The following is a 44,277-nucleotide window of genomic DNA, read 5'->3' as shown; positions in this document are numbered from 1 at the left end:
GGCCGAACTGGGTAACTGTGCTGCCGACAGCGGCCAATTGCCGATCGTTCTGGCGGCGGTAGCGCGCGACGCCGGGGCCGCCCCCAAGCAAGTCCTTGCCGATGCGGGCTACCGCTCGGAGGCGACGTTCGAACAATTGCGCGAGCACCCCGCCGAGTTGATCGTGGCGCCCGGACGCGAGGGCAAGAAAGAGGTGAAGGTCGATGCCCGGAAGCGCCCGCTATGCGCTGCGATGGCCGACAAGTTTACTTGTGCGCAAACTCAGGCGGCCTATCGAAAGCGCAAATGGCTGTCCGAACCGCCGAATGCCTGGGTAAAGAGCGTTCTCGGATTTCGACAATTCAGCATGCGCGGACTGGCCAAGGCCCAGGCCGAATGGAAACTCGTCTGCGCGGCGCTGAACCTACGCAGAATGTCGAAAATGACGCCTGCGTAAGTCCCGAAGGGGACAACATTGCCCTGATTTCGCCGCCGGGAAAGCCATTTTTGCGCGCAATGGCGGACCAAACCGCAATCGGCGTTGACGCCGCACGATGTGGCGTCAGTACCGGCAGCTCAAATTCTGTCTGCCGCGCGGATTCCTAGGCGCCTTGTCGCCGAAGCAGTCGAAATCGGCGAAACGGTGCGGCAGGAACGGACGCATTGCGTCACAATGACCGTTCTCGCCGCGCCGTTTTCGTCATTCATACAGTGCAATCAGAACAGGAGCAACGCATGGCCGGACCTTCCGTGACCGCAAGCATCGGCAACATCGACTATCAGGTTCGTCTCGCGGACGGCACGCATTCGTGGATCGCCGACGAGCCCGCCAGCATCGGCGGCGGTGACACGGGACCGGAACCCGCCTCGCTGCTGCTCGCGAGCCTCGGCGCCTGCACGTCCATCACGCTGAAGATGTATGCGAAGCGCAAGGAATGGCCGCTCGAAGCGGTGCACGTCGAGTTGTCGATGAAGAGCACCGCGGAAGGCACGAACATCGACCGGCGCATCGCGCTCACGGGCGCCCTCTCCGATGAACAGCGGGAACGGCTCTTGCAAATCGCCAATGCGTGCCCGATGCACAAGGTCCTGTCCGGCGCGATTCACATCGAGTCCGGACTCGCACCGCAGTGATGCATCGCGGGCACACGAACGTCCAAGGAAACCGTCGTCTTGAATTTCGAACACCTCATCCAGATCAACGATCCGCTCAATCCGCTCGTGGAGTCGCTCTCGCGCGAGCAGCTCTGGGAAGGGCTCGTGCTGCGCGCCGAGCAGCCGCAGTTGTTCGTGCTGGGCCTGGATAGCTGCGACATCATCTCGCGCGATGGCGACACGATGGAGCGCGAACTCCATTACGGTCAGGCCACCGTGCGCGATCGTGTGACGCTCACGCCCGGTTCGAGTGTGCGCTACGACATCCTGCCGACCGCCGACTACGTCGGCGGCTCGCTCACGATGGCGATCGAGCAGCCCGACGCGCTCCAGCTCTTCCTGCGCTTCAGCTACAGCACCACGCTGCCGGAGAACGAGGATGCAACGCCCGACGAGCGTCAGACGCAGGAAATCGTGAAGTCGGCGTATCGCGAATCGGACATCGACACCGTGCGGTTGATTCGCCAGTTCGCGCACGGCCGACAGGATCAAAGCCCGCTGCATTGAGCGGTTGCCGCGAAAGTGCCTCGATGCGGCGGCGCAGAGTTGTGGCCGCATCGAGACTGGCTATCAGAAGTTGTGCTTCAATCGGAAAGTCTAGTTGCAAATAGGAATAGTTATCATTTACTATAGACCCATCGAATCAACGGACGCACACACTTCGCCATGACCGACACGCCGCGATCCTCCACGCTCAGGCTGCGCCGCCCGGCTGTCCGCGACGCCGCGATCACCCGCCCGAAAACGACCACCGTCACGACGGTTCATGTCGCGCACGCAGCGGAAAGCAACGGCGAGCGCTCGCTCAAGAGCGACGCGCTGCTGCAAGGGCGCAGCCACGTGAGCATCGTGCATAACGGGGAGACCTATCAGTTGCGCGCGACGCGTCTCGGCAAACTGATCCTGACGAAGTAAGCGGCAAGAACAGCAGTACGTACCGGGTATTGTGGGGACCACCTCGCCAAGAGGTGTTTGGCCTTAGCCAGCGAGGACGACTTGCACGCGAGAATTCAGACCCCTTCGTGCAAACACCAGCCAGTCGTCGATAGCAAGCGAAGCCGCTTTTTTTGGTTCCCGCGCTTTCGCGATGCGCTCGATGCGCAAGCCACGCGATGATGATCGAACGAACGGCACGCTTTCATGTGAAGGCGTGCCGTTTTTGTTTGCCGCGACGAATCGCAGCGGAAGAATCAGACGTTCTCGATGCCCAATGCCGCGATGCCCGCCTTGGCGATCTGCGCATCCTGTTCCGACTTCACGCCCGACACGCCCACCGCTCCGACGATATCCGTGCCCACGAAGATCGGCACGCCGCCTTCGAGCATGGCGGTCATCGGCGCGCTGAGGAAGGCCGTGCGGCCCTGCTTGATCGTGTCTTCGTAGACCTTGGTCTCGCGGCGGCCGAGCACGGCGGTGCGCGCCTTGCCCGTGGCCATTTCGGCGGTGCTCGCGCCCGCCCCTTCCAGACGATGCAGGTGCAGCAGGTGCCCGCCATCGTCGACGATCGCGATCGTCACGTTCCAGTTGTGTTCCTTCGCATGCGCCTCGGCGGCGGCGGCCATCGACTTGACGTCTTCGTCGGTCAGTACAGGTTTGGTTCTCACTTCTCGCTCTCGCTCTCGCTCTCGTTGCCGTGCGACACGGCGTGGACGGTTTATCGGGTGAAGCCCCAGAACATCAGGTACCACGCGCTGTCCGCGACGGCCAGCGCAGCGACAAACCATACCATCGTGAGTGCGCGCGGAACAAGCGTCGACGCATAGCGGCTCGTCACGCGCCACGCGAGCCACGCGCTCCATGCGTTCGCGATGAAGAGCAGACCGAGGCGCAGATCCGTGACCCACCAGAGCGGCACGTGCTCGGCGCGCAGCAGCGACACGGTCGTCGCCGACAGGCCGAGGAACACGCCGCAGCCTGCGAGCGGAATCAGCGCGAGCGTCAGGTGATGCAGACGCGTCGCGTCGAACCTGCCGAGCATGCGCGTGCCCGCGGCGAGCAGCGCGAGCAGCGCGGTGCCGTACACGAGCCCCGTCACGACGATATAAGCGATGACCATCGTGCCGTCGAGCCACGAGAAGACGTCGTTCTGCTCCGGATAGTGCGTGAAGAGGAACCACGGCGCGGTGGTGTCGAGCGGCCAGAGGATGTCGTGATCGATGAGCCACGCCGCGAGATATTGCTTCAGGTCGACGAACCACGTGCTCACGGTCCAGTGGAACGCGCCGATCGCGATGCCGAGCAGGCCATACAGAATCAGCGCGGTGTCCCACGGGTTCGCGGCCTTGTCGCCGAGCCCGACCACTTCTTCCGACGGCGAGCGCCACGTGAGCGCGATCGCGTCGCGATGGCCGCTGCATCGGCCGCACATGTGGCAGTCGGCGGCGCCCTTCATGTTGCGCAGCGGGACGAGCGGCGCGCAGTTGATCGGAATCACGCGATGGCCGTGCTCGCCTTTCGTGTACGAGCGTCGCCAGGCGTCTTCGTTGACCTTGTAGTGAAACGGCGCGAGACGCGCGAGCAGCGAGAACACGCCGTTCACCGGGCACAGGTACTTGCACCACACGCGCTTCTCGCGGCCATACAGCACGCCGATGATCATCGCGCCCACGGTCGAGCCGCCGAGCACGAGCAGCACCGCTTTCGGATACTGATAGACGCTGACCATCTGGCCGTAGATCGTCGTCAGGCCGAATGCGACGAACGGCCAGCCGCCCCAGCGCATCCAGCGCGGAATCGCCCAGCCGCGGCCGAACTTGCTCGCGAACTCGGACAACGCGCCTTCAGGGCACAGCACGCCGCACCAGACGCGGCCGAGCATGACCATCGACAGCAGCACGAACGGCCACCAGATGCCCCAGAACACGAACTGCGCGGCGAGCGTGAGATTGCTCCACAGATGCGCGGAGCCGTCGGGCAGCGGCATCACGGCGGGAACGATGATCAGAAACGCGTACACGGCAACGACGACCCACTGAATCATGCGGATCGCGCTGCCGTGACGTTGCATCCAGTGGCCGGCTTGCTGAAGCCGGCCGGGGTTTTCCAGGCCTCTGGGCATTACGGAACTCATGCTGGACGGCTTGCCGCCTTTTGTTTCTGCGCCATCCGATGATTCGAACGGCGCAGCAGAAGATAGATGACGATCCAGTACACCGCATACGCAACGAGGTTCATCCCCGCCGGATGCGCGCGATAGCCGGTGAGCGCGGCGACGAGCGAGCCAAAGGTGCTCGAATCGTCGAGCAGCCACGACGTGTTCCACACCTGATTCACGATGACCGGCAGCACTTCCATGTCGATCAGCTTGTCGACGCCCGTCTCGAACAGACCCGCCGCGAGGAACAGCAGCATGATTTCGGTGACGCGGAAGAACGAGCGCCACGAGAAGATCTTGCCACCGAGCTGCAGCAGATAAAAGGTCAGCAGCGCGAGCCCGAAGCCGAGGACGATCGCGACATACTGCGACGCGTCGACGTGACCCGACTGCCCGAAGCCGACGCCATACAGAAACACGGCGGTCTCGCTGCCTTCACGCGCGATCGCGAGCGCGACCAGCACCGCGATGCCCCACCAGTGCCCGTCCTGCGTGCTCTTTTGCAGCGACGTCTCCATGTCGCGCTTGAGCGTGCGGCCGTGGCGCTTCATCCACAAGACCATCTGCACGATCAGCACGCACGCGATCAGCACCATCGCGGTCTGGAAGTAATCCTGCGCATCGCCCGACAGCACTTCCGTGAAACCGACGAGCGCGGCGGCCAGCGCCACGGCTGCGAGCAGACCGATGACGACACCGGTCCACAGATAAGGCAGGCCGCGGCGCGCCTGATGGTCGCCGTTCTTCAGCCACGCGTAGAGAATGCCGACGACGAGCAACGCCTCGACGCTCTCCCGCCATACGATGAAAAGTACCTGCCCCATTTCCAACCTCCGCAATTCCACTTCATTCGGCCGCGCGGCATGTGGCGCTCGCGCGGCGCGTTCGTTACTTCGCGACGATCACGCCCTGCGCGGACTGATGAAAGTCGTCGAAGAACTTGTACTCGCCCGGCTCGAGCGGCGCGATCACGACGAACGAATCGGCGCCCGGCGCGAGCACCTTCTCCTTGCGCAACTGCACGCTTTCGAACTCGGCCGCGCCCTTGCCGATGTTGTGCACTTCGATCTTGATGCGCTGTCCCGCCGGCACTTCGATGCGCGCCGGGTTGAGCTTGCCGTCGTTCATTTCGAGCTTGAACGTCGGCAGATCCGCGGCGGATGCGATCCCGGAAGCGAACACGGATACCGCGAGCGCGACGATCTGGCTTTTCAGTTTCATGCGTACTTCCTGAGAAAGAACGCGCCCGGTCCGGGACGCCGGGCGCTACGGACGATCAGTAACCGCCCTTCTTGCCGATGCCCGCGAACGGGAAATCGTATTCGATCGTGAACGGCTTGAACCACGGGCCAACGCCCGTTTCCTTGTCGGTGTGACGGCCGAAGGCCATGTGGCCCGTTTCCGTCGGCGGCGAGACATGCAGCTTCAGGTGATATTTGCCCGGACCGAAGAGCTTCACGTTGTCGCCATAGTGCGGGCCGTCGCTCGCGACCATTGCCATCAGGTCGCCCTTCACGGTCTGCGTCGTGCCGACCTTCGTGAGTTCATACGTCACGTTCAGATACGGCATCCAGTCGCCTTCGGCGAAACCGGTCGGGTTGTTCTTGACCGCGTGAATATCCGCCTCGAGGTGGATATCCGAATCCGACGCCTTGCGCATCATGCCTTCCGGCGCCATCGTGATCGGCTGGAGGTAGACGGCACCCGTTTCCATGCCGCCCTCGATGTGCTGCTTGCCGATCGGATATTCGGCGGCCGAGGCTGCCATCATCGCCGTGAGACCTGCGGCGGCGACGAGGCCGCGCATCAACGTTGAACCCATCAGAAACTCCTTCTTGTTATCGATTGGCGCGCGTGCCACGCGAGCCTTGCCACTGGAACACCGGACCGGCACGCCAGATGCCCGGAAAAAAGAAAGCGCCGGCCGGGCAAAAACCTCCCGTTTGGAATGATCGGACCGCCGTTTGCCGGAGCCGCGCTAGCACAACTCCGTGAACGTTAATACGAACCATTCTCAATGTTCGTCAGTTTAGCATCGTTCAAACCGCGCAACAATTTGAGCGAGCTTACACACCTAGATGCAGTAAGGGTTTTCGCGAGATCGGAACGTCCCGCGCGACCACAAAAAAAAGCGCGGCGAACCGTCCGGTTCGCCGCGCTTCGTGCATCAAGCCCTTGAAAATCACTTACATATTGTTTACTTACCGCCCGTGCCGCTCACGTGATCGCCCACGTTCGCGCCGAACACGCGCTGTCGCAGCAGCGCCAATTGGTCGCGGGTCTGCGCCGCCTTTTCGAATTCCAGATTCTTGGCGTGATCCATCATCTGCTTTTCGAGCCGCTTGATTTCCTTCGCGAGCTGCTTCTCGGACATGTCCTCGAACTTCGCGCGCGCCTGCGCTTCCTTCAGCTCGGCGCGGGCTTCGTCCGCGTTGTAGACGCCATCGATGATGTCCTTGATGCGCTTCTCCACGCCGCGCGGCGTGATGCCCATCTTCTCGTTGTGCGCGATCTGCTTGGCGCGGCGCCGCTCGGTTTCGCCGATGGCGCGCTTCATCGAGTCGGTCATGTTGTCGGCGTAGAGGATCGCCTTGCCGTTCACGTTCCGCGCCGCCCGTCCGATGGTCTGGATCAGCGAGCGCTCGGCGCGCAGGAAGCCTTCCTTGTCGGCATCGAGAATCGCGACGAGCGACACCTCGGGAATATCGAGACCCTCGCGCAACAGGTTGATGCCGACGAGCACGTCGAATGTGCCGAGCCGCAGGTCGCGGATGATTTCCACGCGCTCGACGGTATCGATATCGCTGTGCAGATAGCGCACCTTCACGCCGTGATCGGCCAGAAACTCGGTGAGCTGCTCGGCCATGCGTTTCGTGAGCACGGTGACGAGCACGCGCTCGCGCGCCGCGACGCGCGCGTTGATTTCTGAAAGCACGTCGTCGACCTGCGAGCGCGCCGGACGCACTTCGATTTCCGGATCGACGAGACCGGTCGGACGCACGAGCTGCTCGGCCACCTGCCCCGTCTTCGCCTTCTCGTAATCGGCGGGCGTCGCGGAAACGAAGATCGCCTGGCGCATCTTGCGCTCGAACTCGTTGAACTTGAGCGGACGGTTATCGAGCGCGGACGGCATGCGAAAGCCGTAATCGACGAGATTTTCCTTGCGCGCGCGGTCGCCGTTGTACATGCCGTTCAACTGGCCGATCAGCACGTGCGATTCGTCGAGCAGCATCACCGCGTCGGGCGGCAGATAGTCGACGAGCGTCGGCGGCGGCTCGCCGGGCGCCGCACCCGAGAAATGCCGCGAGTAGTTCTCGATGCCCTTGCAGAAGCCGAGCTCCTGGAGCATTTCGAGGTCGAAGCGCGTGCGCTGCTCCAGCCGCTGCGCCTCGACGAGCTTGCCGTCGCCGTGGAAGAACTCGAGCCGCTCGCGCAGTTCGAGCTTGATGGTTTCGATCGCGCGCATGACCGTGTCGCGCGGCGTCACATAATGCGACGACGGATACACGGTAAAGCGCGGAATCTTGTTGCGCACGCGGCCGGTGAGCGGATCGAAGAGCATCATCGATTCGACTTCGTCGTCGAAAAGTTCGACGCGCACCGCCATTTCCGCGTGCTCCGCCGGGAAAATATCGATGGTGTCACCGCGCACGCGAAACGACCCGCGCTGGAAATCGGCTTCGTTGCGCGTGTATTGCATCGCGATCAGGCGCGCGATGACATCGCGCTGGCCGAGCTTGTCGCCGGTGCGCAGCGTGAGAATCATCCGGTGGTACTCGGACGGATTGCCGATACCGTAAATCGCCGACACCGTCGCGACGATCACCACGTCGCGGCGCTCGAGCAGGCTCTTCGTGGCCGAGAGCCGCATCTGCTCGATGTGCTCGTTGATCGACGAATCCTTCTCGATGAAGAGATCGCGCTGCGGCACGTACGCTTCCGGCTGATAGTAGTCGTAGTACGAGACGAAGTACTCGACGGCATTGCGCGGAAAGAACTCGCGGAACTCCGCGTAGAGCTGCGCCGCGAGCGTCTTGTTCGGCGCGAAGACGATCGCCGGGCGGCCGAGGCGCGCGATCACGTTGGCCATCGTGAAGGTCTTGCCCGAGCCGGTCACGCCGAGCAGCGTCTGGAAGGACAGGCCGTCCTCGACGCCCTCGACGAGCGTGTTGATTGCCTCGGGCTGGTCGCCCGCGGGCGGATACGGCTGATAAAGCTGAAACGGCGAGCCTTCGAACGTGACGAACTTCGACTCGTCCAGTTCGTCCGGCGTTTCGATGAGAGTATCGGACATGAGAAATCGGGAAAGTCAACGCCTGAGGCAATCGATCATTCTAGCGTCGTACGCGAAACACGCGCTTGCCGTGACGTGACAGGGAATTCGGGAGCTTCGTCTTTCGTGATGTTGGGCGCGAATCGTCAAACTCAAGCATGCGCACTTGCGCCCTTTTTTATCGCTGGCAAAAAGCGCTTTCCGGCAAAAAAGGGCCAAAGACCGCACGCGTTCGCATCACATTCGCCCGAAAAGCCCTGCGGGATTCGCTACAATGTGCGACTGGGCCGAACGGTTTCCAGCCGTTCTTCGCCACGCGCGCCGCGCCTTCCTGCGCAATGTTTTTCGGCTGCGCCCGCATCATTCCTTTGTATCCCGCCGCACGTCTTTCCCTCACTGCCGATAGATCATGTCTCTTTTCTCTGCCGTCGAACTCGCTCCCCGCGACCCGATCCTGGGCCTCAACGAAGCCTTCAACGCCGATACGCGCACGACCAAAGTCAATCTGGGCGTCGGTGTGTACACCAACGAGGAAGGCAAGATTCCGCTCTTGCGCGCCGTTCGTGAAGCCGAGAAGGCACGCGTCGACGCAGCGCTGCCGCGCGGCTATCTGCCGATCGACGGCATCGCCGCTTACGACGCCGCCGTGCAAAAGCTGCTGCTCGGCAATGACTCGCCGCTCATCGCCGCGGGCCGCGTCGTGACGGCGCAGGCACTCGGCGGCACGGGCGCGCTCAAGATCGGCGCGGACTTCCTGAAGCGCGTGAATCCGGACGCGAAGGTCGCAATCAGCGATCCGAGCTGGGAAAACCACCGCGCGCTCTTCGAAAGCGCCGGCTTCGAAGTGGCCAACTACCCGTACTACGACGCCGCCACGCACGGCGTGAACTTCGACGGCATGCTCGCCGCGCTCAACGGCTATGCGGCAGGCACGATTGTCGTGCTGCACGCGTGTTGCCACAACCCGACGGGCGTCGATCTGTCGGACGACCAGTGGAAGCAGATCGTCGACGTCGTGAAGGCGAAGGATCTCGTACCGTTCCTCGATATGGCGTATCAGGGCTTCGCGGAAAACATCGACGCGGACTCGGCCGCCGTGCGCCTCTTCGCGGCCTCGGAGCTGAACGTGTTCGTGTCGTCGTCGTTCTCGAAGTCGTTCTCGCTGTATGGCGAGCGCGTCGGCGCGCTGTCGATCATCACGACGGGCAAGGAAGAATCGGCCCGCGTGCTGTCGCAACTGAAGCGCGTGATCCGCACGAACTACTCGAACCCGCCGACGCACGGCGGCTCGATCGTCGCGGCCGTGCTGGCGTCGCCGGAACTGCGCGCGACCTGGGAGCAGGAGCTGGGCGAAATGCGCGACCGCATCCGCGCGATGCGCAACGGCCTCGTCGAGCGTCTGAAGGCGAGCGGCGTCGATCGCGACTTCTCGTTCGTCAACAAGCAGCGCGGCATGTTCTCGTACTCGGGCCTGACGGCCGCGCAAGTCGATCGCCTGCGTGAAGAGTTCGGCATCTATGCGGTCAGCACCGGCCGCATCTGCGTGGCCGCGCTGAACACGCGCAACCTCGATGTCGTCGCGAACGCCGTCGCCGCTGTGCTGAAGTAAATCCGCGCGCTGCTGCCGGAACAAAAATGGCGCCCTTTCGGGGCGCCATTTTTTGTGCGCGTCGAAAGCCGGCGATTCAGAGCGTCTTTTCCGTCGCGACGACCGGCGGCGTCGCGTCGTCGTCCTCGACGAAGCCGAGCGAGATCGCGCGGGCCAGTTCGGCGCTGACGCCGGCCACGCTGGTTGCCTCGCGGCGCATGGCCGCGCTGCCGCTTTCGCCCGCGTGCATGCAGAACGCCAGCGCGATCGGAAGCAGGATGGCGACGGGCCAATAGGTCGATATTGTCTTTTTCATGGGACTGCCTTTTAGTCGATTTGTCGCGGCGGGTTACAGATGTCGAGAACCCACTAACGGACGCTTCGAATGATACGGAATCGTCCCGATCTTAAAAAGCCATTGAAAAGCAAAGGATTGTTGCGCCCGCGGCAACAAGCCGTCTTGAACGAAAGACGCTCCGAATCCCGCCTTTATGACGTCTCGCCGTCATAAAGGCTTACAAAGTTCTTGGAGACATCGGCGCGACGCTGCTGTCTGATGCAGTAATGGTTCGACAGATTTTTTCAAAATCATGAAACTCGCAGTCGCTGGTCTTTTCCTTGGGTCGTCCGTCGCGCTTCTCGGCGGCTGCGCGGCCTATCCCGACGCCTATGGCGGCTACCCGGGCGTCTACGACGATCCCGGCTACGGGTACTACGGCGGCCCGCCGGTCGTTCAGCCCGGCGTGGTCGTCGGCGGTGGTTACTACAGCGGTCCGGCGTACTACGGTGGCCCGGCATACTACGGTCCGGGACCGAGACGTTACTGGGATGACGGTCCGGGCTGGCGTCGTCCGCCGCCGGGCGGATGGCAGGGTGGCCGGCCGCCGCACGATCACGGATCCGGCGGACCGCCGCCGCAAGCGGGCGGTGGCGGCGGCCACCCGAACGGCCCACCGCCGCAAGCAGGCGGCGGAGGCGCGCCATTGCCGAAAGCGGTCGGCGGACGGCCGCCGGGGCCGAATCGCGCCCCACCGCCGTCGGCCAACGGCGGCAATCGGGACAACGGTGGCAACGGCGGCAACTCCCGCGGCTTTATCGGCCGATACGGCGGTTGAAACGGGCCGCGCCAGATCGCAGGAACTGGCGCGGCGGTTCTATCCGAGATGCGAGTGCTGCGCCTTGTAGAGTTCGCGGAAGGTGCGCCCGACGGGCGCGGGCATATCGCGGGTCGCGGTCCATCCCGCGCCGAACGGCAGGCGCGAAATCGCTTTCCTGTCGCCGCCGATGCGTTCGAGCACGCGCACCGCAAGCTTCGTGAAGAGCGCGTACGCGGCCGGACGCTTCGCCAGATAACCCCACAGCGCGAGCGCCAGGCGTTCGTTGCGGGGACGCAGCCGCCGCTCCATCTGCTTCTCGCGCAGCTTGCGCAACAGGTCCGATAGCGGAATGCCCACCGGACAAACGCTGTTGCACTCGCCGCAAAGCGTCGCGGCCTGAGGCAGATCGAGCGCGCGATCGATGCCGACATACGCCGGCGTGAGTACCGAGCCCATCGGACCGGGATACACCCAGCCGTACGCATGCCCGCCGATCTTCTGATAGACCGGGCAATGGTTCATGCACGCGCCGCAGCGGATACACCGCAGCATCTCCTGAAACTCGCCACCGATGAGTCCGGTGCGCCCGCCATCGACGAGCACGAAGTACATATGCTCGGGACCGTCCGTTTCGCCGGGCGCACGCGGACCGGTCAGCAGCGAAAAGTAGTTCGAGATCGTCTGCCCCGTCGCCGAACGAGGCAGGAGGCGCATCGCGGTCGCGAGATCCTCGAGCGTCGGCAGCACCTTCTCGATGCCCGTCACCGCGACATGCACGCGCGGCATCACCGTGCACATGCCTTCGTTGCCCTCGTTCGTGACGACGGCCACCGATCCCGTCTCCGCGATCAGGAAGTTGCCGCCCGTCACGCCCATGTCCGCCGACATGAAATGCGGGCGCAGCACTTCGCGCGCTTCGCGCGTCATCTCGGGGATGTCGGTCAGGCGCGGCTTGTTGTGCGTCTTCGCGAAGAGATCGGCGATCTGCTCCTTATCCTTGTGCACGACCGGCGCGATGATGTGGCTCGGCGGCTCGTTGTCGTTGATCTGCAGGATGTATTCGCCGAGATCGGTCTCGATGGACTGCACGCCCATCTCGCCGAGCACGCGATTCAGCTGCATCTCTTCCGAGACCATCGACTTGGTCTTGATGACCTTCTTCACGTCGTGCTTGCGGGCGATGTCCGCGACGAGCCGCGCCGCGTCCTGCGTCGATTCGGCGTACAGCACCGTGGCGCCGCGACGCGTCGCCTCGCGCTCGAAGGTTTCGAGCCACACGTCGAGATTGTCGAGCGCGCGGTTGCGGCGCTCCTTCAACGCGGCGCGGGTCGCCTCGAAATCGATGTCGCGCACGGCGCTCGCCCGCGCGCTGACGAACTTGGTCGACAGCTTCGTGAGGTTCTGCTGCAGGCGCTCGTCGGCGAGCTTGCTGGCGGCGCGCGCCTTGAAATGCATCGTCTGGACTTGCATCGGGTCTCCTTCAGGCGCGGTTGTTCACGTCGCCCGCGAGCACCTGTGCGATATGCAGCACGCGCGTCGACGTGTCGCCGGTGCGGCGCAGGCGCCCTTCGATGTTCAGCATGCAGCCGAGGTCGCCGAGCACGACGGCCTCCGCCCCGCTCGCCCTGATGTTCGCGCATTTCTCGTCGACGATCGCCGTCGAGATGTCGCCGTACTTCACCGCGAAGGTGCCGCCGAAACCGCAGCAATGCTCGCAGCCGCTCATCTCGGTGACCGGCACGCCGGCCTGGGCGAGCAGCTCGCGCGGCTGCGATTTCACGCCCAGTTCGCGCAGGCCCGAGCAGGAATCGTGATAGGTCACCATGCCGTCGAAGGCGCCCGGCTCCATGCGCGCCTTCGCGACGTTCACGAGGAAATCGGTAAGCTCGAACACGCGCGGCTGCACGCGCGCGAAGCGGTTCATCAGTTGCGGATCGTCGCGAAAGAGATCGCCGTAATGCGCGCGGATCATGCCGCCGCACGAACCCGACGGAACCACCACGTAATCGAATTGCTCGAACTCGCTCAGCGTTTTCTCGGCGAGATCGCGGGCGAGCGGCCGGTCGCCCGAGTTGTAGGCGGGCTGGCCGCAGCAGGTCTGCGACGGCGGCACGATGACTTCGAAGCCCGCGCGCTCGATCAGCTTGATGACCGAGAAGCCGATTTCAGGGCGCATCATGTCGATGAGACACGTGACGAATAGTCCGACTCGCATGGGGGCGTTTCCTGTTTTGTAGAAGTGTTGAACGCACGCCGATTATCCGCGAAAAGTCGCGCCCGACGGCGCTCGGGCGCTTCCGGGCGCCATCGGCAAGTCCATTGTCGCCTGGCAGCGTTCGCTTTTTTCACATTATGAGATACAATCGCTGTTCCGCTGTTTGACGCATCAACCGATTTTTCACGATGAGCGATACGAACCCGGACTCCAAGACCTCCATCCAGGTGATCGAACGCATGATGCGTCTTCTCGACGCCCTCGCCGATCACACCGACCCTGTCAGCCTGAAAGAGCTCGCCCAGAGCACCGAACTGCACCCGTCCACCGCGCATCGGATCCTGAACGACATGGTGCTGTGCCGCCTCGTCGACCGCTCCGATCCCGGCACGTACCGGCTCGGCATGCGCCTGCTCGAACTCGGCAATCTGGTGAAGGCGCGTCTTTCGGTGCGCGAAGCCGCGATGCCGCCGATGCGCGAACTGCATCGGCAGACGGGGCAAACCGTCAACTTGTCGGTGCGTCAGGGCGACGAAATCGTCTATATCGAGCGCGCTTATTCCGAGCGCTCGGGCATGCAGGTCGTGCGCGCGATCGGCGGGCGGGCGCCCCTTCATCTGACCTCGGTCGGCAAGCTCTTCCTCGCCGCCGACGAAGCCTCGCGTGTGCGCGCCTACGCGATGCGCACCGGTCTCTCGGGCCACACACAGAACAGCATCACGGACCTCGGCAAGCTCGAGCGCGAACTGTCGCACGTACGTCAGCAGGCGTGCGCGCGGGACAACGAAGAGCTGGAACTGGGTGTGCGCTGCATCGCGGCGGGCATCTATGACGACACGGGGCGGCTCGTCGCCGGGCTGTCGCTGTCGGCGCCGGCCGATCGTCTGCAGGACGCGTGGCTCAAGCAGTTGAGCCATACCGCGCTCGAAATTTCGCGCTCGCTGGGCTATCGCCCTGAAGAAGCGGTGATCGAATCGCAACAGGCTCAGCACGCGCAACGCTGATGCACGCGGCATGAAAAACGGGCTTCGTCTTGCGACGAAGCCCGTTTGCTTTTCAGCGACAGTCGGCCGAGGCTTACGGATTCGCGCCGGTGCCCATGTCGGCGCTCATGATGTGCGGCTCGCCGAGCGTATCGAGATACGAGCGCAGGCGGCCGGCATCGGCGAAGCGCGAGTACTTGCCGTACGAATCGAGCAGCACGATCACGACCGGACGGCCGTTCACGTTCGCCTGCATCACGAGGCACTCGCCTGCTTCGTTGATGAAGCCCGTCTTCTGCAGGCCGATATCCCACGATGCATTGCGGATCAGCGCATTCGTGCTGTTGTAGGCGAGATTGCGCTTGCCGGTGAAGACATCGTAGCTGCGGTCGGTCGAGAACTTGCGGATCAGCGGGTACTGATACGCCGCGTTGACCATCTTCACGAGGTCGCGCGCGCTCGACACGTTCTGACTCGTGAGCCCGGTCGAGTTCTCGAAGTGCGTGTCGGTCATGCCGAGCGACTTCGCCTTCGCGTTCATCGCGGCGATGAACGCCGGACGGCCGCCGGCGTAGTAGCGCGACAGCGCAGCCGCCGCGCGATTCTCCGAGGCCATCAGCGCGATATGCAGCATGTCCTCGCGATTGAGCACCGAGCCGACCGCGAGGCGCGAGCCGGTGAACTTCTCGTAATCGCGGTCTTCGTCGGTGACGGCGAGGTCTTCGGTGAGCGGCGTGTGCGAATCGAGCACGACCATCGCCGTCATCAGCTTGGTGATCGACGCGATGGGCACGACGGCGCGCGAGTTCTTGTCGAAGAGCGTCTCCGACGTGTTCTGATCGACCACATACGCGACGCTCGAGCGCAGCGCGAGGCTGTCGGGCGTGTCGTGCAGGCCGAACGCCTGGCCGACGGACGGCGAGCGCGGCTGGAACGCGACCGCATGCACGGCGGCGCGGCGCGCGTGCGGCTCCATGCGGTACGATGCGCGGCGCTTGCGCGAGACGCGCGGCGCGTCATCGTCGTCATCGGCGGCGGCGACCTTCGCGGCTTTCACCGGCTTCGGCGCCTTGAGCGTGGTCTTTGCCACGCGCGCGGTTTTTTCAGCCTTGGCGGGTTTCTTTGCGGTCTTGGTTGCGGTGGCGGTCTTTGCGAGGGCTTCAGCCGGAGCCGCTGCGAAGGACGTCGCTACTGCGATGGAGACGGCAAGGGACAATGCGGAGCGCATCGCCACGCCGTGCACCACCTTCAACGACGAAAACATTTCGGTTTTCATTAGTGTTCTGTTGGGCGGCTGGAGAGTACCGCCAAGTGTAGTGAAGCTACGAAATTTAAGCAATATTAAGCACTTATCGGCACACGTTAAACCGAGTTGTAAGCCGCCATTGCTTATTACTGATCAACAGCGCGCCTCGATCGGCAAAAACGATCGTTCGGGCGAAACAGTGTTGCCGGAAGCGCGCTTTTCTTGATGGCGACGAACGCACTATCGGCAAAACTTTCCACGACTTTAGTCAATATCGTGCTTTAGGTCGGACAAAAGGCAGACTTTTGAAACCCGGTAGGTAAGGTCGGATGCGGCGGACAAATGCACGGAAAAATCGGACAGACGAAATGTTAACGTTTCTTCAACAATTTGGTGTACGGCCACATCCTAAAAATAGGACAGACTCAAGAAAGTTCTCGTTTTGCGGCGCGCCATGCCGCCGCGGCCCGGGCGGGTACAAACATCAAATGGTCATCCGATCGTGCTTTCATTAGTTACGGACAACGCGCGATCTTGCCTGGAAGCCTTTCTCCGCCTCGGTCGCTAGGGTTTCCACCGACTTCCCTTCCGCGTCGTTCAGTCGCAAGTAAGCTCTTGTTTAACAAGCGATTTCTGTCTTTTGTGCGGCGCACAAAAAGCGCTTGACATCCATCGGAATATCTCTAAAATGGGCTTCATGTTGCGACGCACCAATCGCAGTTGCACCTAGCCGGCCTGATTCACCGTGCCGGATCTACCCAAACCACGACCCGCGTTTGATGGGTCGGCCATCAGGAGCCTGAGATGACGCTGTTGACCCCCGAGCAAATCGCCGCTGCACAGAAAGCCAACTTCGACACGCTGTTCGGTCTGACGAACAAGGCGTTCGAAGGCGTCGAGAAGCTGGTCGAACTGAACCTTCAAGTCGTGAAGTCCACGCTGGCCGAAAGCCAGGAAAACGCACAGCGCGCGCTGTCGGTGAAGGACGCGCAAGAACTCCTCGCGCTGCAAGCCAGCCTGACCCAGCCGGTCGCGGAAAAGGTTCTGTCGTACGGCCGTCACCTGTATGAAATCGCATCGGCCACGCAAGCTGAATTCGCCCGCGTCGCGGAAGCGCAGTACGAAGAGCAGAACCGCAAGGTGCAAACGCTCGTCGACAACGTCGCGAAGAACGCACCGGCCGGTTCGGAAACCGCTGTCGCCGTGATGAAGTCGGCCATCACCGCCGCCAACACGACGTACGAAACGGTTCACAAGGCAACGAAGCAAGCTGTCGAAATCGCTGAAAGCAACTTCAACGCTGCCGCCACGGCTGCGACGAAGGCCGCTACGCAAGCGACCGAGCAAGCTGCCCGCGCTACCAAGAAGTCGGTTGCGTAAGTTTGCCGCCGGGCCCTGCCCGGTTTAGTGCAGCACGCATCACGAAGAACCCGGCCCTCGCGCCGGGTTTTTTGTCGTCTGGCGTTCGCGCTTCGCAAATAAAAAGGGCGCGCTCCTCGAAAGGAGCGCGCCTTCACACTTCCAGGAAGTGCGCGAGCTTACTTCTTACGCTGCGGCGGCAAGTCCGTGCACACGCCTTCGTACAACTCGGCGGCCATGCCGACCGATTCGCCGAGCGTCGGGTGCGGGTGGATCGTCTTGCCGATGTCGGTGGCATCCGCGCCCATCTCGATCGCGAGACACACTTCGCTGATCAGATCGCCCGCATTCAGACCGACGATGCCGCCGCCGATCACCCGATGCGTCTCTTCATCGAAGATGAGCTTGGTGAAGCCTTCGTCGCGGCCATTGGCGATCGCGCGGCCCGATGCCGCCCACGGGAACACGGCCTTGCCGAACTTGATGCCTTCGGCCTTGCACTGGTCTTCCGTCTTGCCGGCCCACGCCACTTCCGGATCGGTGTATGCCACCGACGGAATCTGCATCGCGTCGAAATACGCCTTCTCGCCGTGCGCCGCTTCCGCCGCCACGTGGCCTTCGTGCACGGCCTTGTGCGCGAGCATCGGCTGGCCGACGAGATCGCCGATCGCGAAGATATGCGGCACGTTGGTGCGCATCTGGTTGTCGACGTTGATGAAGCCGCGATCCGTCACCGCCACGCCCGCCTTGTCCGCGCCGACCTTGCCGCCGTTCGGGCTGCGGCCGACCGCGAGCAGCACGAGGTCGTAGCGCTGCGGCTCGGCCGGCGCCTTCTCGCCTTCGAACGTGACGTAGATGCCGTCTTCCTTCGCTTCGGCCTTGGTCGTCTTGGTCTTGAGCATCACGTTCGTGAAGCGCTTGGAATTGAACTTCTCCCAGACCTTCACGAGATCGCGGTCCGCGCCCAGCATCAGGCCGTCGAGCATTTCGACGACATCGATGTCCGCGCCGAGCGTCGAGTACACCGTCGCCATTTCCAGCCCGATGATGCCGCCGCCCACCACGAGCATGCGCTTGGGCAGCTGACGCAGTTCGAGCGCGCCGGTCGAATCGACGACGCGCGGATCGTCCGGGAAGAACGGCAGCTTCACCGCCTGCGAGCCCGCCGCGATGATCGCCTGCTTGAACTTGACGACCTTCTTGCCGTCCGCGCCGTTCACTTCCATGTGATACGGATCGACGAACGTGCCGACGCCCGTCACGACCTGGACCTTGCGCGCCTTCGCCATGCCCGCGAGACCGCCGGTCAGCTTCTTGACGACGCCTTCCTTGAAGCCGCGCAGCTTGTCGAGATCGACCTTCGGCTCGCCGAAGCTGATGCCGTGCGCCGCGAGCTCGGCCGCTTCATCGATGACGAGCGCGGTGTGCAGCAGCGCCTTCGACGGAATGCAGCCGACGTTCAGACACACGCCGCCGAGCGTCGAATAACGTTCGACGAGCACGGTCTTCATGCCGAGGTCGGCTGCGCGGAACGCCGCCGAATAACCGCCGGGGCCCGCGCCGATCACGAGCATGTCGCATTCGACATCGGCCGCGCCGGAATAGCTGCCCGCTTGCGGCGCGGGCGTCGGGGCTGCCGCGGCCGGGGCCGGAGCCGCCTTCTGAGGCGCTGCCGCCGGAGCGGCGCCGCCTTCGAGCGTCAGGATCAGCGTGCCTTCCGACACGTTGTCACCGACCTTGACCTTCAGCTCCTTCACCGTGCCGGCGGCGGGCGAAGGCACGTCCATCGTGGCCTTGTCGGATTCGAGCGTGACGAGCGACTGCTCCTTCTCGACCGTATCGCCCGGCTTCACGTGCACTTCGATGACCGGAATGTCCTTGAAGTCGCCGATATCCGGCACCTTCACGTCCTGCGTTGCGCCGCCGGAAGCCGGCGCCGGCGCGGGTGCAGCAGCCGGTGCGGGTGCGGCAGCCGGAGCAGGCGCCGCAGCGGCGCCTTGAGTTTCCACCATCGCGATGACGGAACCCTGGCTGACCTTGTCGCCCTGCTTGACCTTCACTTCCTTGATGACGCCTGCCACATCGGCGGGCACTTCCATCGTGGCCTTGTCGGTTTCGAGCGTGATGACGCCCTGTTCCTTTTCGATGGCGTCACCGGGTTTGATATTGACTTCGATGACATCGACATCGGAGAAGTCGCCGATGTCGGGTACTTTCAGTTCGACGAGACTCATGTTGTCCCCTAAAGAAGAGCGGATGGAACCGTGCCTCAGGCGCGGTTCCGCCGTCGAGCGGGATCACGCGCTTCGCTCACGAAGAGCGAAGCGCGCGCCACGATCAAAGAATGACGCGACGGAAATCCGCCAGAATCGCCGACAGGAAAGCGTTGAAGCGCGCAGCCTCCGCACCGTCGATGACGCGATGGTCATACGACAGCGACAGCGGCAGCGTGAGGCGCGGCACGAACTGCTTGCCGTCCCACACGGGCTTCATCTGGCCGCGCGACAGGCCGAGAATCGCCACTTCGGGCGCGTTGATGATCGGCGTGAAGTTCGTCCCGCCGATGCCGCCCAGCGACGAAATCGAGAAGCAGCCGCCCTGCATCTGATCGGGCTTGAGCTTGCCTTCGCGCGCGAGCTTCGACAGGTCGCTCATTTCCTTGGCGATATCGACGAGGCCCTTCTTGTCGGCGTCGCGGATCACCGGAACGACGAGGCCGTTCGGCGTATCGGCCGCGAAACCGACGTGGTAGTACTGCTTGAACACGAGGTTGTCGCCGTCGAGGCTCGCGTTGAAGGTCGGGAACTTCTTCAGCGCCGCGACCACGGCCTTGATGACGAACGCGAGCATCGTGAACTTCACGCCCGACTTCTCGTTCTCCTTGTTGAGCTTCACGCGCAGCGCTTCGAGCTCGGTGATGTCGGCTTCGTCATTGTTCGTGACGTGCGGGATCATCACCCAGTTGCGATGCAGGTTCGCGCCCGAGATCTTCTTGATGCGCGACAGCGGCTTCGGATCGACCGGACCGAACTTCGTGAAATCGACCTTCGGCCACGGCAGCAGACCGAGCTCGCCGCCGCCGGCGCCAGCCGGAGCAGCCGCAGCGGGCGCTGCGCCCTGGCCCGTCATCACGCCCTTCACGAACGCGGTGATGTCCTGCTGCGTGATGCGGTTCTTGGGACCCGTGCCGCGCACGCGCGACACATCGACGCCCAGGTCGCGCGCGAACTTGCGCACCGACGGCGACGCGTGGCTCGACGTGCGGGTGCCGTCGCCGGCGGGCATCACGGGCGCCTGCGCGAGCGCGGACGGCGCTTCCTTCTGAGGAGCCGGCTTCACGGGCGCATCCGACGGCACTTCCTTCTGCGCGGCCGGCGCAGGCGCGGGAGCCGGTGCGGCCGCACCGTCCGCGCCGCCTTCGAGCACGAGGATCAGCGTGCCTTCGGACACCGTATCGCCGATCTTGACCTTCAGCTCCTTCACCGTGCCCGCTGCGGGCGAAGGCACGTCCATCGTCGCCTTGTCGGATTCGAGCGTGACGAGCGACTGCTCCTTCTCCACCTTGTCGCCCACCTTCACGGCGATCTCGATGACCGGAATGTCCTTGAAGTCGCCGATGTCCGGCACCTTCACTTCGACGGAACCGCCACCCGATGCCGCCGCGGGTGCGGCCGCGGGCGCGGGCGCAGCGGCAGGCGCGGCCGCCGGAGCCGGCGCGGCGGCGCCATTGCCGCCTTCCAGCACGACGATGAGCGAGCCCTCGGAAACGGCATCGCCCACCTTGACCTTGATTTCCTTCACGGTGCCCGCTGCCGAACTCGGCACGTCCATCGTGGCTTTATCCGATTCGAGCGTGACGAGCGACTGCTCGGGCTCCACGGTGTCGCCCACCTTGACCAGCACTTCGATCACGGGGACGTCCTTGTAATCGCCGATGTCCGGCACTTTGACTTCGATCGCTTGACTCATTATTAGTGTCTCCTGGGTTGCACGCGGGCCTCCTTCCGTTTCGGAAAGAGGCCGCGTCACAACACACGGGGGCGATGCCTTTAGACGGTCATCGGGTTGGGTTTGGACGGGTCGAGGTTGTACTTCTTGATCGCCTCAGCGACGACCTTGCGCTCGATCGTGCCTTCGTCGGCCAGCGCGTTCAGCGCGGCCAGCGTCACCCAGTAGCGGTCGACTTCGAAGAAGTGGCGCAGTGCTTCGCGCGTATCCGAGCGGCCGTAGCCGTCAGTGCCGAGCACCACGAACTTCTGCGGCACATAGCCACGGATCTGGTCGACGAGCGCGCGGATGTAGTCCGTCGATGCGATCACCGGACCCTTCGCGTCCTTGAGCAGCGCCGTGACGTGCGGCAGGCGCTTCTCTTCCGTCGGATGCAGCAGGTTGTAGCGCTCGCACGCCTGACCGTCGCGGGCCAGTTCGGTGAAGCTCGGCACGCTCCAGAGATCGGCGCTGACGCCCCAGTCGTTCTTCAGCAGTTCGGCGGCGGCGATCACTTCGTTGAAGATCGTGCCCGCGCCCATCAGCTGGACGTGCGCCTTGCCTGCCGCGTCGGCTTTCCTGAACGCGTACATGCCCTTGATGATGTCCGAAGCCACGGCATCGCCCTGCGGGATCGCCGGGTGCTCGTAGTTCTCGTTCATCACCGTGATGTAGTAGTACACGTCCTCCTGCTCCGCGACCATGCGGCGCAGGCCGTCCTGCATGATGACCGCGAGTTCGTAGCCGAAGGTCGGGTCGTAGCTCACGCAGTTCGGGATCGACGCCGCCCACAGCAGCGAGTGGCCGTCTTCGTGCTGCAGGCCTTCGCCGTTGAGCGTCGTGCGGCCCGCGGTGCCGCCCAGCAGGAAGCCGCGCGAGCGCATGTCGCCCGCGGCCCACGCCAGATCGCCGATGCGCTGGAAGCCGAACATCGAATAGAAGATGTAGAACGGGATCATGATCTCGCCGTGCGTCGAGTACGACGTCGCGGCCGCGATCCAGTCACACATGCCACCGGCTTCGTTGATGCCTTCCTGCAGAATCTGACCGGTTTCCGATTCCTTGTAGAACATCAGCTGGTCGGAATCTTCCGGCACATACTTCTGGCCTTCCTGATTCCAGATGCCGATCTGGCGGAACAGACCTTCCATGCCGAAGGTGCGCGACTCGTCCGGGACGATCGGCACGACGCGCTTGCCGAGCGCCTTGTCCTTCAGGAGGATGTTGAGGATCCGCACGAACGCCATCGTCGTGGAGATCTCGCGGCCTTCGCCCGTGCCCTTCAACAGCGGCTCGAACGCGGAGAGCGCCGGCACCGGCAGCGATTCGGCCTTTTCGCGGCGCGTCGGCAGGTAGCCGCCGAGGTCCATGCGCTTCTGGCGCATGTACTCGAGCTCCTTCGAGCCTTCCTCGAACGTGAGATACGGCACGTCGGCGATCTGCTCGTCGGTCAGCGGCAGACGGAACTGATCGCGGAATTTCTTCAGCGTGTCGATCGGCAGCTTCTTCTGCTGGTGCGTGATGTTCATCGCCTGACCATGCTCGCCCATGCCATAGCCCTTGATGGTCTTGGCGAGGATGACGGTCGGCGCGCCCTTCGTCTTGGTCGCTGCGTCGAAAGCCGCGTAGATCTTGTGCGGATCGTGGCCGCCGCGGTTCAGGTTCCAGATGTCGTCATCGGACCAGTCGGCGACCAGCGCCTTCAGTTCCGGCGTGTTGAAGAAGTGCTCGCGCACGAACGCGCCCGACTCCGACTTGTACGTCTGGTACTCGCCGTCGACGACTTCCATCATGCGGCGCATCAGCGCGCCGGTCTTGTCGCGCGCGAAGAGCGCATCCCAGCGGCTGCCCCAGATCACCTTGATGACGTTCCAGCCCGCGCCGCGGAACTCGCTTTCCAGTTCCTGGATGATCTTGCCGTTGCCGCGCACCGGGCCGTCGAGACGCTGCAGGTTGCAGTTGATGACGAACACGAGGTTGTCGAGACGCTCGCGGCCGGCCATGCCGATCGCGCCGAGCGATTCCGGCTCGTCCGTTTCGCCGTCGCCGAGGAACGCCCAGACCTTGCGGCCTTCGGTCTTCGCCATGCCGCGCGCCGCCATGTACTTCATGAAGCGCGCCTGATAGATGGCCATGATCGGGCCGAGGCCCATCGACACGGTCGGGAACTGCCAGAAGTCCGGCATCAGCCACGGGTGCGGATACGACGAGATGCCCTCGCCGCCCACTTCCTGGCGGAAGTTGTTCAGTTGCTTCTCGGTCAGGCGGCCGAGCAGGAACGCGCGCGAGTATACGCCCGGCGACGAGTGGCCCTGCACGAACACGAGATCGCCGCCGTGATCCTTCGACGGCGCATGCCAGAAGTGATTGAAGCCGACGTCGTAGAGCGTCGCGGCGGAAGCGAACGACGCGATGTGGCCGCCGACGTTCGTGTCCTTGCCCGCGCGCAGCACCATGGCGATGGCGTTCCAGCGCGTGTACGAGCGGATGCGGTGTTCGATGTCCTGATCGCCCGGAATCTTCGACTGCGAGGCGACGGGGATCGTGTTGATGTACGGCGTGTTCGCCGAGAACGGCAGGTGCTCGCCGTGTACGCGAGCGAATTCGATCTGTTTCTCGATCAGGTAGTGCGCGCGATTGGGACCGACCGCGGAAATCACGCCATCGAGCGCGTCCAGCCACTCGGCGGTTTCCTGAGGATCGTCGTCCTTGGCGTTGGCGACATATTTGAGAACTTCGTCGGGTACAGCGGACATGCTCGTCTCCTGATGTGAGGAACACTCTGAGAACCGCCGGCGCACGCCCGATCGAAGGCGGGCACTGGCCGCGTGCCGGCAATTCTAAAGACGGTCCAGACCATGACGCAAGGAATTTTTCAAATCATGAGAGTTCATCTCACCATACGAAAAATTGCTGCAACGCACCGTCCGATAAGACTTTTTTGTTCAGATGTTTCTCCTCCTTTTCCTGCAATCGAGCCTTCTTTACCGTCTTTTTACGCTAATTAACAATCAGGCGCTGCGTTACAATCGCTTCCATGTTGACCGAACGGCTGATCAAACGCTCGGCGAGGTCCGCGCGCAAGCCGACCGACGCCTCCCCTTCCCGCTGGCACCACGGACCGTGGTGGTCGAACTCCTATTTACTCACGCCGCTCATTTCGATCCTGGTATTTCTGGTCGTGATGAGTCTCATCCTCTGGAGTCTCAACCGGCGCGAGCAACAGCAGCAGGAAGACACGCTTTACCGGAATGTCGCGTGGGCGCAGCAGCAGATTCGTCTGTCGATGACCGGCGCGCAGGAGCAGATTCAGGCGCTCTCGCGCGATCTCGCGACCGGCCACGGCGATCCGCAAAACTTCCAGACCTCGTCCACCGACATCATGCAGGGGCATCCCGAGATCCTCTACATGAACTGGTACACGAGCGAGCATAAGCCGCGCTGGCCCAATACGCCGCTGCCCGTGCTCGGATCGCGTCTCGCGAAGCCTAACGAAACGCAGATGGACGAAGCCCTGCAGGCCGCCTTCGACGAAGCGCGCACCACCCGACGCCAAGTCTACTCGCCGCTGCTCTACGACGACCTCGGCAACGGCTATATCACGCTGCAGACGCCGGTCTTCCGCGACCGCGAGTTTCTCGGCTCGATCGCCGCGGTGTTCTCGATCGAAGGCATCCTGAAGCACGACATTCCCAGCGAGTTGTCGGCGAAATACAAGATCTCCATCACCGATCTGAACAACCGCGAGCTCGCGACCACGTCGAGCCGCCCGCGCCTGCCGCGCGACATGTTCTACGACCTGCCGCTCGATCCGCCGGGCCAGGGTTTGTCGGTGCGCGTGTATTCCTATCCGCAGCTCACGAACTTCACCAATAACACCCTCGTATGGCTCGTCGCCGGTTTGTCCTGCTTCGTGCTGTGGAGCCTGTGGAGTTTGTGGAAGCACACGCGCCAGCGCTTCGAGGCGCAGCAGGCGCTCTATGCCGAAGCGTTCTTCCGCCGCGCGATGGAAAACTCGGTGCTGATCGGCATGCGCGTGCTCGACATGCACGGACGCATCACGCACGTGAATCCCGCGTTCTGCCGCATGACGGGCTGGGACGAAAGCGATCTCGTCGGCAAGAACGCGCCGTTCCCCTACTGGCCGCGCGACGCGTATCCCGAGATGCAGCGTCAGCTCGACATGACCTTGCGCGGCAAGGCGCCCTCTTCGGGCTTCGAATTGCGCGTGCGCCGTAAAGACGGCTCGTTCTTCCACGCGCGCTTGTACGTCTCGCCGCTGATCGACAGTTCGGGCCGCCAGACCGGCTGGATGTCGTCGATGACGGACATCACCGAGCCGAAGCGCGCGCGCGAGGAACTCGCCGCCGCGCACGAACGCTTCACCACGGTGCTCGAAAGCCTCGACGCCGCCGTCTCCGTGCTCGCCGCCGACGAAGCCGAACTGCTCTTCGCGAACCGCTATTACCGGCATCTCTTCGGCATCCGTCCGGACGGCCATCTGGAGCTCGCGGGCGCCGCGTTCGACGGCAGCGCGCAAAGCTCGTCCGACACCATCGACATGGTGGACACCTACGCGGGTCTGCCCGCGACCGCGCTGACCGAGAGCTCGGCGGATGCGCAGGAAGTCTATGTCGATGGCATCCAGAAGTGGTTCGAGGTGCGCCGCCAGTACATCCAGTGGGTCGACGGCCATCTCGCGCAGATGCAGATCGCGACCGACATCACGCAGCGCAAGCAGGCGCAGGAACTCGCGCATCAGCAGGAAGAGAAGCTGCAGTTCACGAGCCGCCTGATGACCATGGGCGAAATGGCCTCGTCGCTCGCGCACGAGCTGAACCAGCCGCTCGCCGCGATCAACAACTACTGCTCGGGCTGCGTCGCGATGGTGAAGTCCGGCCGCATGACGCAGGAAACGCTGCTCCCCGTGCTCGAAAAGACCGCGCAGCAGGCCGTGCGCGCGGGCATGATCATCAAGCGCATCCGCGAGTTCGTGAAGCGCAGCGAGCCCAAGCGCCAGGCCGCGCGCGTCGCGGATATCGTCGCGGACGCGGTCGGTCTCGCCGAGATCGAGGCGCGCAAACGCAAGATCCGCATCCTCACCGAAATCCGCTCGCGCATGCCGGTGATCTACGTCGATCCGGTTCTGATCGAACAAGTGTTGGTCAACCTGTTGAAAAACGCGGCCGAGGCGATGCATGATGCGAAACCAAACGCCGTCGATCCGGTGATACGCGTAGTCGTGCAGCGCCATGACGGCGGCTTCGTGTGCATCAGCGTGGTCGATCAGGGTCCGGGCGTGGACGAAGCCACCGCCGAGCGCCTCTTCGAGCCGTTCTACAGCACCAAGTCAGACGGCATGGGCATGGGGCTGAACATCTGCCGCTCGATCATCGAGTCGCATCGCGGACGCCTCTGGGTGGTCAACAACGTCGAAGCGGACGGCCACGTGACCGGCGCGACCTTCCACTGCAGCCTGCCGATCGGCGCCGTGGACGGCTCGTCGGGCACGGGCGGCATGGATGCGCAGGACGAACATACGAGACAACAAACAGTTACGGGAGAACTATGAGCACAGTCACCACCCAGGAAACCGTCTTCGTCGTCGACGATGACGAAGCCGTGCGTGATTCCTTGCGCTGGCTGCTCGAAGCAAACGGCTATCGCGTTCAGTGTTTCTCCAGCGCGGAATCGTTCCTCGACGTCTATTTGCCGATTTCCCATTCCGGCGCGATCTCCTGCCTGATCCTCGACGTGCGCATGGCCGGCATGACGGGGCTCGAATTGCAGGAGAAGCTCATCGCCGAAAATTCGCTGCTGCCGATCATCTTCGTGACCGGTCACGGCGACGTGCCGATGGCCGTCTCGACCATGAAGAAAGGCGCGATGGACTTCATCGAAAAGCCCTTCGACGAAGCCGAGCTGCGCAAGCTCGTGGAGCGCATGCTGGAAAAGGCGCGCAGCGAAAGCACCAGCGTCCAGCAGCAGCGCGCCGCGGCCGAACGGCTCGGCAAGCTGACGGCGCGCGAGCATCAGGTGCTCGAGCGCATCATCGCGGGGCGCCTCAACAAGCAGATCGCCGACGATCTCGGCATCAGCATCAAGACGGTCGAAGCGCATCGCGCGAACATCATGGAGAAGCTCTCCGTGAACACCGTCGCCGATCTGCTGCGTCTCGCGCTGTCGAACAAGCCGCAACAGTAACGGCTTCAACCTCTCCCTTCGCGGCCGGCATCGTCATGCCGGCCGCGTCTTTACCGGCGTGCTCCCGAGCGAATGCGCCCGCGTCTTCCTCCTTCCGAAGTCCCGTTGTCTGCCGAAGTGAAAAGTGATATTGGCTGAATCACGCCGGCTCTTGTACGGGGGATTCGATGTCGAAACGAATTCGTGTCATTGGTTCGCGTATCGGCACACTGAGAGCGATCGCGCTCGCCATCACGCTCGCGACGATGCCGCTTCTCGCGGCGCATTCGGGTGACGCGCTGGCACAGGCCAATGCGCCGGCCGGCCAGAAGCTCACGAACGAGCAGCTCGATGCGCTGACCGCGCCCGTCGCGCTCTATCCCGATGCGTTGCTCGCGCAGGTATTGATGGCGTCGACGTATCCATCGCAGATCACCGAAGCGGCCGCGTGGTCGAAGGCGAATCAGAACGTCAAGGGCGACGACGCCGTGAAAGCCGTGCAGTCCGAACCGTGGGATCCGAGCGTGCAGTCGCTCGTCGCGTTCCCGCAGGCGCTCGAGACGATGGCCTCCAAGATCGACTGGGTGACACAGCTCGGCAACGCCTTCATCGCGCAGCCCAGCGACGTGATGGATTCGGTGCAGCGTCTGCGGCGCGCGGCGCAGAGCGCGGGCAATCTCAAGACGACCGAGCAGCAGAAAGTCGTCGTGCAGCAGGCGCCGAGCAGCAGCACCACGACGATCCAGATCGAGCCGGCCAATCCGCAAGTGGTCTACGTACCGACGTATAACCCGACGGTCGTCTACGGCACGTGGCCTTATCCGGCGTATCCGCCGGTCTATGTGCCGCCGCCGCCCGGCTATGCGATCGCATCGGGGTTCATGACAGGACTCGCGTTCGGCGCGGGCATCGCGGTCGCGAATTCGCTGTGGGGCAATTGCGACTGGAATCGCGGCGATGTGAACGTCAACGTGAACCGCTACAACAACATCAACGTGAACAATCGCATCAGCTCGAACAGCAACAACGTGCGCTGGAACCGCAACGATCCGCAGTTCAACCGGACCAATGTCGCGAACCGGCAGAACACGTTGAACAACGCGAACCTCGGCGCGAACGCCAACCAGTATCGCGGCCGCGAGGATGCGCGCGCGCAGGCAGCCCAGACGCTGCAGCAGCGCACGGGGCAGAACCTCAACGAGCCGGCGAGCCAGCGCGTGCAGAGCATCCGTCAGGAGGGCGGGCCGAACGCCCGCGACACCAGCGATCTGAAGCAGCGCTCGCAGAACGTGAATCGGGACAACGCGCTGCGCGGCGCGGGCGACGGCAACGGCGCAAGGCAGGACATCCAGCGCGGACAGGCGAGCCGGCAGTCGTACGCGAATCAGGCGCAGAACCGGCCCGGCGCGGGCGGCGGCGGCGTGCAGCATCAGGGCGGCGCGGGCGGAGGGTTTGGCGCGGGAGGCGGCGGCGTTCAGCGCGAAGGCGGCGGGCGCGCCGCGGGCGGCGGCGGGTTTCAGCACGGCGGCGGCGGGTTCCAGCGAGGCGGCGGCGGTGGCGGAGGGTTCCGCCGTTGATGAGCGCGCCCATCGTCAAACGCCGCGCGAGCGGCGCACGCCAGAACCAGGAGCCCGACATGCAAGCATTCGCCTCATCGAAGAAGCCAGTCCTGTGCGCGGTCATCGCCGCTTCGCTCGCGCTCGGCGCATCGCTCGCACGCGCGCAGGCCGTGTATCCCACCGCCGAAGCCGCGGCGCAGGCGCTCACCGACGCCATCGCGAGCAACGACGAAACCGCGCTCGCCAAGGTGCTCGGCAAGGACCACGGCCGTTACGTGCCGGAGGACAGCATCGGCGAGCAGGACATCTATGCGTATCTCGGCGCGTGGTCGCAGCAGCACCGCATCGTCGAGGATGCGCAGCCGGTCGACGGCCATCCGGCCGCGCATATCGAAGCGGGCACGAGCGGCTGGACGCTGCCGATTCCGCTCATCAAGGTCGCGAACGGCTGGCGCTTCGACATGCGCGCCGCGCGCGACGAAGTGCTCACGCGGCGCATCGGCCGCAACGAGCGCTCGGCGATGCAGGTCGCGCTCGCGTACATCGCCGCGCAAAGCGACTATCACCAGGCGACGAACCACTACGCCGACCGCCTCGTCTCCACGCCCGGCAAGCACGACGGCCTCTACTGGAAGACGGCGGCCGGCGAGCCGGACAGCCCGCTCGGGCCGCTTGCGGCGATGATGCCGAACAAGCCGAGCGCGGCGGACGGCTACTACGGCTATCACTACCGCATCCTGACGTCGCAGGGTCCGCATGCGAAAGGCGGCGCGAAGCACTACGCGGAAGGCGGCAAGCTGACCGGCGGCTTCGGCCTGATTGCCACGCCCGCGCGCTACGGCCAGACCGGCGTCATGACCTTCATCGTCAATCAGGACGGCCAGGTCTACGAGAAGGACCTCGGCCCGGCATCGACGAAACGGGCGGCGGCCATCCAGTCGTTCGACCCGGATTCGTCGTGGCAACAGGTGTCGCCGTAGACATCGGCGACACCTCGGGAACGGGGCATCGGAACGTGAGAAGGCGCCCGGCGGTATAATTTCGCCCTTCTCACGGGCGCGGTTTTCGAAGATCGTCGAAATCGAGCGCCCGGCAACATGCGCGAGCGCCGCGCACCGCAGCCGCACAGAGCGGCGGGCACGGCGACGGCTTCACGCCCTCGCGCGCCCTCGCCCATCCTCGATCCGATTCGCCATGACTGCCCAACTCATCGACGGCAACGCCCTTTCCAAGACCCTTCGCGCCGATGTCGCCGCGCGCGCCGCCGCCCTCACCGGACGTGGACACAAGCCGGGACTCGCCGTCGTGCTCGTCGGCGACAATCCCGCCAGCGAAGTCTACGTGCGCAACAAGGTGAAAGCGTGCCACGACAACGGCCTGCATTCGGTGATGGACCGCTTCCCCGCGACGCTCTCCGAAGCCGAACTGCTCGCGCACATCGCGAAGCTCAACGCCGATCCGTCGATCCACGGCATTCTCGTGCAACTGCCGCTGCCCGCGCATATCGACAGCCACAAGGTCATCGAGGCGATCGCGCCCGCGAAGGACGTCGACGGCTTTCACGTCGCCAATGCGGGCGCGCTCCTGACCGGCAAGCCGCTCTTTCGCCCGTGCACGCCCTACGGCGTGATGAAGATGTTCGAGGCGCACGAGATCGACCTGAAAGGCGCGAACGCGGTGGTGATCGGCCGCTCGAACATCGTCGGCAAGCCGATGGCGCTGCTGCTGCTCGAAGCCGGCGCGACCGTCACCATCTGCCACAGCAAGACGCGCGACCTCGCGAAGCACACGCGCGACGCCGATGTGATCGTCGCTGCGGTCGGCCGCCGCAATATCGTGACCGCCGACATGGTGAAACCCGGCGCGACCGTGATCGACGTCGGCATGAACCGCAACGACGAAGGCAAGCTGTGCGGCGACGTCGATTTCGCGGGCGTGAAGGAAGTGGCCGGCCATATCACGCCGGTGCCGGGCGGCGTCGGCCCGATGACCATCACGATGCTGCTCGTCAACACGATCGAGGCGGCCGAGCGCGCGGCACGGGCGTAATAAATCGTCTCGCGCCCTGCGCGAAGGGGCCTGCCAATCGGCCCCTTAAAAACAATCCATTGGAATTTGCCCCGCCCGCCCCAATAATCTCGAGAAGAGCCGGCGCGGGGCGCCCGGATGCCGGATGCCGGATGCCGGATGCAATCCTCCCCCGCCTGCGCTTCACCCAACACCAGAACGGGAGAGCCATGAGCGATAACACGTCCACCACGGCAGCGGCCAATCCGCTGCTCGATTTTTCCGATCTCCCGCGCTTCGGCGAGATTCAGCCCGCTCACGTCACGCCGGCACTCGATGTGCTGCTCGCCAATGCGAAAGCCGCCGTCGACCGCGCAAGCGCCCCCGATACACCCGCGACCTGGAAGGACGTCGTCGAGGGCCTGGAGCAGGAATCGGAAAAGCTTTCCCGCGCGTGGGGCGTCATCGGCCATCTGAACGCCGTTGCCGACACCCCCGAACTGCGCGCCGCGCATGCGGAAAACCTGCCGCGCGTCACTGAATTTTCCGCGAGTGTCGGTCAAAACCTCGCGCTCTACGAGAAGTACAAGGCGATCGCCGCCGGACCGGAATTCGCCGGATTGTCCGCCGAGCGCAAGAAGATCCTCGAGAACTCGCTGCGCGATTTCCGTCTGTCGGGCGCCGAACTGCCCGAAGACCGCAAGCCGCGCTTCGCGCAATTGCAGGAAGAGCAGGCGGCGCTCTCGAAGGCGTTCTCCGACCACGTGCTCGATTCCACCAACGCCTACGCGTATATCGTCACGCAGCAACGCGATCTCGCCGGCCTGCCCGACGACGTCATCGAAGCGGCCCGCGAAGCCGCGCAGCGCGACGGCAAGGAAGGCTGGAAGTTCACGCTACATTTCCCGTCGTATTTCCCGGTGCTGCAGTATGCCGAACATCGCCCAATGCGCGAAGCGATGTATCGCGCGTATGTCACGCGTGCGTCCGAGCTCGGCGAAACCTATGGCGACGGCCGTGCCGACTGGGACAACACCGCGAATGTCGTCGAGCATCTGAAGCTGCGCGAGGAAGAAGCGAAGACGCTCGGTTACCAGAACTTCGCGGAAGTGTCGCTCGCGCCGAAGATGGCCGAATCGCCCGCGCAAGTGATCGCGTTCCTCGAGGATCTCGCGAAGCGCGCCCGTCCCTACGCCGATAACGACTGGATGGAGCTGCGCGCGTTCGCCGCGACCGAGCTCGGCATGCCCGAGCTGCAGCCGTGGGACATCGCGTATGCGGCCGAGAAGCTGCGTCAGAAGCGCTACTCGTTCTCCGAGAACGAAGTGAAGCAGTACTTCCCGCAGGAAGCCGTGCTGAAGGGCCTCTTCAAGGTCACGGAGACGCTCTTCAACGTGTCGATCCGCCGCGACGAAGCGGCCGTGTGGAATCCTGATGTTCGCTTCTTCCGCGTCGAGAACAAGGACGGCACGCTCGTCGCGCAGTTCTATCTCGATCTCTACGCGCGCGAAGGCAAGCGCGGCGGCGCCTGGATGGACGACGCCCGCTCGCGTCACAAGCGCATGCAAGGCGGCGTGCAGACGCCGGTCGCATATCTCACCTGCAACTTCTCCGCGCCGGTGGGCGGCAAGCCCGCGTGCTTCACGCACGATGAAGTCATCACGCTGTTCCACGAGTTCGGGCATGGCCTGCATCACATGCTGACGCGCGTCGACGAGCTTGGCGTGTCGGGCATCAACGGCGTGGAATGGGATGCGGTCGAGCTGCCGTCGCAGTTCATGGAGAACTTCTGCTGGGAGTGGGACGTGCTGACCGATATGTCCGCGCACGTCGACACCGGCGCGCCGCTGCCGCGCGAGCTCTTCGACAAGATGCTCGCCGCGAAGAACTTCCAGAGCGGTCTCGGCACGCTGCGCCAGATCGTCTTCTCGATGTTCGACATGGTGCTGCACACGTCCTACGATCCCGCCAACGCGACGCAGAACGTCAACGACCTCGCGCGCGCGATCAACGAGAAGTTCCATGTGATCCCGCAGGCGCCCTTCTCGCGCTGGCCGAACACGTTCAGCCATATCTTCGCGGGCGGGTATGCGGCGGGCTACTACAGCTACAAGTGGGCCGAAGTCCTGTCCGCCGATGCCTACGCCGCATTCGAGGAAGCCGCGAAGGCCGGCAACGGCTCGGTGCTGGATGTGTTGACGGGCACGCGCTATCGCCGCGAGATTCTCGAAGTGGGCGGCAGCCGCCCCGCGATGGACTCATTCAAGGCGTTCCGCGGGCGGGAGCCGGATATCGACGCGCTGTTGCGTCATAACGGGATGTCGGGACAGGCGGCGCACTGATAGCGCCTGGCCTGGCGAGCAACCCCGGCCCATCGGGCCGGGGTTTTTTTTTGCGTCCCGCTTCAGTGTTCGTTCTCGTCGCACCATTGACGCGCCCATCGCTGCGCGGCCTCGACCGCATCGGCGTCGCTTCGATAGTCGCCGATGTCGCCTGACCATTTCACTTCGCGGGCATCGTCGGCCACCGACGTGCGCTGGAAAATTTTCGCGCGGGCATAGTATCGGCCGCCCTCCTCGAGACACGAAGCGTCGATACTGAAGTGCTTGTAGTCGAATTTCATGTTCGTCTCCACATCGATGAAAGCGCTCGGCGTCGACCGAGGCAATCCGGCCATCGGCCGCGCGGGGCATTCCCGCACGAAACGGCAGCCGTGTCGACGTCGGGCACATTGCCGGTAACAACGGGCTTACATAGCTCGCGCATGTTCGCTACGCCGCGTCTATTGCTTGATTCAAGGCAACGAAATTCCTAGTCTTCAAGCATAGGCTTCATGACACGCCGGGCATTTGCGCTGAGTACGGCATCGTCGCAATGGCGACGGGATGACGGGCCAGCCGGCAATCAGCACATCCTTGCGCGTCGCTCGCACATCGACCGACGCCGCGAAGCACGCAGTGTTTCCGACCGGAGCGGACATGGATAAAGCAGTGAATTCAAAGCCTTCCCGTACGCGCTCCAGCTCGGAGACCACCTATCAGTCCGCCGACGACCGCGCCGCTCAGGGCCGGGCGCTGCGGGACTCGGTGCCGCGCCCGTCACAGGCCGGATGGAAGCCGGCTGAGAAGCGTGTCGACCCGGTGCAGATCCTGATCGAATCGAACGAAGGCCGCCTTCCAGGCCTGATTCCTGTCCGTTTCGGGCGAATGTCGGCATCGCCGTTTGCGTTTTATCGCGGCGCGGCCGCGCTGATGGCCGCCGACCTCGCCACCACGCCGACCAGCGGCATCCGGGTGCAGGCATGCGGAGACGCGCACCTGATGAACTTCGGCGGCTTCGCGACGCCGGAGCGCAACGTGATCTTCGACATCAACGATCTCGACGAGACGCTGCCCGCGCCGTTCGAGTGGGACCTCAAAAGGCTGGCGGCGAGCGTGGAGATCGCCGCGGAACACCTGGCGTTTCCTCCCAGCGAGGGCGCACGAATGGTCTCGGGGCTGGTGCGCGAGTATCGCGAGCGGATGCGCGACTACGCGTCGATGAGGGCGCTCGATGTCTGGTACGACCGCATCGATCTGCAGAAGTACGAAGACCGCTCGGGCGATCCCGCCGTCATGGCCGAGGCACGCAAGCGAATCGCGCAGCGCATCGATGACGCGCGCCGCAAGACCGTCCCCGAACATCTTTATCCGAAACTCGTCTCCGACGCAGGCACGCTGCCGAGAATCAAGGACGATCCGCCGCTCATCTTCCATCCGACGGAGGACATGGCGCCCGGCCTTGCCTCCGGCTATGCGGAGGCGATCGATGCGTATCGCGAGAGCCTGCCCGAGCATATCCGCACCCTGTTCGACCGCTACAGCTTCATCGATATGGCCATCAAGGTGGTCGGCGTGGGGAGCGTGGGAACGATGTGCGGAGTGGGCCTCTTCATGGCCGGGAACAACGATCCGCTGTTCCTGCAGGTGAAGGAGGCGCGGACCTCGGTGCTCGAACCTTATGCGGGCAAGAGCCGGCATCCCAATCACGGGCAGCGCGTGATCGCGGGCCAGCGCATCATGCAGGCCGCCAGCGACGTGTTTCTCGGATGGACACGAGGCGGCAACGGCCGCGATTTCTACATCCGCCAGCTTCGGGACATGAAGATGTCCGTGATCATCGACGATCTCGATGCGGGCCTGCTGCGGCAGTACGCGCGCATGTGCGCGCACGCGCTGGCCCGGGCCCACGCACGCTCGGGCGATGCCGCGATGATCGCGGGCTACCTGGGCTCAGGGCAGACCTTCGACGATGCGATCACCGAATTCGCCACCGATTACAGCGCCCAGAACCGACGGGACTACCGCGCGTTCGTGCGCGCCATCCGCGAAGGGCGAATCGAGGCGACGATCGAGGTATAGGACGGCTGCCCCTTAGCGAATCCGACCGGCGGGCCGGAGGAGGTGTTGCCATGAGCGACAAGATGAGTCCGGCCGGCGAGATCGCGAAATCGACCGACCCGGCCGATGCGCGCGCCAGGTTCCCGTTGGCGCAATGGCTGCACGGCTACCAGCCGCGCTGGCTCACGCACGATGCCGTCGCCGGCGTGACGCTCGCGGCGTATGGCATACCGGTATCGCTGGCGTACGCGACGCTCGCGGGGCTGCCGCCGCAATACGGTATCTACTGCTATCTGGCGGGCGGCCTTGCATACGCCTTATTCGGTTCTTCGCGTCAGCTCGCAATCGGGCCGACATCGGCGATCTCGATGCTCGTCGGCGTGACGGTGGCCGGCATGGCCGGCGGCGACCCGGCGCGCTTCGCGTCGATCGCGGCATTGACCGCGATGCTCGTCGCGGCCATGTGCCTGGCCGCCTGGATCCTGCGACTGAGCTCGCTCGTCAACTTCATCAGCGAGACGATCCTTCTCGGCTTCAAGGCGGGCGCTGCCCTCACGATCGCACTGACGCAACTGCCCAAGCTGTTCGGCGTACCGGGCGGCGGGGAGCAATTCTACGAGCGCGTCATCGTGCTCGCCGGGCAGTTGCCCCAGACCCATTACGCCGTGCTTGCCTTCGGCATCGTCGCAATCGTCCTGCTGCTGCTCGGCGAAAAGTTTCTTCCGGGCCGGCCGGTGGCGCTCCTGGTCGTCGTGTTGTCCATCGTATTGCTTTCGGTCACGCCGCTTGGCGACATGGGCTTCAAGGTCGTGGGCCAGCTGCCGCGCGGCCTGCCGGAGTTCCATCTGCCGGGTCTGCGCGTGCGCGACGTGGACGGCATCGTGCCGCTCGCATTCGCGTGCCTTCTGCTCTCCTACGTCGAAAGCGTGTCGGCTGCGCGTGCCATCGCACGGGCGAACGGCTACGAAATCGATGCGCGCCAGGAACTGCTCGGGCTGGGCGCCGCCAATCTGTCCGCGGGCCTGTTCCAGGGGTATCCGGTGGCCGGCGGCCTTTCGCAATCCTCGGTCAATGACAAGGCCGGCGCGAGGACGCCTCTCGCCCTGGTGTTCGCCTCGGTGACGATCGGTCTGAGCCTGCTGTTCCTGACCGATCTGCTGCGCAATCTTCCGAGCGTCGTGCTTGCGGCGATCGTGCTCGTCGCCGTGAAGGGGCTGGTCGACGTGCGCGAGTTGCGCCATGTCTGGCGAGTCAACCGCTACGAGTTCTGCATTGCAGGCGTGGCCTTCGCCGCCGTGTTGTTGCTCGGCATCCTGCAGGGCGTGATCGTGGCGATGGTCTTCTCGATGCTCCTGCTCATCAGGCGCGCGGCGCACCCGCGCGTCGCCGTTCTCGGACGCATTCCCGGCACGCGCCGCTTTTCCGATCTCGAACGCCATCCTGACAACGAGACCATTCCCGACGTGCTGATGTTCCGCGTGGAAACGTCGCTCTTCTACTTCAATGTGGAACATGTCCGCGCGATGGTATGGCAAAGCATCCGCGCGAACCCGGTGAAGCCTCGACTGGTGATCTGCGATCTGTCGACGTCGCCTGCCGTCGATCTTGCCGGGGCGCGCATGCTCGCGACCTTGCACGCGGAACTGCGGGCGGCGGACATCGGATTTCGGCTCGTCGAAGCCCACGCGGCGGTGCGGGACATCCTGCGCAGAGAGGGCGTGGAAGAGCAGGTCGGCGCGCTCGACCGACATTTCGCAGTGGCCGATGTCATCGACGAATTTCAGGGCGGTTCTGCAACGGGAAGCGGCACGCCGCCGGAGGACCGTGCCGTGACGTGATAAACGAGCCACAACGGTGCATATGATGCGCTGCCATCGCACATAGCCGGGGACGAGCCTGATCGTCATTGCGCTGCTTGTGCGGAGCCCGCCTTGCGCGCCAGCACCGCAGGCATCGCCGGCGTCGGCGCCCGCGGCGTCCGCGCCACCTGCCGCGAGTCCTTCGCGCCGGATGAATCTCACCAACAAGCCCTGGCGCGGCGATTTCGACGCGATGCTCGAGCGCCGCTTGATCCCAGAAACATCTAAAAGTACTACGCTTCCTATCGTCTTCTCAAGGACGCGAATGCGGAGAAGGCTCGCGCTGTGAAGCAGTTGAATCGCTGACGTCGCGCCACGAGAAGGCCGCTGTCTCGCTATCGCCTGTCGATCCTGAAGTCGACCTCCGATGGCCGTCCTTCCAGCGTGAGCGTCGCGCGCGCGGCGGGACTTCGGCTCACCACCTTTCCCCTTCGCACCACCGCCGTGCGCGCCGCCCTCAGCCGGATCGCCTCGATCGGATCGCGCGCATCGAGCACGACGCAATCCGCATTGCATCCCACGTCGATCCCGTAGCCCTCCAGCCCGAGAATGCGCGCCGGGTTCTTCGTCACCGCATCGAAGCACGCGCGCATCGCGTCCACGCCCGTCATCTGCGCGACATGCAGGCCCATGTGCGCGACTTCGAGCATGTCGCCGGAGCCGAGGCTGTACCACGGGTCCATCACGCAGTCGTGGCCGAACGCGACGTCGATGCCCGCGGCCATCAGTTCCGGCACGCGCGTCATGCCCCTGCGCTTGGGATACGTGTCCGAGCGCCCTTGCAGCGTGATGTTGATGAGCGGATTGGCGACAGCCGATACACCCGCCTCGCGCATCAGCGGAATGAGCTTGCTGACGTAGTAGTTGTCCATCGAATGCATCGAGGTGAGATGCGAGCCGGTCACGCGTCCGTGCAGGCCAAGGCGATGCGTTTCAGCCGCGAGCGTTTCGATGTGACGCGACATCGGATCGTCGGATTCGTCGCAGTGCATGTCGACGCGCAAGCCCTGCTCCGCCGCATATTCGCACAAGAGCTTCACGGATGCCGCGCCGTCGGCCATCGTGCGCTCGAAGTGCGGAATGCCGCCGACGACATCGACGCCCAGCGCAATCGCGCGCTTCAGGTTGTCGAACGCGCCCGCGCTGCGCAACACGCCGTCCTGCGGAAACGCGACGAGCTGCAGATCGAGATACGGCTTCACGCGCCGCTTCACTTCGACGAGCGCTTCGACCGCGAGCAGGCGCGGATCGCAGACATCGACATGAGAGCGGATCGCGAGCAGCCCGCGCGCGACGGCCCAGTCGCAATACTGCAACGCGCGCTCGACGAGCGCTTCCTGCGTGAGATCGGGCTTCAGCTCGCCCCACAGCGCGATGCCCTCGAGCAGCGTGCCCGACGCATTCACGCGCGGCAGGCCGTAGGAGAGCGTGGCGTCCATGTGGAAATGCGCGTCGACGAAAGGCGCGGTGACGAGCGAGCCGTTCGCATCGATTTCCTCGCGCGCGGCGGCCGCGAGATGCGGCTCGATCGCGGCGATGCGCCCCGCTTCCATGCCGATATCGACGAGCCCGCGCGAATCCGCGAGCGCCGCGCGGCGAATGATCAAATCCATGTGCGAAACCTCCGTCCCTGGCTGTTCGTCCGATTCGTTCCGATTCGTTCCGATTGTATCGGGACAGAAATGCCGTGCGGAGGCTCGATTCAACGCATCGCGCGATGACGTCCGATCACCGCGAAACTGAGCGGCAGCGAACCGCGCGGCCTCGCGCGTTCCGGTTCCGGCGTGAGCGGATACGCATTGCCTCGACGCGCGAGCGGCGCGTAGAGATCGGGCCGGCGCGCGGCCAATGCCTGACGGCCGATGCTCGCCTCGGCCAGCGACGGATTCACGTCCGCGACGATGAGGCCATCTTGCGCCGACGCGCGGCACGCGAGCACGCGGCCATCGGGACCGACGATCATCGATTCCTCGCGGGCCGTGTGACTGTACGCGATGTACATGCCGTTGTCGGCCGCGCGCGCGGCGAGCGTCGCGCGATGCGACCGGTCACCGCGCATCGGCGCGATGAGCAGCGTCGCGCCCATGAGCGCCGTCATCCGCACGTTCTCGACGACATCGTTGTCCTCGCCGATCAATATGCCGATGCGTATGCCAAACGGCGCATCGAGCACCGTGAAGCGGTCGCCGCCGTGCAGACGACGTTGCGCCGCATGCAGCTTGCGATGGCGCACGCGCATGCCGCCCGGAAAGCAGATCGCGTAACTGTCGAAGAGACGCCCGTCCTCCGTGCGCTCGATCCAGCCGACGCCCGCCGCGACCCCGGTCTCATCGACGGCGGCGGCGATCGCGTCGATCGAAGGTCCGTCGAACGGCTCGGCGCGCGCTTCGTCGTCCGGCGCGCTGATGCTGGACTGCGGAAACACCGCGAGCTGCACGTCTTCACGCGCGGCTCGAGCGAGTTGCGCGGCAATACGAGAGCAGTTGCGCGCCGCATCTTCATGCGATGAATTCAACGCAAGCACAGCGACACGAAACGAAGCGGCATCCATGCGAAACCCCGGCGAAATCGAGTAGATGGCCTCATTGAACCGCTCGCGCATCGATAAGTAAAATGAATGTTTCGATCGATTCGATCGCCAATTGGAATCGAACCTGAAATGGAACTCCGACTCCTGCGCGCCTTTCTCACGATTGCCGAGCTGCGCCATTTCGGCCGCGCCGCCGACGCCTTGCATCTGAGCCAGCCCGCGCTCAGCAAGCAGATCGCCGCACTCGAAGAAAGCCTCGGCGCGCGCCTGTTCGAACGCGGCCGTCACGGCGCGGACCTGACGACCTTCGGCGCGAGCTTCATCGCCGATGCGCAAGCGCTCGTGCGCGACGCCGATGCCGTGCTCGCCCGCGCGCGCGAAGCGGCGAGCGGCACGCGTGGGTTCTTGCGCGTCGGCCTGTGTCTGTCGACGCTCACGCATGTTCCCAGGCTGATCGCGGAATTCGGCGCGCTCAATCCGGGCGTGAGCATCACGCTGCACGATCTGTCGTCGCACGAGCAGACGCGCCGCATCCTCGCCAACAAGCTCGATGTCGGCTTCATGCGCATGCCCACGGATAGCGGGCTGTCGGGTTTCACGATGCTCGACGAAACGCTCGCGCTCGCCGTGCCCGAGCACGCGCGCCACAAGCGCCTGCCCGCGAATCTGGATGAGTTGAACGAGCCGGGGTTCATCGCGCTGTCGCGCACGCGCGGGCCGGGACTTGCCGCGCAAATCGACCGCTGGTGCGCGGAGCACGACTTCGTGCCGCGCGTGATTCAGGAAGCGGACGACATCCAGTCCGTGCTGGCGTCGGTGGCGGGCGGCGTGGGCGCGGCATTCCTGCCATCGCGCGCGCAATGTTTGCTGCGCGATGCGCGCGTGCTGACCTTGCGTGATCGGGCCGCACGATGGCGCGTCGGTCTCGCATGGCAAGCCGCACGCGATGACACGGTGACACGCGGTTTCGTCGCGTTCATGAAAGCGCGCGTGAAGACATTGAAGGCGCGCGCTACGCCCGACGACTGAGCTTGGCGAGCAGCATCGCTTTGACGCCGGGCCATTCGTCGTCGATGATCGAAAAGCGCACCGAGTTGCGCTTGCGGCCATCGGGCATGATGCGCTCGTGCCGCACGACGCCCTCTTCTTTCGCGCCGATGCCGAGGATCGCCGCGCGCGACTTCTCGTTGAGCTCGTCGGTGGTGAACTGCACGCGCACGCAGTGCATCGTTTCGAACGCATGCGCGAGCAGCAGATACTTCGCTTCGGTATTGATGCCCGTGCGCTGCGTCGACGCCGCGAGCCACGTATGGCCGATCTCGAGCTTGCGGTTCACGCGATCGATCTTCCAGTAACGCGTGCTGCCGACGATGCGCCCATCATCGGCCTGCACGATGACGAAGGGCATCACCGTGCCCGCTTCACGGCCCGCGAGCGCGGTGTCGATATAGCGGTCGATCGTGTCTTCGTCAGGCACGACCGTCACACGCAGATTCCAGAGCGCGCCATCGGCGGCGGCGTCGAGCAAGGCGGCGCGGTCATCGCGTTGCAGCGGGCGGAGGTGGACGCGTGCGCCGGTCAGGGTCGGTTGGCTCATCGTTGGATTGCGTGTTTTGCGTGAGCCGACATCATAAGCCGCGATGCCGATCGACGCCGTCGCCGGTCATGCTTCCGGCCCGGACGACTTCGATTCGGCTTCCTCGTCGGGCAGCACGTCTTCGGGCGGCGCATCGTTCGCGGGCAGCGTGAACCAGAAACGCGCGCCTTGCGTGCGGCCGCTCGCGTCCGCGCGATTCTCGACGCCGATCTGCCCGCCATGCGCCTCGACGATCGCGCGGCATATCGCGAGACCGAGCCCGATGCCCGGTTGCGCCGATTCCTTTTCGCCGCGCGTGAACTTGTCGAAGAGACGGTTTTGCATGCCCGACGGCACGCCGGGGCCTTCGTCATCGATGCACACGCGCACGAAGCGCGCGTCGGCGTCGTGCTCCAGCGCCGCGCCGATCCGTATCGGCGTGCCGGGCGGCGTGTATTTCGCGGCGTTTTCCAGCAGGTTGGCGAAGAGCCGCTCCATCAGCACGGCGTCGAGCTGCAGAAGCGGCAGATGCGCCGGCACGCGCACCTGCACCGGCCGGCCCGCGAGCACGCGCCGCGACGTGGCGAGCGCCGCACCGACGGTCTCCTCGAGCATCGACCATTGGCGATTCAGGCGTATCGCGCCCGCTTGCAGACGCGCCATGTCGAGCAGATTCGTGACGAGCCCGCTCATGCGCAGCGCTTCTTCGTGGATGGCCTGCACGAGTTCACGCGATGTCTGCGGGCTGCCGCCCGCCTCGCGCGCCTGCTCCTCGAGCACCGAAGCGAAGCCGACGATCGACGTGAGCGGCGTGCGCAGATCGTGCGAGATCGCGGACAGGAGCGAGTTGCGCAAGCGCTCCGATTCCATGTTGACGAGCGCGTCCTGCGCGATCTCGACGTAATGCACGCGCTCCAGCGCGAGCGCGATCTGCGACGCGAACGTCTCGATCATGCGGCGCTGCTCGGGCACCGCGAGCTCGCCCTCGCGTTCGGTGCGAAGCGCGAGCACGCCGCGCGTGCGCATCGGTGCTTTCAGCGGCAGATAGAGCGCCTGGCTCGCGGGCAGGGTTTCGGTGCCGCGCCCGGCCGGCTTCTGCTGATCGTAGACCCATTGCGCGATGTCGAGATCGAGACGCGCGGCGTCGAGCGTCACGTCCGGATTCGGCTCGCCCACTTTCTGCCGCACTTTCTCCGCGGCATCGGGCAGAAGCATCGCGACCTTCGCCTGAAACACTTCGGCGACATGCCGCGTGCCGATCTCGATGATCTGCTCGGTCATCAGCGCGGCGCCGAGTTCTTTCGTCATCGCGTACATCGCGCCCGTGCGCCGCTCGCGTTGCGACGCGATGCGCGCCTCGCGCCGCAGGCTCGACGTGAGATGGCTGATGGTCAGCGACGTCAGCAGCATCACGATGAAGGTCAGCAGGTATTGCGTGTCCGTCACGGAGAAAGAAAGCTCGGGCGGCACGAAGAAGAAGTCGAACGCGGCGACCGATAGAAACGACAGCATCACGCCCGGCCCGCGCCCGAGCCGCACCGCCGCGAAGATCACGCCGAGCAGATAGAGCATCACGAGGTTCGTGATCGCGAACCGGTGCGCGGCCAGCGTGGCTGCGACGAGCGTGATGCCCGCGCCGATCGCGAGCGCCTGCAGATACGCGCGCGGCGGCGAATGCGCGCCGTCGCGCCATGTGCCGATGGCGTCGGCGAGCGTGCGGCGCGGCTCGTCGCGCGTACCGGCCGACACGAGCGTCACGTCGATATCCGATCCCTGCCGGATGATGCGCTCGCTCACCGGCCGCTCGACGATGCGCCGCCAGCCCTGCGCCGCCGACGCGCCCGCCACGAGCTTCGACACGTTGCGCATGTGCGCATAGTCGATGAGCGTCGCGGCGGCATCGGCGCCGGCGAGCGTGACGGTTTCGGCGCCGAGTTCGGAGGCGAGCTTGAGCGCGTCGAGCGTGCGCTTTCTGAGGTCGTCGGACAGGCGTTGCAGCCTGGGCGTTTCGACGTAGACCGCGAGCCAGTCGGCCTTGAGCGCGGCGGCGAGACGCGCGGCGGCGCGCACGAGCGTCGCGCTTTCCGGTCCCGGCCCGATGCACGCGATGAGCCGCTCGCGCGCGCGCCAGATGCGTTCGATCGACTGGTCGGCGCGGTACTCGCGCATCTGCGCATCGACGCGGTCGGCCGTGCGGCGCAACGCCAGTTCGCGCAGCGCGATCAGGTTGCCTTTGCGAAAGAAGTTGCGCACCGCGTGTTCGGCCTGCTGCGGCAGATAGACCTTGCCGTCGCGCAGGCGGTCGAGCAGTTCCTCGGGCGGCAGATCGACGAGCGTGACTTCATCGGCGAGATCGAACACGCGGTCGGGCACGGTCTCCCAGACGCGAATCCCGGTGATGCGGCCGACGATATCGTTCAGGCTTTCGAGGTGCTGGACATTGACGGTCGTGTAGACGTCGATGCCCGCGTCGAGCAGCTCCTGCACGTCCTGCCAGCGCTTCATGTGGCGCGAGCCTTGCACGTTGGAATGCGCGAGCTCGTCGACGAGGATCAGTTGCGGCTTTCTTGCGAGGGCTGCGTCGAGGTCGAATTCGGCGAGTATCCGGTTGCGGTATTCGATGCGCGCGGGCGGCTGCGTTTCGAGGCCTTCGAGCAGCGCGAGTGTTTCCTTGCGACCGTGGGTTTCGACCACGCCGATGACCACCTCCACGCCCTCGTCGCGGCGGCGGCGCGCGGCTTGCAGCATCGTGAAGGTCTTGCCTACGCCGGCGGAGGCGCCGAAGAAGATCTTCAGTCTTCCGCGTTGGCGTTTTTCTTCCTCGCGGTGGAGTTTGTCGAGGAGTTCTTCGGGGGTTGGGCGAGGCATGGGGGTTTGCTTTGCTGGCGCTTGGTTCGGTTGCTTTTGCGTTTCTATGGAATCCTGTTTTCGCGTCGGTCTATTTGCTCTGCCCCTGTGCGGGGCGGCAGTCACTTTCTTTGCTGCTGCTAACTTTGCGTTCGGCTTCTATGGACTTCCCGTATTCGCGTCGGTCTATTAGCACTGCCCCTGTGCGGGGCGGCAGTCACTTTCTTTGCTGCTGCAAAGAAAGTAACCAAAGAAACAGCTATCCCCATCCAAAGTACTTCATGCCGGCCCCGGCACAGAAGCACTCTCGTGGTCCGGCAGTAGCGAGTGCCCTCACAAAACTCTCCGGGCTTGGATCGCG

Annotated in this window: 36 protein-coding genes; 18 read left to right on the top strand and 18 right to left on the bottom strand. The window is 64.4% G+C overall.

The annotated features are described in order from the left end of the window. From AWB78_RS33055 to hemP, 4 genes are all read left to right on the top strand, one after another. On the top strand, positions 1-436 hold a 436-nt coding region (locus AWB78_RS33055), incomplete at its 5' end, for a transposase (protein ID WP_157697436.1). 278 nt (positions 437-714) lie between these two features. Further along, on the top strand, positions 715-1,113 hold the full coding sequence (locus AWB78_RS33050; protein WP_062610829.1) for an OsmC family protein: 399 nt from the start codon (positions 715-717) through the stop codon (positions 1,111-1,113). Positions 1,114-1,152: 39 nt separating this feature from the next. After that, positions 1,153-1,641: an SRPBCC family protein gene (locus AWB78_RS33045; RefSeq protein WP_062610828.1), complete on the top strand. Its 489-nt coding sequence runs from the start codon at positions 1,153-1,155 to the stop codon at positions 1,639-1,641. A 159-nt stretch (positions 1,642-1,800) separates the two neighbouring features. Further along, complete coding sequence (gene hemP / locus AWB78_RS33040; protein ID WP_062610827.1) at positions 1,801-2,049, top strand: hemin uptake protein HemP; 249 nt, start codon at positions 1,801-1,803, stop codon at positions 2,047-2,049. A 275-nt stretch (positions 2,050-2,324) separates the two neighbouring features. On the opposite strand, the gene AWB78_RS33035 is transcribed toward hemP, so the two are convergent. The 6 genes from AWB78_RS33035 to uvrB all read right to left on the bottom strand — a co-directional run bounded on the left by AWB78_RS33035 (position 2,325) and on the right by uvrB (position 8,522). Further along, on the bottom strand, positions 2,325-2,738 hold the full coding sequence (locus AWB78_RS33035; RefSeq protein WP_062610826.1) for a GlcG/HbpS family heme-binding protein: 414 nt from the start codon (positions 2,736-2,738) through the stop codon (positions 2,325-2,327). Positions 2,739-2,788: 50 nt separating this feature from the next. Further along, a complete protein-coding gene (locus AWB78_RS33030) occupies positions 2,789-4,204 on the bottom strand; it encodes a 4Fe-4S binding protein (RefSeq protein ID WP_198399403.1) in 1,416 nt (471 codons plus the stop codon). After that, positions 4,201-5,052, bottom strand: a complete 852-nt coding sequence (locus AWB78_RS33025; RefSeq protein ID WP_062610824.1) for an FTR1 family iron permease — start codon at positions 5,050-5,052, stop codon at positions 4,201-4,203. The genes AWB78_RS33030 and AWB78_RS33025 overlap by 4 nt, the downstream gene beginning before the upstream one ends. Before the next feature lie 64 nt (positions 5,053-5,116). Beyond that, positions 5,117-5,449, bottom strand: coding sequence for a cupredoxin domain-containing protein (locus tag AWB78_RS33020; protein ID WP_062610823.1), 333 nt, complete (start codon positions 5,447-5,449; stop codon positions 5,117-5,119). A gap of 55 nt (positions 5,450-5,504) precedes the next feature. Continuing rightward, positions 5,505-6,050, bottom strand: coding sequence for an iron transporter (locus AWB78_RS33015; RefSeq protein ID WP_082883512.1), 546 nt, complete (start codon positions 6,048-6,050; stop codon positions 5,505-5,507). A gap of 375 nt (positions 6,051-6,425) precedes the next feature. Then, a complete protein-coding gene (uvrB, locus tag AWB78_RS33010; RefSeq protein WP_062610822.1) occupies positions 6,426-8,522 on the bottom strand; it encodes an excinuclease ABC subunit UvrB in 2,097 nt (698 codons plus the stop codon). Positions 8,523-8,910: 388 nt separating this feature from the next. On the opposite strand from uvrB, the gene AWB78_RS33005 reads away from it, so the two are divergent. Next, positions 8,911-10,110: an amino acid aminotransferase gene (locus AWB78_RS33005; protein ID WP_062610821.1), complete on the top strand. Its 1,200-nt coding sequence runs from the start codon at positions 8,911-8,913 to the stop codon at positions 10,108-10,110. Between the two features lie 76 nt (positions 10,111-10,186). Here the strand turns inward: AWB78_RS33005 and AWB78_RS33000 are convergent, their stop codons facing one another. Further along, positions 10,187-10,405 carry a hypothetical protein gene (locus AWB78_RS33000; protein ID WP_062610820.1) on the bottom strand — a complete coding sequence of 73 codons (219 nt, stop codon included), beginning with the start codon at positions 10,403-10,405 and terminating at the stop codon, positions 10,187-10,189. 274 nt (positions 10,406-10,679) lie between these two features. Between AWB78_RS33000 and AWB78_RS45925 the strand changes: the two genes are divergently transcribed. Then, entirely contained in the window at positions 10,680-11,204 is a 525-nt protein-coding gene (locus AWB78_RS45925; protein ID WP_062610819.1) for a hypothetical protein, read from the top strand. Positions 11,205-11,243: 39 nt separating this feature from the next. Here AWB78_RS45925 and AWB78_RS32990 read toward each other — a convergent pair whose 3' ends face one another. Both AWB78_RS32990 and AWB78_RS32985 read right to left on the bottom strand, forming a co-directional pair. Beyond that, entirely contained in the window at positions 11,244-12,656 is a 1,413-nt protein-coding gene (locus AWB78_RS32990) for a LutB/LldF family L-lactate oxidation iron-sulfur protein (protein WP_062610818.1), read from the bottom strand. 10 nt (positions 12,657-12,666) lie between these two features. After that, a complete protein-coding gene (locus AWB78_RS32985; RefSeq protein WP_062610817.1) occupies positions 12,667-13,401 on the bottom strand; it encodes a (Fe-S)-binding protein in 735 nt (244 codons plus the stop codon). Positions 13,402-13,589: 188 nt separating this feature from the next. Between AWB78_RS32985 and AWB78_RS32980 the strand changes: the two genes are divergently transcribed. Next, positions 13,590-14,405 (top strand): IclR family transcriptional regulator, encoded by an 816-nt coding sequence (locus AWB78_RS32980; RefSeq protein ID WP_062610816.1) that lies wholly within the window; start codon positions 13,590-13,592, stop codon positions 14,403-14,405. Positions 14,406-14,478: 73 nt separating this feature from the next. Here AWB78_RS32980 and pbpG read toward each other — a convergent pair whose 3' ends face one another. After that, positions 14,479-15,474, bottom strand: a complete 996-nt coding sequence (pbpG, locus tag AWB78_RS32975) for a D-alanyl-D-alanine endopeptidase (protein ID WP_232477975.1) — start codon at positions 15,472-15,474, stop codon at positions 14,479-14,481. On the opposite strand from pbpG, the gene AWB78_RS48655 reads away from it, so the two are divergent. Together AWB78_RS48655 and AWB78_RS32970 are read left to right on the top strand one after the other, a co-directional pair. Beyond that, entirely contained in the window at positions 15,455-15,856 is a 402-nt protein-coding gene (locus AWB78_RS48655; RefSeq protein WP_232477974.1) for a hypothetical protein, read from the top strand. The genes pbpG and AWB78_RS48655 overlap by 20 nt on opposite strands. Before the next feature lie 578 nt (positions 15,857-16,434). After that, positions 16,435-17,010: a phasin family protein gene (locus AWB78_RS32970; protein WP_008350468.1), complete on the top strand. Its 576-nt coding sequence runs from the start codon at positions 16,435-16,437 to the stop codon at positions 17,008-17,010. A gap of 158 nt (positions 17,011-17,168) precedes the next feature. On the opposite strand, the gene lpdA is transcribed toward AWB78_RS32970, so the two are convergent. From lpdA to aceE, 3 genes are all read right to left on the bottom strand, one after another. Next, positions 17,169-19,223: a dihydrolipoyl dehydrogenase gene (gene lpdA / locus AWB78_RS32965; protein WP_074173588.1), complete on the bottom strand. Its 2,055-nt coding sequence runs from the start codon at positions 19,221-19,223 to the stop codon at positions 17,169-17,171. A 103-nt stretch (positions 19,224-19,326) separates the two neighbouring features. Then, positions 19,327-20,958: a dihydrolipoyllysine-residue acetyltransferase gene (gene aceF, locus AWB78_RS32960; protein WP_062610814.1), complete on the bottom strand. Its 1,632-nt coding sequence runs from the start codon at positions 20,956-20,958 to the stop codon at positions 19,327-19,329. A gap of 80 nt (positions 20,959-21,038) precedes the next feature. Beyond that, entirely contained in the window at positions 21,039-23,732 is a 2,694-nt protein-coding gene (gene aceE / locus AWB78_RS32955) for a pyruvate dehydrogenase (acetyl-transferring), homodimeric type (protein WP_062610813.1), read from the bottom strand. 281 nt (positions 23,733-24,013) lie between these two features. On the opposite strand from aceE, the gene fixL reads away from it, so the two are divergent. The 6 genes from fixL to AWB78_RS32925 all read left to right on the top strand — a co-directional run bounded on the left by fixL (position 24,014) and on the right by AWB78_RS32925 (position 33,067). Continuing rightward, on the top strand, positions 24,014-26,548 hold the full coding sequence (gene fixL, locus AWB78_RS32950; RefSeq protein ID WP_062610812.1) for an oxygen sensor histidine kinase FixL: 2,535 nt from the start codon (positions 24,014-24,016) through the stop codon (positions 26,546-26,548). Continuing rightward, complete coding sequence (gene fixJ / locus AWB78_RS32945; RefSeq protein ID WP_014190971.1) at positions 26,545-27,180, top strand: oxygen response regulator transcription factor FixJ; 636 nt, start codon at positions 26,545-26,547, stop codon at positions 27,178-27,180. Before fixL ends, fixJ begins: the two co-directional genes overlap by 4 nt. A 167-nt stretch (positions 27,181-27,347) precedes the next feature. Then, a complete protein-coding gene (locus tag AWB78_RS32940) occupies positions 27,348-28,736 on the top strand; it encodes a DUF3300 domain-containing protein (RefSeq protein ID WP_062610811.1) in 1,389 nt (462 codons plus the stop codon). Between the two features lie 59 nt (positions 28,737-28,795). Further along, positions 28,796-29,698, top strand: a complete 903-nt coding sequence (locus AWB78_RS32935; RefSeq protein WP_232477973.1) for a DUF2950 domain-containing protein — start codon at positions 28,796-28,798, stop codon at positions 29,696-29,698. 214 nt (positions 29,699-29,912) lie between these two features. Continuing rightward, positions 29,913-30,767 carry a bifunctional methylenetetrahydrofolate dehydrogenase/methenyltetrahydrofolate cyclohydrolase FolD gene (folD, locus tag AWB78_RS32930; RefSeq protein ID WP_062610809.1) on the top strand — a complete coding sequence of 285 codons (855 nt, stop codon included), beginning with the start codon at positions 29,913-29,915 and terminating at the stop codon, positions 30,765-30,767. Between the two features lie 188 nt (positions 30,768-30,955). Continuing rightward, positions 30,956-33,067, top strand: coding sequence for a M3 family metallopeptidase (locus AWB78_RS32925; protein ID WP_062610808.1), 2,112 nt, complete (start codon positions 30,956-30,958; stop codon positions 33,065-33,067). Positions 33,068-33,129: 62 nt separating this feature from the next. Here AWB78_RS32925 and AWB78_RS32920 read toward each other — a convergent pair whose 3' ends face one another. Beyond that, entirely contained in the window at positions 33,130-33,348 is a 219-nt protein-coding gene (locus tag AWB78_RS32920; protein WP_062610832.1) for a hypothetical protein, read from the bottom strand. Between the two features lie 355 nt (positions 33,349-33,703). Between AWB78_RS32920 and AWB78_RS32915 the strand changes: the two genes are divergently transcribed. Both AWB78_RS32915 and AWB78_RS32910 read left to right on the top strand, forming a co-directional pair. After that, positions 33,704-35,125: a DUF2252 domain-containing protein gene (locus tag AWB78_RS32915; RefSeq protein WP_062610831.1), complete on the top strand. Its 1,422-nt coding sequence runs from the start codon at positions 33,704-33,706 to the stop codon at positions 35,123-35,125. A 50-nt stretch (positions 35,126-35,175) separates the two neighbouring features. Then, positions 35,176-36,942, top strand: coding sequence for a SulP family inorganic anion transporter (locus AWB78_RS32910; RefSeq protein ID WP_062610807.1), 1,767 nt, complete (start codon positions 35,176-35,178; stop codon positions 36,940-36,942). 356 nt (positions 36,943-37,298) lie between these two features. On the opposite strand, the gene AWB78_RS32905 is transcribed toward AWB78_RS32910, so the two are convergent. Both AWB78_RS32905 and AWB78_RS32900 read right to left on the bottom strand, forming a co-directional pair. Further along, positions 37,299-38,576, bottom strand: a complete 1,278-nt coding sequence (locus tag AWB78_RS32905; RefSeq protein ID WP_062610806.1) for an amidohydrolase family protein — start codon at positions 38,574-38,576, stop codon at positions 37,299-37,301. 89 nt (positions 38,577-38,665) lie between these two features. Next, positions 38,666-39,514: a nitrilase-related carbon-nitrogen hydrolase gene (locus AWB78_RS32900; RefSeq protein WP_062610830.1), complete on the bottom strand. Its 849-nt coding sequence runs from the start codon at positions 39,512-39,514 to the stop codon at positions 38,666-38,668. 108 nt (positions 39,515-39,622) lie between these two features. Here AWB78_RS32900 and AWB78_RS32895 point away from each other — a divergent pair, with 108 nt between their 5' ends. Further along, positions 39,623-40,522 (top strand): LysR family transcriptional regulator, encoded by a 900-nt coding sequence (locus AWB78_RS32895; protein WP_062610805.1) that lies wholly within the window; start codon positions 39,623-39,625, stop codon positions 40,520-40,522. Here the strand turns inward: AWB78_RS32895 and AWB78_RS32890 are convergent. Beyond that, entirely contained in the window at positions 40,506-41,090 is a 585-nt protein-coding gene (locus tag AWB78_RS32890; protein ID WP_062610804.1) for a GNAT family N-acetyltransferase, read from the bottom strand. The genes AWB78_RS32895 and AWB78_RS32890 overlap by 17 nt on opposite strands. A 66-nt stretch (positions 41,091-41,156) precedes the next feature. After that, the gene (locus AWB78_RS32885; RefSeq protein ID WP_062610803.1) at positions 41,157-43,937 is read right to left on the bottom strand and encodes a DUF4118 domain-containing protein; all 2,781 of its coding nucleotides are present in this window, start codon (positions 43,935-43,937) and stop codon (positions 41,157-41,159) included. Positions 43,938-44,277 lie beyond the last annotated feature (340 nt).

Origin of the sequence: Caballeronia calidae (assembly GCF_900044055.2) — a bacterium.
Classification (GTDB): Bacteria; Pseudomonadota; Gammaproteobacteria; order Burkholderiales; family Burkholderiaceae; genus Caballeronia; species Caballeronia calidae.
This window is presented reverse-complemented; position numbering and strand designations above follow the sequence as displayed.

Excerpts from the sequence above, each read along its gene's own strand:
- AWB78_RS33050 (WP_062610829.1), top strand. The coding sequence starts at position 715 with ATGGCCGGACCTTCCGTGACCGCAAGCATCGGCAACATCGACTATCAG.
- hemP (WP_062610827.1), top strand. The coding sequence starts at position 1,801 with ATGACCGACACGCCGCGATCCTCCACGCTCAGGCTGCGCCGCCCGGCT.
- AWB78_RS33030 (WP_198399403.1), bottom strand. The coding sequence starts at position 4,204 with ATGAGTTCCGTAATGCCCAGAGGCCTGGAAAACCCCGGCCGGCTTCAG.
- AWB78_RS33025 (WP_062610824.1), bottom strand. The coding sequence starts at position 5,052 with ATGGGGCAGGTACTTTTCATCGTATGGCGGGAGAGCGTCGAGGCGTTG.
- AWB78_RS33020 (WP_062610823.1), bottom strand. The coding sequence starts at position 5,449 with ATGAAACTGAAAAGCCAGATCGTCGCGCTCGCGGTATCCGTGTTCGCT.
- AWB78_RS33015 (WP_082883512.1), bottom strand. The coding sequence starts at position 6,050 with ATGGGTTCAACGTTGATGCGCGGCCTCGTCGCCGCCGCAGGTCTCACG.
- uvrB (WP_062610822.1), bottom strand. The coding sequence starts at position 8,522 with ATGTCCGATACTCTCATCGAAACGCCGGACGAACTGGACGAGTCGAAG.
- AWB78_RS33005 (WP_062610821.1), top strand. The coding sequence starts at position 8,911 with ATGTCTCTTTTCTCTGCCGTCGAACTCGCTCCCCGCGACCCGATCCTG.
- AWB78_RS33000 (WP_062610820.1), bottom strand. The coding sequence starts at position 10,405 with ATGAAAAAGACAATATCGACCTATTGGCCCGTCGCCATCCTGCTTCCG.
- AWB78_RS45925 (WP_062610819.1), top strand. The coding sequence starts at position 10,680 with ATGAAACTCGCAGTCGCTGGTCTTTTCCTTGGGTCGTCCGTCGCGCTT.
- AWB78_RS32990 (WP_062610818.1), bottom strand. The coding sequence starts at position 12,656 with ATGCAAGTCCAGACGATGCATTTCAAGGCGCGCGCCGCCAGCAAGCTC.
- AWB78_RS32985 (WP_062610817.1), bottom strand. The coding sequence starts at position 13,401 with ATGCGAGTCGGACTATTCGTCACGTGTCTCATCGACATGATGCGCCCT.
- AWB78_RS32980 (WP_062610816.1), top strand. The coding sequence starts at position 13,590 with ATGAGCGATACGAACCCGGACTCCAAGACCTCCATCCAGGTGATCGAA.
- AWB78_RS32970 (WP_008350468.1), top strand. The coding sequence starts at position 16,435 with ATGACGCTGTTGACCCCCGAGCAAATCGCCGCTGCACAGAAAGCCAAC.
- lpdA (WP_074173588.1), bottom strand. The coding sequence starts at position 19,223 with ATGAGTCTCGTCGAACTGAAAGTACCCGACATCGGCGACTTCTCCGAT.
- aceF (WP_062610814.1), bottom strand. The coding sequence starts at position 20,958 with ATGAGTCAAGCGATCGAAGTCAAAGTGCCGGACATCGGCGATTACAAG.
- aceE (WP_062610813.1), bottom strand. The coding sequence starts at position 23,732 with ATGTCCGCTGTACCCGACGAAGTTCTCAAATATGTCGCCAACGCCAAG.
- fixL (WP_062610812.1), top strand. The coding sequence starts at position 24,014 with ATGTTGACCGAACGGCTGATCAAACGCTCGGCGAGGTCCGCGCGCAAG.
- fixJ (WP_014190971.1), top strand. The coding sequence starts at position 26,545 with ATGAGCACAGTCACCACCCAGGAAACCGTCTTCGTCGTCGACGATGAC.
- AWB78_RS32940 (WP_062610811.1), top strand. The coding sequence starts at position 27,348 with ATGTCGAAACGAATTCGTGTCATTGGTTCGCGTATCGGCACACTGAGA.
- AWB78_RS32935 (WP_232477973.1), top strand. The coding sequence starts at position 28,796 with ATGCAAGCATTCGCCTCATCGAAGAAGCCAGTCCTGTGCGCGGTCATC.
- folD (WP_062610809.1), top strand. The coding sequence starts at position 29,913 with ATGACTGCCCAACTCATCGACGGCAACGCCCTTTCCAAGACCCTTCGC.
- AWB78_RS32925 (WP_062610808.1), top strand. The coding sequence starts at position 30,956 with ATGAGCGATAACACGTCCACCACGGCAGCGGCCAATCCGCTGCTCGAT.
- AWB78_RS32920 (WP_062610832.1), bottom strand. The coding sequence starts at position 33,348 with ATGAAATTCGACTACAAGCACTTCAGTATCGACGCTTCGTGTCTCGAG.
- AWB78_RS32915 (WP_062610831.1), top strand. The coding sequence starts at position 33,704 with ATGGATAAAGCAGTGAATTCAAAGCCTTCCCGTACGCGCTCCAGCTCG.
- AWB78_RS32910 (WP_062610807.1), top strand. The coding sequence starts at position 35,176 with ATGAGCGACAAGATGAGTCCGGCCGGCGAGATCGCGAAATCGACCGAC.
- AWB78_RS32905 (WP_062610806.1), bottom strand. The coding sequence starts at position 38,576 with ATGGATTTGATCATTCGCCGCGCGGCGCTCGCGGATTCGCGCGGGCTC.
- AWB78_RS32900 (WP_062610830.1), bottom strand. The coding sequence starts at position 39,514 with ATGGATGCCGCTTCGTTTCGTGTCGCTGTGCTTGCGTTGAATTCATCG.
- AWB78_RS32895 (WP_062610805.1), top strand. The coding sequence starts at position 39,623 with ATGGAACTCCGACTCCTGCGCGCCTTTCTCACGATTGCCGAGCTGCGC.
- AWB78_RS32890 (WP_062610804.1), bottom strand. The coding sequence starts at position 41,090 with ATGAGCCAACCGACCCTGACCGGCGCACGCGTCCACCTCCGCCCGCTG.
- AWB78_RS32885 (WP_062610803.1), bottom strand. The coding sequence starts at position 43,937 with ATGCCTCGCCCAACCCCCGAAGAACTCCTCGACAAACTCCACCGCGAG.